This window comes from Methanofollis ethanolicus, from assembly GCF_001571385.1.
Lineage (GTDB): Archaea > Halobacteriota > Methanomicrobia > Methanomicrobiales > Methanofollaceae > Methanofollis > Methanofollis ethanolicus.
In genome coordinates this window covers 664,492-721,915 of sequence record NZ_BCNW01000001.1, presented here as the reverse complement: position 1 = coordinate 721,915, position 57,424 = coordinate 664,492, and the positions used below count along the sequence as shown (strand labels likewise).

At 60.3% G+C, this 57,424-nt stretch carries 55 protein-coding genes (1 of these 55 cut by a window edge); 33 read left to right on the top strand and 22 right to left on the bottom strand.

The features are described 5' to 3' along the window. Window positions 1–326: 326 nt before the first annotated feature. A complete protein-coding gene (locus MEFOE_RS03695; protein WP_067048503.1) occupies window positions 327–1,040 on the top strand; it encodes a TIGR00266 family protein in 714 nt (237 codons plus the stop codon). A gap of 15 nt (window positions 1,041–1,055) precedes the next feature. Here MEFOE_RS03695 and MEFOE_RS03690 read toward each other — a convergent pair whose 3' ends face one another. From MEFOE_RS03690 to MEFOE_RS03665, 6 genes are all read right to left on the bottom strand, one after another. Continuing rightward, window positions 1,056–1,250, bottom strand: coding sequence for a hypothetical protein (locus MEFOE_RS03690; RefSeq protein ID WP_067048500.1), 195 nt, complete (start codon window positions 1,248–1,250; stop codon window positions 1,056–1,058). Window positions 1,251–1,299: 49 nt separating this feature from the next. Further along, window positions 1,300–1,647, bottom strand: coding sequence for a hypothetical protein (locus MEFOE_RS03685; protein WP_067048498.1), 348 nt, complete (start codon window positions 1,645–1,647; stop codon window positions 1,300–1,302). Window positions 1,648–1,794: 147 nt separating this feature from the next. After that, entirely contained in the window at window positions 1,795–3,906 is a 2,112-nt protein-coding gene (locus MEFOE_RS03680) for a KAP family NTPase (RefSeq protein ID WP_083523316.1), read from the bottom strand. A gap of 51 nt (window positions 3,907–3,957) precedes the next feature. Then, entirely contained in the window at window positions 3,958–4,818 is an 861-nt protein-coding gene (gene thiL / locus MEFOE_RS03675; RefSeq protein ID WP_067048490.1) for a thiamine-phosphate kinase, read from the bottom strand. After that, entirely contained in the window at window positions 4,811–6,778 is a 1,968-nt protein-coding gene (locus tag MEFOE_RS03670; RefSeq protein WP_067048487.1) for a DUF460 domain-containing protein, read from the bottom strand. The genes thiL and MEFOE_RS03670 overlap by 8 nt, the downstream gene beginning before the upstream one ends. Continuing rightward, window positions 6,775–7,632 (bottom strand): RIO1 family regulatory kinase/ATPase domain-containing protein, encoded by an 858-nt coding sequence (locus MEFOE_RS03665; protein ID WP_067048483.1) that lies wholly within the window; start codon window positions 7,630–7,632, stop codon window positions 6,775–6,777. Before MEFOE_RS03665 ends, MEFOE_RS03670 begins: the two co-directional genes overlap by 4 nt. Before the next feature lie 53 nt (window positions 7,633–7,685). On the opposite strand from MEFOE_RS03665, the gene MEFOE_RS03660 reads away from it, so the two are divergent. From MEFOE_RS03660 to MEFOE_RS03650, 3 genes are all read left to right on the top strand, one after another. Next, entirely contained in the window at window positions 7,686–8,393 is a 708-nt protein-coding gene (locus MEFOE_RS03660; RefSeq protein ID WP_067048481.1) for an adenine nucleotide alpha hydrolase family protein, read from the top strand. A 16-nt stretch (window positions 8,394–8,409) separates the two neighbouring features. Continuing rightward, window positions 8,410–8,595 (top strand): hypothetical protein, encoded by a 186-nt coding sequence (locus MEFOE_RS03655; RefSeq protein ID WP_067048478.1) that lies wholly within the window; start codon window positions 8,410–8,412, stop codon window positions 8,593–8,595. A gap of 320 nt (window positions 8,596–8,915) precedes the next feature. Then, window positions 8,916–9,665, top strand: coding sequence for an NAD+ synthase (locus MEFOE_RS03650; protein WP_067048475.1), 750 nt, complete (start codon window positions 8,916–8,918; stop codon window positions 9,663–9,665). Here MEFOE_RS03650 and MEFOE_RS03645 read toward each other — a convergent pair. Further along, window positions 9,610–10,356 carry a glucose-6-phosphate isomerase family protein gene (locus MEFOE_RS03645; RefSeq protein ID WP_067048471.1) on the bottom strand — a complete coding sequence of 249 codons (747 nt, stop codon included), beginning with the start codon at window positions 10,354–10,356 and terminating at the stop codon, window positions 9,610–9,612. The two genes, MEFOE_RS03650 and MEFOE_RS03645, sit on opposite strands and share 56 nt — an antisense overlap. Further along, a complete protein-coding gene (locus MEFOE_RS03640; RefSeq protein ID WP_067048468.1) occupies window positions 10,356–11,642 on the bottom strand; it encodes a COG1361 S-layer family protein in 1,287 nt (428 codons plus the stop codon). Before MEFOE_RS03640 ends, MEFOE_RS03645 begins: the two co-directional genes overlap by 1 nt. A 66-nt stretch (window positions 11,643–11,708) precedes the next feature. Between MEFOE_RS03640 and MEFOE_RS03635 the strand changes: the two genes are divergently transcribed. After that, the gene (locus MEFOE_RS03635; RefSeq protein WP_067048465.1) at window positions 11,709–12,473 is read left to right on the top strand and encodes a TrmB family transcriptional regulator; all 765 of its coding nucleotides are present in this window, start codon (window positions 11,709–11,711) and stop codon (window positions 12,471–12,473) included. 348 nt (window positions 12,474–12,821) lie between these two features. Here the strand turns inward: MEFOE_RS03635 and MEFOE_RS03630 are convergent, their stop codons facing one another. Beyond that, complete coding sequence (locus tag MEFOE_RS03630) at window positions 12,822–13,568, bottom strand: DUF128 domain-containing protein (protein ID WP_067048462.1); 747 nt, start codon at window positions 13,566–13,568, stop codon at window positions 12,822–12,824. A gap of 61 nt (window positions 13,569–13,629) precedes the next feature. On the opposite strand from MEFOE_RS03630, the gene MEFOE_RS03625 reads away from it, so the two are divergent. The 5 genes from MEFOE_RS03625 to MEFOE_RS03605 all read left to right on the top strand — a co-directional run bounded on the left by MEFOE_RS03625 (window position 13,630) and on the right by MEFOE_RS03605 (window position 18,536). Beyond that, on the top strand, window positions 13,630–14,556 hold the full coding sequence (locus tag MEFOE_RS03625) for a hypothetical protein (protein WP_067048459.1): 927 nt from the start codon (window positions 13,630–13,632) through the stop codon (window positions 14,554–14,556). Between the two features lie 5 nt (window positions 14,557–14,561). After that, on the top strand, window positions 14,562–15,893 hold the full coding sequence (locus MEFOE_RS03620) for an FAD-dependent oxidoreductase (RefSeq protein ID WP_067048455.1): 1,332 nt from the start codon (window positions 14,562–14,564) through the stop codon (window positions 15,891–15,893). A gap of 250 nt (window positions 15,894–16,143) precedes the next feature. Beyond that, window positions 16,144–16,713 (top strand): P-loop NTPase family protein, encoded by a 570-nt coding sequence (locus MEFOE_RS03615; RefSeq protein WP_235809550.1) that lies wholly within the window; start codon window positions 16,144–16,146, stop codon window positions 16,711–16,713. Between the two features lie 383 nt (window positions 16,714–17,096). Continuing rightward, window positions 17,097–17,954: a methyltransferase domain-containing protein gene (locus MEFOE_RS03610; protein WP_067048452.1), complete on the top strand. Its 858-nt coding sequence runs from the start codon at window positions 17,097–17,099 to the stop codon at window positions 17,952–17,954. A gap of 210 nt (window positions 17,955–18,164) precedes the next feature. Beyond that, complete coding sequence (locus tag MEFOE_RS03605; RefSeq protein ID WP_067052917.1) at window positions 18,165–18,536, top strand: VOC family protein; 372 nt, start codon at window positions 18,165–18,167, stop codon at window positions 18,534–18,536. Between the two features lie 21 nt (window positions 18,537–18,557). On the opposite strand, the gene MEFOE_RS03600 is transcribed toward MEFOE_RS03605, so the two are convergent. The 12 genes from MEFOE_RS03600 to fhcD form a co-directional block, all read right to left on the bottom strand. Next, window positions 18,558–19,520 carry an isocitrate/isopropylmalate dehydrogenase family protein gene (locus tag MEFOE_RS03600; RefSeq protein ID WP_067048449.1) on the bottom strand — a complete coding sequence of 321 codons (963 nt, stop codon included), beginning with the start codon at window positions 19,518–19,520 and terminating at the stop codon, window positions 18,558–18,560. After that, window positions 19,495–20,313, bottom strand: coding sequence for a DUF7714 family protein (locus MEFOE_RS03595; RefSeq protein WP_067048447.1), 819 nt, complete (start codon window positions 20,311–20,313; stop codon window positions 19,495–19,497). Before MEFOE_RS03595 ends, MEFOE_RS03600 begins: the two co-directional genes overlap by 26 nt. Next, window positions 20,310–20,783 carry a LeuD/DmdB family oxidoreductase small subunit gene (locus tag MEFOE_RS03590; RefSeq protein ID WP_067052915.1) on the bottom strand — a complete coding sequence of 158 codons (474 nt, stop codon included), beginning with the start codon at window positions 20,781–20,783 and terminating at the stop codon, window positions 20,310–20,312. Before MEFOE_RS03590 ends, MEFOE_RS03595 begins: the two co-directional genes overlap by 4 nt. After that, window positions 20,780–21,991 (bottom strand): 3-isopropylmalate dehydratase/homoaconitate hydratase family large subunit, encoded by a 1,212-nt coding sequence (locus tag MEFOE_RS03585; RefSeq protein ID WP_067048444.1) that lies wholly within the window; start codon window positions 21,989–21,991, stop codon window positions 20,780–20,782. The genes MEFOE_RS03590 and MEFOE_RS03585 overlap by 4 nt, the downstream gene beginning before the upstream one ends. After that, window positions 21,991–23,118: a homocitrate synthase family protein gene (locus MEFOE_RS03580; protein ID WP_067048441.1), complete on the bottom strand. Its 1,128-nt coding sequence runs from the start codon at window positions 23,116–23,118 to the stop codon at window positions 21,991–21,993. The genes MEFOE_RS03585 and MEFOE_RS03580 overlap by 1 nt, the downstream gene beginning before the upstream one ends. Continuing rightward, a complete protein-coding gene (locus MEFOE_RS03575) occupies window positions 23,099–24,244 on the bottom strand; it encodes a thiamine pyrophosphate-dependent enzyme (protein WP_067048438.1) in 1,146 nt (381 codons plus the stop codon). Before MEFOE_RS03575 ends, MEFOE_RS03580 begins: the two co-directional genes overlap by 20 nt. 2 nt (window positions 24,245–24,246) lie before the next feature. Further along, window positions 24,247–25,212 (bottom strand): radical SAM protein, encoded by a 966-nt coding sequence (locus tag MEFOE_RS03570; protein WP_067048434.1) that lies wholly within the window; start codon window positions 25,210–25,212, stop codon window positions 24,247–24,249. Beyond that, window positions 25,200–26,108: a methanogenesis marker protein 11 gene (gene mmp11 / locus MEFOE_RS03565; protein WP_067048432.1), complete on the bottom strand. Its 909-nt coding sequence runs from the start codon at window positions 26,106–26,108 to the stop codon at window positions 25,200–25,202. Before mmp11 ends, MEFOE_RS03570 begins: the two co-directional genes overlap by 13 nt. Next, the gene (locus MEFOE_RS03560) at window positions 26,080–27,045 is read right to left on the bottom strand and encodes a tRNA(Ile2) 2-agmatinylcytidine synthetase (protein WP_067052912.1); all 966 of its coding nucleotides are present in this window, start codon (window positions 27,043–27,045) and stop codon (window positions 26,080–26,082) included. The genes mmp11 and MEFOE_RS03560 overlap by 29 nt, the downstream gene beginning before the upstream one ends. Window positions 27,046–27,327: 282 nt before the next feature. Continuing rightward, the gene (locus MEFOE_RS03555) at window positions 27,328–32,469 is read right to left on the bottom strand and encodes an Ig-like domain-containing protein (RefSeq protein ID WP_160329480.1); all 5,142 of its coding nucleotides are present in this window, start codon (window positions 32,467–32,469) and stop codon (window positions 27,328–27,330) included. A 547-nt stretch (window positions 32,470–33,016) separates the two neighbouring features. After that, window positions 33,017–33,835 (bottom strand): hypothetical protein, encoded by an 819-nt coding sequence (locus tag MEFOE_RS03545; protein WP_067048418.1) that lies wholly within the window; start codon window positions 33,833–33,835, stop codon window positions 33,017–33,019. 671 nt (window positions 33,836–34,506) lie between these two features. Further along, entirely contained in the window at window positions 34,507–35,391 is an 885-nt protein-coding gene (gene fhcD, locus MEFOE_RS03540) for a formylmethanofuran--tetrahydromethanopterin N-formyltransferase (RefSeq protein ID WP_067048415.1), read from the bottom strand. 346 nt (window positions 35,392–35,737) lie between these two features. Here fhcD and MEFOE_RS03535 point away from each other — a divergent pair, with 346 nt between their 5' ends. The 23 genes from MEFOE_RS03535 (at window position 35,738) to mtrH (ending at window position 56,490) form a co-directional block, all read left to right on the top strand. Beyond that, a complete protein-coding gene (locus MEFOE_RS03535) occupies window positions 35,738–36,010 on the top strand; it encodes a 4Fe-4S binding protein (protein WP_067048412.1) in 273 nt (90 codons plus the stop codon). A 17-nt stretch (window positions 36,011–36,027) separates the two neighbouring features. Then, window positions 36,028–37,194, top strand: a complete 1,167-nt coding sequence (locus MEFOE_RS03530; RefSeq protein ID WP_067048408.1) for a 4Fe-4S binding protein — start codon at window positions 36,028–36,030, stop codon at window positions 37,192–37,194. A gap of 9 nt (window positions 37,195–37,203) precedes the next feature. After that, entirely contained in the window at window positions 37,204–37,782 is a 579-nt protein-coding gene (hdrC, locus tag MEFOE_RS03525) for a CoB--CoM heterodisulfide reductase subunit C (RefSeq protein WP_067048406.1), read from the top strand. Next, window positions 37,782–38,672 carry a CoB--CoM heterodisulfide reductase subunit B gene (gene hdrB / locus MEFOE_RS03520; RefSeq protein WP_067048403.1) on the top strand — a complete coding sequence of 297 codons (891 nt, stop codon included), beginning with the start codon at window positions 37,782–37,784 and terminating at the stop codon, window positions 38,670–38,672. Before hdrC ends, hdrB begins: the two co-directional genes overlap by 1 nt. Window positions 38,673–38,685: 13 nt before the next feature. Then, window positions 38,686–40,701: a CoB--CoM heterodisulfide reductase iron-sulfur subunit A family protein gene (locus tag MEFOE_RS03515; protein WP_067048400.1), complete on the top strand. Its 2,016-nt coding sequence runs from the start codon at window positions 38,686–38,688 to the stop codon at window positions 40,699–40,701. Then, the gene (locus MEFOE_RS03510) at window positions 40,702–41,127 is read left to right on the top strand and encodes a hydrogenase iron-sulfur subunit (RefSeq protein ID WP_067048396.1); all 426 of its coding nucleotides are present in this window, start codon (window positions 40,702–40,704) and stop codon (window positions 41,125–41,127) included. It abuts the gene before it with no gap. 18 nt (window positions 41,128–41,145) lie between these two features. Then, a complete protein-coding gene (locus tag MEFOE_RS03505) occupies window positions 41,146–41,547 on the top strand; it encodes a molybdopterin dinucleotide binding domain-containing protein (protein WP_083523313.1) in 402 nt (133 codons plus the stop codon). Next, window positions 41,547–42,863 (top strand): formylmethanofuran dehydrogenase subunit B, encoded by a 1,317-nt coding sequence (locus tag MEFOE_RS03500; protein WP_067048390.1) that lies wholly within the window; start codon window positions 41,547–41,549, stop codon window positions 42,861–42,863. Before MEFOE_RS03505 ends, MEFOE_RS03500 begins: the two co-directional genes overlap by 1 nt. Before the next feature lie 2 nt (window positions 42,864–42,865). After that, a complete protein-coding gene (locus MEFOE_RS03495) occupies window positions 42,866–44,575 on the top strand; it encodes a formylmethanofuran dehydrogenase subunit A (protein ID WP_067048387.1) in 1,710 nt (569 codons plus the stop codon). 10 nt (window positions 44,576–44,585) lie between these two features. After that, a complete protein-coding gene (locus MEFOE_RS03490; RefSeq protein WP_067052909.1) occupies window positions 44,586–45,386 on the top strand; it encodes a formylmethanofuran dehydrogenase subunit C in 801 nt (266 codons plus the stop codon). Window positions 45,387–45,725: 339 nt separating this feature from the next. Continuing rightward, entirely contained in the window at window positions 45,726–47,033 is a 1,308-nt protein-coding gene (mcrB, locus tag MEFOE_RS03485; protein WP_067048385.1) for a coenzyme-B sulfoethylthiotransferase subunit beta, read from the top strand. A gap of 12 nt (window positions 47,034–47,045) precedes the next feature. Continuing rightward, a complete protein-coding gene (gene mcrD, locus MEFOE_RS03480) occupies window positions 47,046–47,516 on the top strand; it encodes a methyl-coenzyme M reductase operon protein D (RefSeq protein ID WP_067048380.1) in 471 nt (156 codons plus the stop codon). Between the two features lie 4 nt (window positions 47,517–47,520). After that, the gene (mcrC, locus tag MEFOE_RS03475; RefSeq protein ID WP_067048376.1) at window positions 47,521–48,150 is read left to right on the top strand and encodes a methyl-coenzyme M reductase I operon protein C; all 630 of its coding nucleotides are present in this window, start codon (window positions 47,521–47,523) and stop codon (window positions 48,148–48,150) included. Window positions 48,151–48,164: 14 nt separating this feature from the next. Then, window positions 48,165–48,929 carry a coenzyme-B sulfoethylthiotransferase subunit gamma gene (mcrG, locus tag MEFOE_RS03470; protein WP_067048373.1) on the top strand — a complete coding sequence of 255 codons (765 nt, stop codon included), beginning with the start codon at window positions 48,165–48,167 and terminating at the stop codon, window positions 48,927–48,929. 5 nt (window positions 48,930–48,934) lie between these two features. Then, window positions 48,935–50,641 carry a coenzyme-B sulfoethylthiotransferase subunit alpha gene (mcrA, locus tag MEFOE_RS03465; RefSeq protein WP_067052907.1) on the top strand — a complete coding sequence of 569 codons (1,707 nt, stop codon included), beginning with the start codon at window positions 48,935–48,937 and terminating at the stop codon, window positions 50,639–50,641. A 232-nt stretch (window positions 50,642–50,873) separates the two neighbouring features. Beyond that, on the top strand, window positions 50,874–51,773 hold the full coding sequence (mtrE, locus tag MEFOE_RS03460) for a tetrahydromethanopterin S-methyltransferase subunit E (RefSeq protein WP_067048370.1): 900 nt from the start codon (window positions 50,874–50,876) through the stop codon (window positions 51,771–51,773). After that, entirely contained in the window at window positions 51,770–52,609 is an 840-nt protein-coding gene (gene mtrD, locus MEFOE_RS03455) for a tetrahydromethanopterin S-methyltransferase subunit D (protein WP_067048367.1), read from the top strand. The genes mtrE and mtrD overlap by 4 nt, the downstream gene beginning before the upstream one ends. A gap of 1 nt (window position 52,610) precedes the next feature. After that, the gene (mtrC, locus tag MEFOE_RS03450; RefSeq protein WP_067048365.1) at window positions 52,611–53,477 is read left to right on the top strand and encodes a tetrahydromethanopterin S-methyltransferase subunit MtrC; all 867 of its coding nucleotides are present in this window, start codon (window positions 52,611–52,613) and stop codon (window positions 53,475–53,477) included. Then, window positions 53,477–53,761, top strand: a complete 285-nt coding sequence (mtrB, locus tag MEFOE_RS03445) for a tetrahydromethanopterin S-methyltransferase subunit MtrB (RefSeq protein WP_067048363.1) — start codon at window positions 53,477–53,479, stop codon at window positions 53,759–53,761. Before mtrC ends, mtrB begins: the two co-directional genes overlap by 1 nt. A 10-nt stretch (window positions 53,762–53,771) precedes the next feature. Next, window positions 53,772–54,500 (top strand): tetrahydromethanopterin S-methyltransferase subunit A, encoded by a 729-nt coding sequence (mtrA, locus tag MEFOE_RS03440; RefSeq protein ID WP_067048361.1) that lies wholly within the window; start codon window positions 53,772–53,774, stop codon window positions 54,498–54,500. Then, complete coding sequence (locus tag MEFOE_RS03435; protein ID WP_067048358.1) at window positions 54,501–54,698, top strand: tetrahydromethanopterin S-methyltransferase subunit F; 198 nt, start codon at window positions 54,501–54,503, stop codon at window positions 54,696–54,698. A gap of 10 nt (window positions 54,699–54,708) precedes the next feature. After that, window positions 54,709–55,452 carry a tetrahydromethanopterin S-methyltransferase subunit A gene (gene mtrA / locus MEFOE_RS03430; RefSeq protein ID WP_067052904.1) on the top strand — a complete coding sequence of 248 codons (744 nt, stop codon included), beginning with the start codon at window positions 54,709–54,711 and terminating at the stop codon, window positions 55,450–55,452. Window positions 55,453–55,467: 15 nt separating this feature from the next. Further along, the gene (mtrH, locus tag MEFOE_RS03425) at window positions 55,468–56,490 is read left to right on the top strand and encodes a tetrahydromethanopterin S-methyltransferase subunit H (RefSeq protein WP_067048356.1); all 1,023 of its coding nucleotides are present in this window, start codon (window positions 55,468–55,470) and stop codon (window positions 56,488–56,490) included. Window positions 56,491–56,875: 385 nt separating this feature from the next. Here the strand turns inward: mtrH and MEFOE_RS03420 are convergent, their stop codons facing one another. Beyond that, window positions 56,876–57,424, bottom strand: the 3' portion of a protein-coding gene (locus MEFOE_RS03420) for a sugar phosphate isomerase/epimerase family protein (RefSeq protein ID WP_067048354.1). The gene runs 186 nt beyond the window's last position; the window shows 549 of its 735 coding nt (coding positions 187–735); its start codon lies beyond the right edge, outside the window — the gene reads right to left on this strand; the stop codon is at window positions 56,876–56,878.

The window sequence follows — 57,424 nt, the reverse complement described above, 5'->3', positions numbered from 1 at the left end:
GATAAAATAGGATAAATAACAGCCCATTATGATGCACGATAAAGAATATGTGATAAAATAAGAATAGAGCTCGATTAAAAAGAAAAAAAAGTGATATAATGTGAAGCGCCATTAAAGAAAAAAAATCATCCGCCATCTCTCAGTCCATGAAAAAGCAGGAAAGCAGTGCGTAGATACACAGGACAATGACGCTGAAAAAGCAGACATGCCCATCATCTGTCATGAAGGGACAGACCAATGTCGCACATGGAGAGAGAGGACGGAAATTTTCCGCCCGGAAAATGCGAAACCTGATATGTTCCCCTTCTGAAGATCTGAGGTAGACCATGAGATACGAGATTATCGGGGACAACCTCCAGATGGTGAAACTCACCCTCTCCCCTGGCGAGAAGATCAATGCCGAGGCCGGCGCCATGGTGAACATGAGCGGGAACATGCAGATGGACTCCCACATGAAGGGCGGCCTCTTCGGCGGACTCAAGAGGATGCTCACCAATGAGAGCCTCTTCCTGACCGAGTTCACCCCCCAGGGCCGGGAAGGCTTCGTCTCCTTCGCCGGGAACGTGCCCGGTCGGATCTTCCCGGTGGACGTGAACGGGAAGGAGTTCATCGCCCAGAAGGACGCCTACCTCTGCTCAGAGGAGGGCGTGAACCTCGACATCGCCTTCACGAAGAAGTTGCGGTCGGGGTTCTTCGGCGGTGAGGGTTTCATCCTCCAGCGCCTCCACGGGAACGGCAGGGTCTTCCTCCACTGCTGCGGCGACACCATCGAGATGGACCTCGCGGCCGGGGAGACGGTGCGGGTGGAAACCGGCCTCGTGGTCGGATTCGACGCGACCGTCGATTATTCCATCGAACTTGCCGGCGGCGTGAAGACGGTCTTCTTCGGCGGCGAAGGCCTCTTCCTGACCACCCTTACAGGGCCGGGCAAGGTCGTCCTCCAGTCGATGGACATCGCGAAACTCGCCTCCTCCCTGATGCCCTTCCTGCCCCACGACTCATCGGGGAGCGGCACGGGCGGGTTCCAGATCGGGATCTGAACACCTCTCTCTTTTTCATTCCCCTGTCGCGATCCCGAACCGCCGCATCAGGCGGGTGATAGCAGCGTCGGCAAGGACGATCGCGGCGGCCGAGGCCAGGACGGCGAGGACCTGGTCGTGCCAGATGCCCCGTACAATAGTGCCGGCAGCAAGACCGGCAAGGACTGCCGCAAAAAGAGCCAGGAGTGTCGCTCTCGGGAGGACGTACATCTAATCAGCATAGGAGAGAGAGAGGATAATCCTTTCCCGGTTGTAGAATCTATTCTCCCTCCTCCGCCCACCTGTGCATGTAGCCCCGCGCCGGGAGGGGCGTGCCGTCGGCAAAGACCCCGTGTTCCGCGACGACCCGGCCGATAGCCGTCGCCTCCACCCCGGCCACAGGGAAATTCCCGGCGGGGAGGGGGAGACGGGCTGTCTCCACCGCGAAACCGCACTCGTTCACCCCGAGCATGTCGTGGAGGGAGAGGGAAAGCCCGTCGGAGATGTCCATCATCGCCGTCGCCCCGGCGGCGTTGAGGGCGATCCCCGCGGCGACGCGGGGTTGCGGGGCGATGAGCCTCTGCCAGAAACCTTCGTAGCCGGAGAGCGCCGCCTGCGCCCCATCCATCACGATCCCTCAGCGTCTTTCACGACCTCAACCTTGCGGCCTGTTTCCGCGCCTTGATGATGGATCGGATCCCCCCGCTCGCCGCAGGTGTAATCTCAGTCAACGGTTCTGACCATACCACCGTCAAAGCCCTCGGGATTTACGTCGTCAGGGAGATTCTTCAGTCTCATTGATAATACTCATGAAAGCTTCTCTCTGACGTTCTGTAAGATCAATTTTGGACTCAACAAGATGGCGAGCTCGACTCTTTAATTCACCAGGATTGATGAACTCACTGATACTCTCTGAAGAAAGAACCCAATGCATCTCTGGCATTACGTCATCAATAGACTGGGGGAATGATGTCGATATAAATCGATCTAAGAACAGCAGCAACCCATCGTCATCATGAATTGTTTCCTCGATCCATGATCTGGCTTCTTCATCATGTCCATTCTGTTTCCAGAAATACAATACTCGTCCAAGAAGAGGGGTACCAATAAGAGAACCCTCCTGAGAAGACTGCCGAATCTTTTCCAATGCCAATTCTTCAAATACCGTCAAACGTTCAAGGCTTAGGATCTGTTCTTCATCAGGTTTCCTTTTCGCACCATATTTCCCGTGCTCTCTGCCATACATCGTGATCAATTTCGCAGTTAAAGAGATCGAATTTCCTTGAGAGATCGCATCTTTCAGCAGGATAAAGCGGCTTGCCTCATCCAAGCGATCAAAGAGTCTCCATATAACCCGAAGTATCAGAATATCAGTATTGTAATACAAGATACGCGGCACATCATCTTCCAGGGGGATGAGATCGTCACCAACCTTAAAAAAAGCGGAAATTATGGAAGGGATCGCAGATTCTGGGATATCGTCAGCGGCATGATCAGAGAGGCATTCCAAAAAATATGATAGTTTAGAAGGACTCAGTCTTTGTTTTTGATGAGTCAGATTTATCAATTCCTGTCCAAATATCTCAGGTTTATTTACAGACTCAAGGATCGACTGAACTTCAGCGTGGGACATCTGACCTTGGTGCAAAGAGAGTCTGAAATATGTATCAAAATGTTCTGAGGTACATACTCGAAGATTTTTTCTCCAGAGGGGTAAATAATCGCTCCCATAAGATGGACCCCCTAATAAATACCCGATCTTAGGAAAAATTCTGACGAGCAACTTTTTCACAGACTCCTGATCCTGTTCAGATATTTGCTTGATTTGTGTATCCAGTCTCTTCTGTATGCTTTTATCAGGGTCAGGATCTAAGCCGATATCAACAGGCCCTACGATAATTTCTCCAGATCCCTGGATGAAAGAATACATAGAAGGGCAGAACAGTCTCAGGCATTCTATCGCAATAAAATCAATCGGGTTGACCTCTCCCATCACGGCAGGATATGTAAGGGACAATGCGTTGAAAAAACGTTGCACATCCCGGGGAGAGTTCACAAAATGATCTATACCATCAAAGTAAACATTTTCCCAGTATGTTTGATCCCATAAATTTTCAGGAGTGCCTTCAAGAACGTCATCTATTTTTTTGAAAAAAATGGTTCTCAGCAACGTTTTATCAGGATCCGGGAGATCATAACCTGCTTGAACGATTTTTTCAAGATACTTTGCCCCTTCAAAACCTTGGACCGAATTTAAAGCCCTGTTTACGATTTGTTTATCGAATGCAAGTAAATAGACAACATTTGGAAAATCGGCAATGTCCTTGATGACCGTGAATAGTAACCTGATCTCCTCTGCACTGAGTCGGTCAATATCATCGATGATGATCAAAATTTGCCGATTTTTCTGCTTTAGAGATCTCTTGATCTCTTCTTTCAAAGCAGGGACATCACGTTTTGTAGGATCAGCCTTATCTGCAATATAATTCACCGTCTGCACAATGGGGATCTTAATTGGAGAAAGTGCCTCCGCAAATTGGGCCAATAATTTTGCACAATCGGCAGATGCCCCAAACCACTTGCTTGCACTCCCGATAAACTGGTTAAAAAAACTCCTGATGAGATCTTCCCGTCCAGAAAACCACCAGGGATGAAAATCCATGATCAATGGTTTGGTCGGTTCACAACTTTGCTCAATGTAATATTTTACAAAACTAAGGAGAGTTGTCTTCCCAGATCCCCATTCTCCATAGATTGCAACAACAAAACCCTGAGGATTGAACATCTTTGGTATGGCATCTGCGAGATTTTTTGCAAAAGGAGCGATATCAAGACTATCATCGGCTGGATCTTCGAGAGGGGCATCATTAGAATAGAAAATCTCCATACACGGCAATATGAGGGGAGAGGCTATTAAGATTGCATTTTGATTGAGACTTTATTCCTCCCACCTGTGCATGTAGCCCTGCGCCGGCAGCGGTCGCCCGTCGGCAAAGACCCCGTGCTCCGCGACGACCCGGCCGATGGCCGTCGCCTCCACCCCTGCCACAGGGAAATTCCCGGCGGGGATGGTGAAGAGGAGTTCAAAGTCACCGCCGCCGGAGAGCGCGAACTCCCTCCCCTTGTCCTCCGGCACGCCCGCAGGGAGGGGGAGGCGGGCCGTCTCCACCGCGAAACCGCAGTCGTTCACCCCGAGCATGTCGTGGAGGGACATCGCAAGGCCGTCGGAGATGTCCATCATCGCCGTCGCCCCCGCGGCATTGAGGGCAAGGCCCTCCGCGACGCGAGGCTGGGGGGCGATCAGCCTCTGCCAGTAGTCGTCGTACCCGGAGAGCGCCGCCTGCGCCCCGCCGAGGTACCCGGTGACGCAGACCAGGTCGCCGGGCGCGGCGCCCCGCCGCCCCACCACTTTCTCCGCCGTGCCGAGGCCGGTGGAGACGAGCGTCAGTTCGGTGTGGGCGTCGGTGTCTCCGCCGACGAGAGAGGCGCCATAGGTGCGGCAGCAGCGTGCCGCCCCCTCCGTGATCCCGGCAAGGCGTTCAGGACGGTCGAGGCCGGCGGCAAGGAGGAGGGCGAGAGGCCGCGCCCCCATCCCCGCGATGTCGGAGATCGTCACCGCCGCCACCATCCACCCGATATCCGCGTCCGTCATCCCGACAGGGAAGTCTGTCGTCTCGTGGAGCATGTCCGTCGAGAGGACAAGGCACTCCCCCCCGTGCGGGAGCACCGCACAGTCGTCTGCCGTCGCACCCTCGGGGAGGAGAGAGGAAACGGCCCGGATCAGAGCACGTTCATCCATGTTTCCGCACCTCCTTCTCCCTCTCGGTTCTGTACTCCTTGAAGACCTGATTGAGCATCGCCGCCTTCTTCCTCTTCTCATGCTCCGCGACAAGGACGCTCCACTTCTCCAGGGCCGCCGCAAAACGCCCCTCGTCCGCGACCCCGATCTTCCCCTGCACAACAAGCCCGATCGCAGAGGCCGGGACCAGGGGCAGGGAGGCCGTGAGGGCCGCGGCGACGAGGTGCTGGTCCTGCTCGTCGACCGAAGCTCCGGGCACGACCACCGCCGCCACCTGCAGGGCCGCGACCTCCCGCACCACACTCCGGCCCCACCCCCCGGTCGTCCCGACCGAGATCACGTCACCCTCGTCGATCCCGAGGTCTGCCGCGAGGCCGCCGACCGCGTCGTGGGTGAGAGAGGTGATCACCTTCACCGGCACCTGCCCCTCGCCGATCTGGAGCTCCTCCACCCGCTTCATCTGCTCGATCCGCTTCTTCAGGCTCTTGTTTCGCTTCTCCTCCTTCCGGAGAAGTTTCTTGAGGCTCTTTATGATCGCGTCCCTCTTCGTGATCTCGGTGTCCCTCTGGAGGTCACGGCCACGATCCGATCGTTCCCTCCTGATCTGCCGATTCAGTCGTGCAATCTCCCGGTCCTTCTCCGAGAGTCCTTCCTCCAGTTCCTGCACAAACTCCTTCAGGCGCTTTGCCGTCCGCTCAAGCTGGAGCAGCCTCTCCTCACGCTCGCCCTTCTCCGGCACCGGAGGAACCTCCTCGGCCGGCGGTTTCTCCTCGATCACGGGCGGGCGGCCTGAGAGCTCGGCGAGCACCGCCTCGATCGACCGCCCCCGCAGGACACCGGCCCGCACCTCGTCCAGGTCGAAACCGGGCGGCACCCTCTTTGCGATATTCAGGAACTTGTTCTTGTTCGACCTGTAGGCGTCCAGGGCCGCGGAGAGGGCGTCCCTCTCATGGGGGTTTGCATACCCTGTCCCGGCCGTCAGTTCGAGTTTACCCTCCACGCTCCTGTCCTGCGGGGGCACGTACGCAATCGCGTTGAAGGCTCGCCGCACCTTTTCCACGGTGTCGGGAATCGGCGTGACGTCGGAGGCGACGATCAGGGGCTTGCCCACTCCAGTGAGGTGCTCGATGATCTCGGCCGTCCCCATCTGGCGGGAGGAATAGAGGTCTACCACCTCGCCGTCGAGGTCCACCGCCCCGATGCCGGTCGTTGTGCCGGGGTCGATCCCGACAATAATGTACCGCCTCTTTCTCGTGAGGGGCCGGTACCGGATCCGATCAAGTTTCTTCCCCTCGACCCGCACCTGCGCGTCGGCGCCCGTATAGGCCCTGACCGGGATCTCACCCCGCGGCGCGTAGACCGTGAAGTCCACGCGGGAGAACCCGCCGAAGGCAAGGCGTTCGCTCTTCTCGTACCGCAGACCCGCGGCGACGAGACGCCCCTCCACCTCCCGGGCCTTCTCCCGCACAGCCCCGTGCATCTTGCGCACGTACCTGTTCTGGCTCCACCCCCCCCGTCCGGGCGAGCGGTGGCGGGAGACGGCGATCCCCGTCGTGTTCTCGAAGGCGACCACCTCCGCACCGCCGCCGAGATAGGCGATCCGCGCCGCCGCACCGGCCTCGGCAAAGGGGTCGGTCTTCTCCACCGCAAGATTGTACCTGGCCGCCACCTTCTGGAGGGTCTCTTTCCGCTCGCCGCCTGTCACCTGCACGAGCAGGGTCCGGGTCGGGAGGGTCTGCATGAAGGCAACGAGGGCGTGCTGGTCGGTGGCGAGTTCCTGAACCGAATCGGTGGCGAGGATATCGGGCTCCTCCACGGCGACGAGCCTGGAGAGCCTGAACGCCGTCACCTGCGAGGTCGAGACGACCGTCCCGTCCTCAAGAACGACGAGAGCGTACAGCGGCCGCTGGGTCCTTGACCGCACCGACCCCCTGATGATGTCGATCCCGAAGACCTTCACCTGACCACCAATCCCACCGCCTCCTCGGTGGGATAGTCTATCCTGTACTTCCTCCTGAAAAACCTGAGCACATTTTCGATATCGCGCCGCAGGATCACGTCGGCATTCGGGTGGTCGGTCCCGATCCACTGAGGCCAGTCGATGATCCAGACATCGCTGTCATCGACCATCACATTGTACTCGGAGAGGTCGCCGTGGATGAAACCCTTTGCATAGGCACGCCTCACATTCTCCAGGATCTTGTCGAGGACAGGCCGCGGCTCCTCAAGGGTGCACCGGTTGAGGTTCACCCCCGGTATCTGCGACATCACGACGACATGGCGGGAGCGCTCGATCGGCAGCGGCACCGATACCTCGGGAGAGAGGCGCTGGAGGGCGGTGAACTCCTGCTCGGCCGAGCACGCCGAGGCGAAGATCCAGGGGCAGTGCCCGGACTCCGGCATATAGCCCCGCTCTTTCCGCACCGCCTGGAAGGACTGCTGGCCCACATGGTGGAACTTCAGGATGACCGGGCCGAGGCCGAGGCCCTCGTAGACCTCCGACTCCTTGCCGACGCCAATAAGGCTGCCGAGTGCCGCGACCGCCCCTTTCTTCGTGAGGGTGTGGAGGGCGATGGTGTCGTACCCCCCGAAGATCAGGGCATAGCCCGGGTACGGGACGACATCATAGCGCACCATGTCCCACTCGATGAGGCGCAGGAGGCGATATTCGAGTTCCGAGTCAGACAACTTTGTCGAAGCCTTCAGGGCGTCCAGGGGTACCCACTCGTATCGCTGCATGAGCCGCTCGAGGGATAAGAGGACGCGAAGGTCGTATTTATGAAGCGCCCTGACGCGCTCTGGAGAAACTGGCATGAATACTACAGATTATATCAGGTGGCGGGATAAAAGTTGATTGGGTCAGGGCAATGAAGTGCTCAAAGTGCAGGAGAGAAGCCGTCATCTTCCAGCGTTATTCAGGGCTCCGCCTCTGCCGCGACCACTTCGTCGCCGACGTGGAGGCGAAGGCGAAACGGGAGATCAGGCGACAGCGCTGGTTGGCCACCGGCGACGTCATCGCCGTCCCCCTCCACCGGGATCCGGCATCGGTTGCCCTTCTCCGCTTCCTGGTGACGGCCTTCGGGGGGCGGCCCGACATCTCGGTCCTCGCCCTCGCCACGGACGGAGGGGACGACGCCGCCAGGCAGACCGCCCGGGACCTCGGCGTCCCCTGCCACGAGGTGACAGTCGGGCGCGACCCGGAAACGGCCGCACAGGACCTCGGGGCGACGAAGATCGCCGTCGGGACAGTCCTGGACGACATCGCTCTTGACGTGCTGGTGACCGCCCTCGAAGGCGGCGCCGACAGCCTGACAGGGTCCAGGGAAACAGAAACGTCTCCCCTCCCGCGGATCGCACCCTTCTCGACCATCCCCGCGGAGGAGGTCGCCCTCTATGCACGCCTCACCCTGGAACACGCCGTGGAGGCTCCCTCACCTGCCGCCAGAGGCCTCTGGGCCGATGCACAGGCCCTCCTGGACGACTATACCGGCCGCCACCCGGCGACGAAGTTCGCCCTCAAAAATCTCAGGGACGAACTCGCCGCGATTTGCCGGGACAGCGGGGGGATGCGATGAGGAGGCCGGGCACCCTGTGGCGGCAGGTCACGGCCATGCCGCGGGCCCGGACCAGGAGTGCTTCGGGAAAGAAGCGTGGGTGATCAGGGACGATTACGCCGCGGCCGCCACCGGGAAGAACGCCTGCATCGAGGATGCCGACACCGCGGTCGTCGCACCGGGCGACACACAGGTACTCCGGCGATTTTTCAGGACGGTATAATCTGGGCTCCATAGAAATCCTCATGCGCCAGTCGCGGGATATCCCTCTGGTCCAATGGAGGGATAGGCGGATCCACTGCCTTCCCCATACAGTCCACCGGGGAACTACCTCGAACACAGTACGGTTTTCTCGAACTCACTATCGCTCGTTGCCCCCGGATCCCGGGACGTAGAATTGACTCGGGAAAACCGAATTAAAAATACAGAGGAGGGCAAGTGCCATCCACCCTCTATCCGAATGGCAGGGGGACCAGGGGGCGGCAGCCCCCCGGCACAGGCCTCCAGAAAAGGGATTTTACAGAGACAGAGCAGGTGAAAGTCATGGAAAAAGAGATTGGATGCGTCATGGAAGCGGTGGACCAGATGATCCGCCACGCGGTATGGAGTGCCGGAGCAAAGGGAATCGTCGTCGGCGTCAGCGGAGGCGTGGACTCGGCCGTGGCTGCGGCCTTCGCCGCTCGTGCAATCGGGCCCGAGCACGTCGTCGGGATCGCCCTCCCGAGTGCGGTGACGAGAGCCGAAGACCTGGCGGACGCCGCGGAACTCTGCCGTTTTCTCGGGATAGAGCACCGGGTGATCTCGATCGAACCGGTGATGGAGGCCTACAGGCAGTACCCCGACCTCACCGCGACGCCATACCTCACCGGCAACCTGATGGCGAGGACGAGGATGGCGATCCTCTATGCGGTCGCGAACAGGGAGGGCCTGATGGTCTGCGGCACCTCGAACAGGACAGAGTACCTCCTCGGTTACTCCACCAAACACGGCGACGCAGCCGCGGACATCCAGCCCATCCTCCACCTGTACAAGACCGAGGTCTTCGCGGTGGCGAGGGCAATGCACCTGCCGCAGCAGGTCGTCGAAAAAGCGCCGTCGGCAGGCCTCTGGCCGGGCCAGACAGACGAAGGGGAACTCGGGGCCACCTACGCCGAAATCGACGCGGCACTGCGGGCGCTCGAAACGAAAGGGTGGACAGACCCCGAAACCGGGACCGAGGAACTGGTCTTAAAAAGGGTCAGGGCGTCCGAGCACAAACGGTCCGCACCGCCAAATCTCGCAGGCACGCGGTGAACTCAGGGGCGTAGCCCTCGGGGTTGGTGAGGTACCCGAGGCAGGACTCATTCCCGACAAGGGAGGAGAGCGGTGCCCCATGTGCAACACAGAATGCTTCGACCGGGGCGGGCACCGCAAGGCGCAGCAGTGCCGCCGTCCTGTACCGCGGGTTCCTCACCAGGGACCCGTCTGCCATCTCGTAATAGGCGGCGCCCTGCATCGCCACGTATTGTGTATAGTCGCTTTCAAAGGCGGTCGAGACGATATTTGCAAGGGCGAGCGCTTCAGCACCCGGGTTGATCGTCACATGGCCGTATCCGGGGGGGATCACCACGACGTCCCCTGCCACTGCCTCCACGAGCACGACATCGGAGGCGTCCCGCGTCTGGAGGAGGAAGTGCGCCTTGCCGGCAAGGACCTCATAGACCTCGGGATAGCCGATGCCGGCAGGGTTTGCCGGGTGGAAGTGCCCTTTTGTCTTGACGAACTCAGGGCCGACATGACCCGCCGGGATCACCGTCATGTCGTACCTCAGGGCATGGTCGGCGAGCCATGAATGCTCGTCCGGGGTCTTTGCAAGGTCCCGGTACATAAAATAGAGAGGGCGACCGGGGTCTTCACCCGCGGCTTCAGGGGCCGCCAGAACACCGGCCATGTCGGCGACAGTCCTGACATGGGCTTCTGGCAGTGGTCCGTCCCATGAATACATCACTCGGATGTGCGCCGTCTGTATATATAATACCCCGCCCCGATCAGGACGGCAATGATGACCGCGATAACGATCGGGTTCGTGAGGGCTCCCGCCAGCGGATCAGGCTTCACGACGGACACGGTCATCTTCATCGTGTCGGAGATCTGGCTGTTGTCCAGAGCGTCGCGGTACCGGATCTCGGAGTCGAGACCGTACTGCTTTACGGTCGCCTCCTTGTCCACGCTCACCGAGTAGTGGGCGACAGCGGTCTGGCCGGGTTCGAGGTCGCCGAGATAGGCGGTGTCGTCATTGGAGGTGAAGGGGTCGACGGCGCTGATCCGTGCCTGGGCATTGTAGGCGGTCGCCGAGCCGACATTCTTATAGGTGACGTCGATCGTCGCCTTCTGGCCGGGGTGCACGGTCGCCGCAGACGAGACGATGGTGAAGTCGATCTTTCCGCCGACGGGCACGCCGACGATCTCGGTGTCGGAGGTTTCCTTCTCACCATTGCTCTTCTCGTACTGGACCATCACATCGATCGGGTAGGACTGCGCCTCGGCGTCGTTGGAGGCCGAGACCTTGAAAGTGCACTCGACGACGTCGCCGGGGTTGAAGTCACCGATATAGACGCTCCCGTCGGTCGGGATCAGGGGGCTTGCACCGTCGCGGGCAAGTTTCGCGACAGCCTTCTGTGCATGCTCGAAGCCCGCGTTCCTGAGTTTCAGGGTGAGGTAACCCTCGGTCCCGACATTGATGTGGTCGGTCGAGACCTCGTCCACCTCAAGGTTGACATTGGACCTGACCGTGACCGTGAGGGGAAGGGTCACCGTCTTGTCACGGTACCCGGTCCGCAGGAGGGTGCTGCCGTCCTGGTCGGTCCAGTCGACGTACTGGTACTTCAGGGTCAGGGGGATGCCATAGGTGCCTGCCGGGGCATCTTTGTTGAACTTCACCAGGAAGGTGACAGGTTTGCTCACGCCGCCCTGGATGTCCCCGATCTGCTGGGCGTCAGACCTGATCTCAACAGGTGCGTCCCCTGCCGAAAGTCCGGCATTCACAAGCTTTGCGAGGTTCGGTGGGTCCTGCGGAGTGATCTTATTCGGATCGGTTACCATGACAGGGTTCACACCGCTGTTCGAGATGATCACCGTGACCGGCACCTCGGTACCGGGGACAAACTCGTTCGTGCCCGAGATGGCCGCAGACATATCAGGGCTGCCGTAGAGGTACTCTGTTCCCGCAAATGCAGGAACGGTGAGCGCCGCAAGGACCAGACCCAGAATACAGAATTTCCGGATATCCATGTATATGCACCGTGTTGTTTTTGTTGTAACAACATTTATCAGCGTACCATATAAATAGATAGTGTCATGCCCACTCCACCGGATTATGCCCGGAGCGTTGCCGAAGCGCTCAAAACCCTCGGGCTCACCAAATACGAAGCGCTCGTCTATGTCGCCCTCCTCCAGGTGACAAAGGCGACGGCGACCGAGATCCACGAACTCTCCGGGGTGCCACGCGCATCCGTGTATCCCGTCCTCGACCGCCTCCTCCAGAAGAACATGGTCACGGTCTCGCACACCACGCCCAAACGCTTCTCGGCCACGCCACCGGACGACGCCATCAACACCCTGATACGTGAGATCGAGGAGAAGGCGGCCTATGCAAAGGACGTCCTCGGGGAAATCTGGCAGGACCGGACCAGTATCGAGGGAGGGGACCAGGAACTGATCTGGAATATCCTCGGCGAGGCCAACATCACCAGTCGCCTCCGCGACCTCATCTACCAGGCCGGACGCGAGATCAGGATCATGGGGAGCTGGACCCTCCTGAAGGATCTCAGGGACGCACTCGGGGAGAGGGCCGGAGAGGTGCGGATCGAGGTGATCGCCGATCGCTGGGAGGGGGCTGTTCCTGAGGGCATCGCGGTCACGACCGCAATGCCACCCGTATGGCATGAAAAAGGAAAGATAGGCGACCGGGCAGGGATGCTCTTCGCTGACGGCACAAAGGTGATGGTGGCGATGGGGTCGCAGGGAGAGGCGCCGACCGCCCTCTTCTCCGAGGCTGAAGGTTTCGTCCGGTTTTTCTCCCGGTACTGGGACCTCATCCACGGTTTCGGTGAGAATAAATAGGGATATAGGCGCTGTAAAAATCCTCTTCTGGAGTGTCTCGTCCGGGGGGCTGCCGCCCCCCGGTCCCCCTGCCATGAGGATAGGGGGGTGGAGGGCAGTCCCCTCTTCAAAATGCAGGTTTGCCCCTTTGAGGTCCAATCGTGAGCGGGGACGACCGGAGGGAGTCGAGAAGACTAAGTCTTCGCTGTCCGGGGGCTGCGAACGGAGTGAGCACAAGAAAATCTCTGATTTTCGGCGTAGTCCCCCGGCTAGATCGTGAGGAAGGCAGTGGATCTGTATTCCTCTTCATAGGATTGGAGATACATCAGCTCAAGTATGAGGATTTCTACAGAGCCGGAATATCTTTTTTCAGAGCGAGTAGATCGACGCAAGGTCTCCAACATCGATGAGACCGCTCAGGGAGTTGATCTCGACCTCATACCCGGCCTCCTTCACCGCGGCCATCACATTGGTGCCGCCGAGGATGGAGATCCCGAAGTACTGGGGGGAACAGCCGAAGCCCAGGATCGGGGCGTTCGGCGCCGAGACCTCAAGGACGCCGGCGATCATGCTCTGCTCCAGGTCATCGATGACCGCGGCGACCACGGGTTCGGCCTCCATATGACACTCCCGCAGGTTGGCGAGCACGCTTCCCCGCCCCCGACGGATCACGCCGGTGATGTCGGTGATCTCCTGAGAGACGAGCACCTCCAGGGGGTCGATGGTCGTGGCGTCGTACAGGATCATGTCGGTGAAGCGCCTGGGCAGGCCCCCTTCGATCTCCACGACGCCGCCGCCGATCGGGTGGATGGGGGCGCCGCGCCGGATCATCACGCCGTCGATGGTGGTGGAGCAGACCGTGCAGATCCCGACCCTCCCATCGGGTATGGTATAGTCACCGATACGCTCACCGGCCGGGTAGAATCTGACAAGGCCGCTCGGGCTGATCCCTGCCCGGAACACCTCTTTCATGACGGCGAGGACCGGTTCGAAGTCCCCGGCACCGATCATCGAGAGGTTGTAGATGACCAGGCCCTCGTCCTCCGCAGGGTCGTAGGTCACTGTCATGGCCTCTTCCTCGATCAGGTGGTTGATGAACTTCAGGGGAGGATACACACCATACTCTCGCCATGAGAATAGAAAAATTGTTCTATAGTTCAGGGACACATTCTAGGAGATGGAAGGAGAAATGCGGGAACGGACGCAGGATATTGTGGCAACGATCCTGGAGTCCGCCGGTTACGGCGTCGAATGCGCCGACGAACCCTTCGACCTCTCGGCCGTCGGCGACAGGGAAAGTTATGTCGTCCTCATATCCGACGACGCCGACGAGATCGGGCACTTTGACGGAAGGAGGTTCCGTATCAGGCAGGGCGAGGAGATCGAGGAGTGCCGGAAGATCCTGGTGACCTTCAGCCCCGCGGCACGGGCCGACAACTGCACCGTCTGGGGGGAGGACGAGATTGCCAGATATGCCGGAGAAGCGGCCCTTGCGCGGATCTTCAGGAGAACTCTCTCCCTCGGCAGGAGCACGCCATCCTCCCCGGCGCAACGTGCCATGAGCGGCGGCGGGATCTTCCACCTCCCGGTCAAGGTCAGCGACCGGAACGCCGCGATCATCTCGGGGACACGGGGAGAAGTGCGCTGCCGTTTCGTCCCGTATTGGTGTTACCACTGCACGAGCAGTGGTTCGCAGACCGTCCTTTCCCGCAAGGTCTCCTTCGACGCCGACCGCTGGGGCGGTCTGAACGCCATCAATGGTTCGAAGATGGAGATGACACTCTCCGATGCGGTGGACTCGGCCATGCCTGAGGACTGCGAAGTGCTCCAGCCGAAGATCGCAAAGGAAGAGGCGGAAAACCAGACAGTTATCAATCTCATCGCCGAACTGACCCAGAAGGTCAGGTTCAGGAAGGAAGAGGGCGACGCCGTATTCTACCAGGAAGAGACGCTGAAACCGGACAGGAGGAACATATCGACCGAGATCACCCTCGTCTATGTCCCGGTCTGGGAGATCGAGGGGAAGAACAGGATCGTCGAGGTTAATGCCTATACCGGCGAGATCCTCACCACGCCCATGGACGAGGGCGTGGAGATCTTCTGAGCACCATGATCGTGATCATCGGCGGAGGGCCGGCAGGGCGGTTTGCGGCCATCCGCCTCGGCCATGCCGGGCGGGAGGTGACCCTTGTCGAGAAGGGCGCAATCGGAGGGCAGTGCCTGAACTACGGGTGCATGGCTGTTTGCGCCCTGAACGACGCCGCACGGACGGTGGCGAGGGCCAGACAGTTCGCCGGGGTCGGCATCTTCAAGGACGAACCGGTGATCGATTTCCCCTCCCTCCTTGCCGGGATGGAAGGGGTGCAGGCAAAGATCAGGGCCGTCCTCGACCACGAGACGCGGGGCGCGGGGGTCGCGATCAGGTACGGGAGCACGGCGCGGCTCTGTGGGCGGCAGGTCTTCATCGACGATGAAGAGGTCGAGACTGAGGCGGTCATCGTCGCCACCGGGTCGGTGCCCGCCGTCCCGGAGGTCCAAGGGACAGACCTTGCCGGAGTCTTCACTGCCCACACCCTGCCGCGGATGCACGACCTGCCCCATGACCTCGTCATCGTCGGTGGCGGGATCGCGGCCGCGGAGTTCGCCTATATCTTCCGGCAACTGGGAAGCCGGGTGACGGTCCTTGCACGGAGCGGTTTTCTCAAGGGTATCGACCCGCGTCTGCGGAAACTCGCGCTGAAGGAGCTTGCAGGGGTCGAGATCAGGGAGAACGCCCCCCTCACCCGGATCACCGGGACCGGACACCTGGACGGTGCGGCATATGGCGGGGAGACGCCGGGAGAGTGCCAGGCAGATGCCATCCTCCTTGCCGCCGGCCTCGTGCCGAACACCTCGATGGTCAACGGCGTCGCCACCGGCCAGAAGGGCGAGATCGTCACGGACGACAGGATGCGGACATCGGTCCCGGGAGTGTACGCCGCAGGCGACGTCACCGGCGGGCCGTACCTCACCCCGGTCGCCCGCCTGCAGGGGATTGTCGCGGCGGAAAACATCCTGGGCCATGACATGCGCTATGCCCCTGTGGTCGTCCCGCAGAGCATCAGCCTCGCAAACGACCTTGCCTTCGCCCTCGCGGAGGACGACGATGGTATCGAACTCTCGGTGCCGGCACCGGCAGGGCCGGGCTCCTTCTGGTCCGTGCCCGCGGGCGACACAGGCCTCGGGAAGATCCTGGTCGAACCGGAGACAGGGGAACTCAGAGGTGTCTGGGCGGCCTCGCCAGGTGCCGGCATCATCGCCACCTACATGGCCGCGGCGATCCGGCACAGGCGGACGGTCGCCGACTTCGAAGACCTCATCGAGGTCCACCCCCTCGCAGATGGTGTCCACGGCCTGATACCTGCGGCTGCAGCCATTCTACGGAAAAAAAGAGGGGATTGATCGCCTCCTTCATGGAGGATTACTTCCCGAAAATAACCTTCCAGAACTCTTTTCCGGAGTTTCGACGAGGAGAGGCAGCACAAATGCACTATACCATCTTTGCCTCTTTTATGCCGCTCACGGAAATATCCGGGAGGGTGCGTGCGATCTGGCCGACACACCCACGACGGAGACCAGGACGCCCATTTTTGCTCTGTCGTCAACCGGACAGAATACGGTAGCGGCACTGGCCGAGGCCGGAAAGAAGATCATGGTCGTGGGATGCGACCCGAAGGCCGACTCCACGCGACTCCTGCTTCACGGGTTGTGCCAGAAGATGGTGCTGGACACCCTCCGCAACGAGGGCGACGACATCGAACTCGACGAGGTCCTCAAACCCGGTTTCTCGGGAACCCGTTGCGTTAAATCGGGCGGACCGGAACCGGGCGCGGGCTGCGCCGGCCGGGGCATCAGCACGTCCATCAACCTCCTGGAGTCCCTCCGGGCATACACCGACGACCGGGACTATGTCTTCTACGACGTGCTCGGCGACGTCGTCTGCGGTGGTTTCGCCGTGCCGATCCGGGAAGGAAAGGCACAGGAGATCTATATCGTCGCCTCGGGCGAACTGATGGCGCTCTATGCAGCGAACAACATCTCCAAAGGCATCCAGAAGCATGCCCAGACCAGCGGCGTGAGGCTCGGCGGCATCATCTGCAACAGCCGCAAGGTGGACCATGAACACGACCTCCTTCAGACGTTCGCCATAGAACTCGGGTCCCAGTTGATCTACTTCGTCCCACGTGACACCTCGTGCAGCGGGCCGAGATCAACAAAATGACGGTCGCCGACTTAGACCCCGAATCCGGCCAGGCTAATGATTACCGGAACCCAGTACTTCGCTAACTTCTTCCCTCCCTCATATAATTCCCCGTCTCTCCATCCTCCTTTCTCAGAACCGGTTGCCGCAGGACAGGAATTTTTTTTCGCCAGCCCCGCCGATGCCCGGATCGCTTCCCGGATTATGACAATGAAGTAATCGAATTGGAACGCGCGCATATCGATGGTTCGTGGCCCCTGCTTCACCGTCGAAAAATGCATCCACAACAAATCGACCCAGGCACTTGAGAGGATCGAACAGTTTAAGGAAAAACCAGCGGATTTCAAAATTTTGAAATACCAAAAATGACAATATTTGCAGACAAATAATTTTTCAGGAATACCATGGACTCATTTGCTTCAGGATTTGCCGGTGTGGATGCGGCGGGAGATGCGAACTCATTTGTAACCTACCTCGACCTCATCCATTCGATGCCGTTTTTTAAGGACTGCAAGCGGCGCAGTTACGAGGCACTCGGGATCCGCCCGGGTGCCGCAGTCCTTGAGATTGGCTGCGGGAACGGCGTCGATGCAGCAGCACTTGCAGCCATGGCAGGAGAGGAGGGGTGCGTCATTGGTATTGACGTAAGCCGTACCATGCTTGCCTCGGCACAGGCGAAAAACACTGCGGGAAGTGCCCGCCCCGGTTATGTGCTGTCCGATGCATCGCACCTTGCATTTGCAGACAACTCTTTTGATGCCGTCCGTACGGATCGCGTGCTCCAGCATACAAAAGACATCTATGTAGTCCTCCGGGAAATGGCCCGGGTGACCCGGCATGCCGGAAAAATCGTGGTGTTTGAACCAGATTGGGAGACCTTTGTCATCTGGCCCGGAGAACGGGAGGTTACCCGGAAGGTCCTGAACTTCTGGTGCGACCATATCCCGAGCGGATGGGCCGGGCGATCCCTTCCAGCGGCATGTGCCGAAGCCGGCCTTGACAACATTACCGTCACGCCGTTATGCCTTGTCATCACCAGCCTGCCGCTTGCCCGCAGGGTCTTCGATCTTGAGACAACCCTCTCGCTAGCGGTCCAGGCCGGTGTCCTTGATTCCCGGGAAGCGGAATCCTGGGCCGGAGAACAGGCACATGCCGGTGACGCCGGGCGGTTCTTCAGCTCGCTGACATTTTACCTTGTCACCGGCACAAAAGGGCCTGAACCGGAAGGGAAACCCACATTCAGTTCCGTTGCAAGCCCTTAAAGACCAGGGCGACTTTTCCTTTTTTTGCAGAGAGATCTTTCGTACTGAGTACCTGGTGCCGCAAAGAATATGCAGGTTCTCAAATTACAGACGTACCGGGGTTGAATAAAAAGCGGGGCCCTATAATGAACGCTCCCGCGGGCAGGTCGGCCCACCGGGTCGACCAAAATGTTAATGACCGCCCGCACCAGTTCTCTTCCGGTGAAAGTCATGGCAAATATCGTGCATTTCGACCTGCCTGCCGACGATCTCGAACGAGCGAAAACCTTCTACTCCAGCCTTTTTGGATGGAAGTTCGAGCTGGCCCCGGGCTGGACGGATTTTTACCTGATCGCCACCGCCACCGAAGACGGATCCCCCGGCATTGGCGGCGGGATGGGAAAGCGAGGGGCGCCGGATCAAAAAATCACCAACTACATCGGGGTCCAATCCATCGACGCCTGCCAGGCCGACGTGACCCGCCTCGGCGGAAAGGTGCGTCTCGGGAAGACGGCCGTCCCGGAATTCGGGTACCTGGCCGTCTGCGAGGACACCGAGGGGAACACCTTCGGACTCTGGGAGGAGGACGCAGGGGCTGAGTAATAAAAAAGAGGGGAGCTGGCGTCAGGGCATCCAATCCCTGATCCGACCGACCACCGCTGCACCGAACCGCCCGGTCGAGGCCGTGCCGCCGAGGTCAGGGGTCCGGATGCCCGCGGCAAGGACGGCGTCCACCGTCGCATCCACCGCGGCCGCCCCTTCCCGGTCGCCTGCATGGGCGAGGAGCATCGCGGCGCTCCGTATCGCCGCCACCGGGTTTGCGATGCCCTTCCCCGCTATGTCAGGGGCCGAACCGTGGACAGGTTCGAAGAGGGCGTGGCCATCGCCGATGTTCGCCGAAGGGAGGGTGCCGAGGCCGCCGACAAGCGCCCCCACGGCGTCGGAAAGGATGTCGCCGAAGATGTTCGTCGTCACGATGACGCCGTAGCGGGCCGGGTGCATCAGCACGTCAAGGCAGAGGGCGTCGATGAACGTCTCCTCCCATGCCACCCCCGCGGCCTCCGCCTCCTCGACGGCACAGCGGCGGAAGAGTGTGTCGGACTTGAGGACATTCGCCTTTGTCCCGATGGTGAACCGCCTGCCTTTCGCAAGCCCGGCGGCGAAGCGTGCAATTCGTCGGCTCCCCTTCTCGGTGACGACCCGGAGGGTGCAGTACGAGCCGGGCAATTCCCACTCGATCCCTGAGTACAGCCCTTCGGTGTTCTCCCGCACGATCGTGAGGTCGACGCCCGGTCCCTTCACCGGCCGCACATTCGCATACAGGTCGAGATCCTTCCTCATCTGCACGAGCACACTCCGGTAGGCAGGGTCGGGAGGCGTGGTCACCGCACCGAAGAGGATGGCATCGGCCTCCCCGAGGGCCCGCATCTCCTCGGGACCGATGGCCGAACCGCACCTCTGCCAGCGGCCGTACCCGACCTCGACAGGGTAGTAGTCCCAGTCAGGATGGAGGCGGCGGAGAACCGCCTCGGCCACCGGGACCACCTCCTGCCCGATCCCGTCACCGGGGACGACCGCTACCTTCATGCTCCCGCCACCCGGCCACCGCACCCCTGAGGACCGCGTCGATGGTGTGGGGCGCCGCACCCCAGTGGACCACGCCGCCGAACTTTCCGTTCCACTCCCCGACACCCTCGCGCTCCCCCCGACAGCACCGGGCGATAAAAGGCTCCTCCGCGACCTGCGTCAGGGGGCAGATCTCAGCGATCTCCACCTCGTCCCCGTAGTTCTCCGCACAGAACTGCTGCGCCGTGAGGCATCCGGCCACATGCTCCTTCCCGGCAAGAGGGTCGGCATCGAGGGTCCGGTCAAAGCCGCCGGCACGGCAGGGATAGACCTCCGCCTCCGTCTCCCTGATGTCCCTGATATGATACTCGAAACGGACGCCGAGGTCGCCGAAAAGACCGACACCCTCGAGTTCCTCCAGGATCGCCGCAAGGTGGGGGCGCGGCGGAATGATGTCGTAGACGTGCACGGTCAGGAGCGACCCCTGGTCAGGGTCGAGGACGAAGGTCCGTGACTCGTCAGGGCTCCTGAAAATGGTGCACCGATACCCCGAGGCCGCCGCAAGGCTGATCAGGCGCGACCTGTCATTGAAGTTCACCGGTTCGGGATACAGATATGTCTCGTCGGGCTTCGCAAGCACCCATGTCGCCGTGACATCACGCATCAGTCCCTCTCCATCGGCAAGTTTCACCGACAGGATCTCGTAGCCTTCGGGGGTCTCCCGGATCAGCCAGCGGGAGAGGAAATAGACCTTCTCCCCGAGGGGCCTCGTATTCGCAAGGCCCACGTATTTGCACTCTTCAGGAAATATCATCCATGGCCTCCGCTGAGATAGGGGACAAGACCTCCCGACCTGAGGACCTCCCGCATCCGCGGGGAGAGGGGACGGAGAGGGCGGCGGGTCCCGCCGGCCTCTATCCAGCCCTCATCGAGATCGAAGCGTATAGCCTCGCCCTCATGGCAGGGGATCTCGCACTCAAGCACCAGGAGACCTATATTGACGGCGTTCCTGAAGAAGATTCTGGCAAAGGTCGGGGCGGCGACCGCGACGACTCCAGCCTCCTTCAGGGCGACCGCCGCCTGCTCCCGCGACGACCCGCAGCCGAAATTCGGGCCCGCGACGATCACCGCACCGGCAAGGCGCCCGGCAAGGGTGGAGTCGAGATCCTCGAAGACATGGGCCGCCCAGACAGACCGGTCCTTCGTCCGCAGGTACCGCCCCGCTATGACGAGGTCTGTATCGATGTCCCGCCCGAGGCAGAGGGCACGCCCGTCGCCCTTCACAGGCATTCCTCCGGAGACCGGATCTCTCCGGCAAGAGCGGTCGCCGCCGCGGTCAGGGGAGAGGCCAGGTAGATCTCGCCGCCCACGCCCATCCTGTTCCTGAAGTTCCTGTTCGCGGTCGAGAGGCAGACCTCCCCCTCTCCGATCACGCCCATGTGGGCGCCGAGACAGGGGCCGCACCCGGGCGTCCCGACGGCGCACCCGGCCTCGATGAGGGTGGAGAGCACCCCCGTCGCGGCCGCACGGGCAAGGACGGCACGGGACGCCGGGACGACGACGGTCCTGACCGCCACTTTCTTGCCGCGCACGATACGGGCGAAGGCCTCCAGGTCCTCGTACCGCCCGCAGGTGCAGGTGCCCAGGAAGACCTGGTCCACGGTCAGGCCCTCCCTCTCTGTCACCGGGCAGACCGTGTCCACCCGCGGTGGCAGGGCAAGGAGGGGCTCGATATTCCCGAGGTCGAGGGTGATCTCATCTGGGTATCCGGCCGCTGGAGTCTGCGCCTCCACCGCATGGCCAAAACCGGCGAGGTACTCCCGCGTCACCGCATCGGCATAGAACATTCCAGCCTTCGCTCCTGTCTCCACCGCCATGTTGGAGAGGGTGAGGCGGTCTACCATCGATAGCCCCGACGCCCCCTCACCGACAAACTCCAGGGCGCGGTAGGTCGCGCCGTCCATCCCAAGGGCGGCGACATAGGCGAGGGCGACGTCCTTTGCCGCGGCCGCACCGGTCAGGGCGCCATCAAGGAAGACGCCGGTCGTCTCCGGCACCCTGAACCAGGTCTCGCCTGTCGCCCAGATGCCGGCCATGTCCGTCGCCCCGACGCCTGTCGCAAAGGCGCCGAAGGCCCCGAGAGTGCAGGAGTGCGAGTCCGCCCCGACGATCACCTCGCCGGGGAGGGCATACCCCTCGGCCATCACCTGGTGGCAGACGCCGCCGCCGACGTCGGAGAGGTGCATCCCCCGCTGCCGGGCGAAAGTCCGCAGTTCCTTCTGGAGGTCTGCGGTCAAGGAGGTGTTGGCCGGGACGATGTGGTCGAAGATGAGATACCGGCGTTCGGGATCGGGGAAGGCCCCGGTCCTGATCGAGAGCCAGGCCTCCCGTGCAAGGACGCCGGTGCCGTCATGGGCATAGGCCCGGTCCACCCGGCGGTCGACGTATTCCCCGGCAGGCGCCCCCAGGATCTCCTCGGCAAGGGTGGCCATCAGACCGCCCCCTTCCGCGCGGCGCAGAGGATCTCCTGGAGGACTTCGGGCGTCACCGTGCACTTCGCCTCGCTCCGCCTCTTCACCTCGGCGAGCACCCAGGAGACCCCGGCATCGTCGAGGTCGTAGCCGAGAGAGACGGCGACATGCTCGATCGCGTGTTTCCCGGTGTGTTTGCCGAGAATGAACGTCCTTGACGCGCCCACAAGAGAGGGGCGAACGTATTCGTAGGTCTCCGGTTCCCTGAGGATCGCGGCGATATGGATGCCGCTCTCGTGCGCGAAGGCATGGGCACCCACGACCGCCTTGTTCTTTGCGACCGCGATCCCCGAAGCCTTCTCGACCCGATCGGAGAGTCTCTTGAGGTGGGAGAGGTCGTACCTGCTGATCCCGGCCTTCATGGCCAGGACGACGAGCACCTCCTCGAGGGCGGCGTTCCCGGCCCTCTCGCCGAGTCCGTTCACCGTGGTGTGGAGTTGAAAAGCGCCTTCCGCGGCGGCGGTGACGGTGTTTGCGGTGGCGCACCCGAGGTCGTCGTGGCAGTGGATGCAGAGGGGGGTGTCGATGGCGGCCGCGATCTCGCGCACCCTCTCCCCGGTCTCCGAGGGTGTCATGCACCCGACGGTGTCGGCAAAGGTAACGAGGTCGGCGCCGGCATCGGCCGCCTGCCTGTACGCCTCGATAAGGACGGGGAGAGGAGTCCGGGACGCGTCTTCGGCGCCGAACCTGACGGTGACGCCGTGGTCATGGGCGTACTCGATCATCGCGCAGGTCTCGGCAAGGACTTCCTCGCGGGTCTTGCCGTACTTCGTCCGGATATGGAGGTCGGAGGTGGCCGCAAAGACGCCGATCATCTCCACGCCGCAGTCGAGCGCGGCGTCGATGTCGTACTGTTTCGCCCGTGCGAGTGCGCAGATCCGGGCGTCGAGGCCCATCCCGCAGATCTCCCTGACCGCCTTCTTCTCGTTCGCCGAGACGGCAGGGAAACCGGCCTCGATCACCTCGACACCGGTGGCATCGAGGATTCCCGCTATCTCCTTCTTCTCGTCGCAGGCAAACGATACACCCGGCGTCTGTTCGCCGTCACGGAGCGTGACGTCGCATATCTCAACATTCCACTTTTTCATGACTCTCTCCTTCGGGGCATGCCCCGGTGACGATCACCGTCGTCGGCCTGTCGGCAGGCACGATCAGCCGCGCCAGTCCGGCCAGGTCGTCGGCGCGGCATATGACCGGTCTGGCCCAGTCGAGGTACTTCTCCACTCCGGCAACCTCCTGGCCGCCGACCATGCCCATGCGCCTGTTCTCAAGGACGATACAGAGGAGGGGCAGGCCCTTCTCATAGACGTCGATCAGTGCATTTATGCCGGAGTGCAGGATGCCGTAATCCCCTATCAGGGCGACACCCGTGCTTTTTGCCCCCACCGCCACCGCGGACCCGAGGCCATAACTCGCAACGCCGATCCTGTACGGCGGGTTTGTCGCAAGGAGGGAACACCCGGCATCGACCACCGGCCGCATCCCCCGTTCGGCAAGGAGGGAGACGAGCGGACGGTACGGGCAGTGCCGGCAGAAGGTCCGGCAGAACCCCCGGTCGGAGAATCTTTCGGGTTCCCCTGCCGGGGGAGAGACCTGCGGGATTGTGACCATAACACCTTCCGGGGCCTGATGGCCGGTATGTGCCGCCGTTACCTGGAGGGCCCTCTCCCACCTGCCCCGCATCGTCAGCGCGGGGTCGGCGAGGGTGCCCGCACCCCTCGCACCGCGGAGAGCGGGTCGGGCCGCTGCCGGTGCGTCGAGGATCTCGGGAGTGACGCGGAGGACGCACACCCGCGCCATCGCCTCCGAGAGGGCGAAGGCCTCCTCCACCGCGGCAGGGAGGGCTTCGGGCCCGTCGGCCTCGACGACCGGCACCATCGCCAGGGGTCCGAAATGGCGGGAGTCCTCCCCGACTTGCGAGGCGCGGGCGAGAGGGTCGTCCCCGGCCACGACGACGACGCCCCCCACAATACCCTGGGCCGTCGCCTGCACCAGGGGGTCGGCGAGGAGGTTCATGCCGACGTGCTTCACGACCACCGCGGCCCGCCTGCCGAGGAGGGAGTCACCGAAGGCGTACTCCAGGGCGACCTTCTCGTTCGTGCAGACCTCCGCGCGGGTCCGCGTCGCGCACCCGGTCACGGGATAGCCGGGCACCGTGTACAGGGCGTCGGCCGCACCGGAAAGGGCGAGAGCCAGCACCTCCTCCCCGTCCATTTTCAGTCCCTCCCGGGTACGAGGTCGCAGCCCATGCATGCCGCACACATCGTCAATGCCTCTCTCGCGTCGAGCCCGGCCGCCACCATCTCCTCCCGTGCGACCGCATGCAGCTTGAGCAGACGCTCTGCCGACGGGCGCGGGAAGTGCGCGAGGCCCGCCGACGGGGTGAGGGGCCTGAGGACAGGGATCACCCCGAGGGAGCAGAGTCTCCTGACGGCCGCCGCCATCTCCTCATCGCTCTCCCCCAGGCCAACGATGATGTTGCTCTGGACGTGGTTCTTCCCGAAGAGGCGCACCGACTCCTCGAGCACCTCCCAGACGAGGTTCCACTCGAGGCCTGGGCACATCTCCGCAAAGAGGCCGGGCGTCGCCGCCTCGATGTTGAACTTCACCTCCGCGGCCCCTGCCTCCCTCAGGAGACGGGGGGAGTTACGCGTCGGGTAGATGGAGACACCGATGGGCAGATCGAAGGGGACAAGCGCCCGCACCGCATCGAGGGCGCGTCTCTCCTCCTCCTCGATACTCCCGGCCACGCCGCTCGTCAGGGAGATCGCGTCGATCCTCCCGATGACAGACCTGACCATCGCCACGACCTCCTCCGTGCTCTTCGTCCGCCCAACCCGGCCGGGGACGGCACAGTACAGGCAGGAGAAGATACAGGACGCGGTGAGGGTGATGAAGGCCTGCCGCGGGCAGTGGAAGCCCGGCACTTCGAGGACGCCCCTGACCATCTCCCCGTGGAAAGGAAGGGTCGCGTTCCCCTTCCCCTCATGGATGAGGACGAGGTCGGCATGGGGGTCCACCGAAAGACGGACTCTCATGCCGTCGACAGAAAAAAAGACAGAACCCTCGCCGCCGGCGCCGGGTCCCGCGGTGGAGGAGGAGAGGTACGGGCCGGGGGGGACGCCCGCGACCTTCACCTTTCCTGCGGCAAGGAGTGCGGCCTTCAGCCTCAGCCGGTCCATAAGGACGTCGCCTCCCCGTAGTCCGTGTAGAAGGGGATCGCCGCCACCGCACCGATGAGGCCGTGACCGCCCATCACGACCCTGACCTCGCCGAGGACGGCTTCGAGATCGGCCCAGGCAACCTTCCCCCTCTTCACCGCCTCGCCGTATGCCCGCAGGGGCGACGGGTCGAAGCCGACGTACGCCGCCATCCCCGTCTCGTCGGAGAGGGTGTGGCGGCCGAGCAGGGCGGCAAACCGCTCGATAAGCCCGTCCGGGTCGGACGACGCGAACTCCACCGCACAGGCGACGCAGTTTTTCGTCCTCTCCGGCACAGGGTAGAGCTGGACGATCGTGTGGGAGAGGTACACCGAGGAGTCGTCGGCGACCGCCTTCGCAATGTTGTGGACGAGGGTCCAGGTCGCCCCATCCTCGGGGGTGTCGGTGTCGTCGACGCCGATGACCACCCGCTCGCGCCTCGGCAGCCAGACCGTCGACCCGGCCAGTCTGCCGCCGCCGGACTCGTCGCACGACGCCCGGATCACCCCGCCGCCGCGGGCGCGGCAGGCCGAGGCCCCGACGCCGCCGCCGCCCATGCCAAGATATGTGACCGCGATCTCGTCGCCCTCCACCGCGGCGCCCGCGATCCCCGCCGGGAAGCGGGAGCCCTCCAGGGGGAGGGAGACGCACCCGGCCCTGAGGACGTACCGCGTCGTCGCCCCCACTGTCCGGGCGGAGACGACGAGGGGGCTCTGTGCATAGTGGCGGCGGACCCAGTGGGCCCCGCCCAGGCAGTCGAAGAACTCGACCAGTTCGATCCGGCTGCCCTCGCCGTCGGCGACCGCCGCGATCAGGGGGTACGCCACCACGTAGGGGTCTTTGAGCCCCTCAGACCCTGCCGCCCGGTTGTTCTCCATAGAGACCTGCTGCCTCCACGCCGCGGTTGCCCCAGAGCACCGCACCGAATGCACCGATCCGTCCCTTGCTCGCCGCGGAGTCGATGAAGGTGACGCCGATACGCTTTGCCTCGGCCTCCACCTCCTCGCGGGAGATGAGTTCGGTCTTGATCTTCTTCACGTAGTCGGACCCCGGGAGACAGAGCCCGCGGTAGTAGGCGATCCCGGTGTCGCCCGAGACCGCGTGCTCCTCGATGTACTCCTTCACAAAGGCGAGGAGGGGCTCGACCGATCCCGGCCTCACGGCGAAGTTCAGCACCGAACCGACGCAGTTCGTCGTCTTCTTCGGGGCCTTCGGGTTGAGCTGCACGAGGCGCATATTAAGGTACTCTGCTCCCGGAACTTTGCATGCCTCGGCACACTTCAGGGCGAGCACCCAGGTGGCGCCCTCCTGCTTCGTGTCGGTGTCGTCGATCCCGATGGTCAGTTTCTCGTACTTCGGCGTGACGATCCGCACCCGGCAGACCCTCGCCCCGCCGATGTGGAGGTCCTCCTCGGTCGGGTACTCGGCCCTGATCACGCCGGGCGCCTGCGGGAGGCAGGCGGCGACGCCGACACCGGCACCGGCGATCCCTGCCCAGGAGGTGACGACCTCGTCACCCTGCACCTCGACACCCTCCAGGGCCTGGCCGCCGATCTCCTGGCCGGCCGCTCCGAAGTTCGCCTCGTACCTCCCGAGGCGGGCGAGCATCGTCATCGAAGACCCCTGCACCTCCGCGGAGGAGAGGGCGCCGCAGGCGCGCCGCCTGTTCATCATGTCCCACTCGATCGTGCCGCGGTGACGGCAGGTCTCCAGGATCTCGGCCATGCCGGCCTGCTCGTCCACCATGACGATGAACTTCTCTGCAAAGAGCGGCCCGAAGCGTTTCTTCGCATCTGCGGGAGTCAGCGTGATCATGATATACACCGAAAATTTCGTTGACGAAATATTCGGCATCATCCGAGATAAAAGGATCGCCCTTCAGGGAGCAAGAATGAGCAGGAGAAGAGGGGAGTGATCCGAACATCTGATTCGGGCAGGAAATACTCATGCCATCCTGCAGGGAGCCCGGCCGGACATCCCCTTCCCCGAGCAGGTTAAGGAGAGGAGACGGTCGCTCCTCACCGGATAGATGAAAGAACATGGAGGGGTCGGGAGGGCCGACCCGGAGATGATACAATCGGTTTCAAAAAAGAGGGGTTATCGTCTTCTCATCATGAACACCGCCCCGAAGGCGAGGATCGCGAGTCCCCACGGGAGGGGCGACTTCTGGGGGAGGGTCGTGGCGGACTGTGACGGGGACGCGGTCTGCACCGCCTCACCCGCCGGCATCGTCGTCTCTTCTGCCTGCACCGGGGAAGCGGCCGAGGCGGTCGTGCCCGCAACGATCGCGAAGTACGAGAAGCCGGAGGCCCTGGCCGAATACAGGGCCTGCCCGTTCTCTTCCTTCAGGAACGTCGTCGTGAGGGCCTTCCACCCATTGTTCTCGTAGCCGAGGAGAACGATGTTGCCGGTGGAAAGATCGTGGTCCTCGATCCAGGACGTCGGCACCGCGAACTCCAGGGTCACCCTGTCGATGGCGGACGGGTCGGCCCGGTACAGGGTGGTCTCGATGACCTGGAAGGTCGTCTGCGTGGGTGCGGCTATGTCCTTGGGGAGCGAGGCCTTCTGCACCGTCACCAGCATGTCGTCGATCGCGTCATAGGCGTCGACCGTGATCCTGGTGACCGCCGTCTCCGTCACCGCAAAGGACTTCGTCTCCCCGGCAGGGATGGAGCCCGAGATTGCGGCGACGTCGGAACTCCCGCCGCCGGACGAAGAGTGGGAAGAGACGGTCGAACCGCTCGGCGGCGTCGAGGTCGCCGCCAGGCCGAAGAGCGAGAGGCCGTTCGGGGAATATGCCTCGAAGACCAGGTTGCCACCGGTGTCGGTGCCGAGATAGGTCGTCGTCAGCACTTCCTTCGTGCCGTCCTCGGCCCACCTGATGATCCGCACCGCACCGACGCCGCCGTGGGCGTTGACCCATGCCGGACTCGCGGTCATCCTGATCGTGGCGTCGGAGACGTCCTGGCCGTTCGTCAGGTTCGTCTTCTGGATGTTCATCGTGAAGGCGACCCCGTCCACGTTCAGGCCGTCCTCGCTCGCCGCGAGCTGGAAGGCGGACATGACTTCATCGGTTATGTTCTGGCTGAGGGTGGTCGTGATGCCCGCCCCTGCAGGGAGGCCGGTGAGGTTGGCCCGGATGCTGCCCGAGACTGTGCCGGGCAGGGGGAGGTCGGCAACGAGGGGATCGGTCTCCAGGACCATGCCGTCGTAGGTCGCGTTGACCTGGCCGCCCGCGGTGACGGGGTCGGACGTGGTCCTGAGGGTCAGGTTGAACCCATTGCCCCGGACGGTGAGACGGCTGCCGTTGATGCTGGCGGCGCTCGCGTTGACCGAGATGGAATGCCCGCTGCTGTTTTCAGAGAAGGTGCAGTTGGGCACGTCGAAGGAGAGCGTCTCCGTCTTCTTCGTCGCCGGAACAACGGTGACGACCGCAGAGCCCGTGCACCCGTCGCAGACTGCAGAGACCGTCACGTTCCCGGACGAAAGGGCATCAAAGAGGCCGGTGGTGGCGTTCACGACACCGAGGGTCGTGTTGCCGCTCGACCACACAGGCACGGCGCCGGGCATCGTCTCCCCACGCTGGTCGAAGACCTCGGCCGTGAAGTTCACGCTCTCCCCGGCCTCGAGGGTCGCGGCCGCAGGCGTGACGGTGATGGTCGTCGGGGTGAGGACGAGATAGTTGTCGATCGGGGAGACGAGGGGGTGGTAGTGATTCACGCCGCTGGCGACAAACGGCGTGTCGCCGAGACCGTCTCCGTCGGTGTCGTTGCCGGCATAGCTAGCAAAGTAGTTGCCAACAAAGTTGGTGTATGTCGTGCCGTTGTAGACGTAACTGATCGGCTCCGTGGAGTTTAATGCGAGGGGAGATGATTTTTTACAGTAGAAAAAGTTACCGGGTTTAGCAGGGTGAGTGCTGATGTCGTTCATATAAATGCTGGCAGAATCACCATCTTTGATGCTATTGAGATAGAAAGTTCCCGTTTTGCCACCTTTTAATTCATTCCCAGTGAATGTAATGTTTTTTATTGAATCTCTTAAGTAGACATTCGATTCCGTACATTCACCGATGATATTGTCCCTGACGACGGTGTTAGGTGCATCACGAATATACAGACCTCGACCCGCATTATAAATTGTGTTATTTGAGATTCTTCCTCCGAAACTATTCGCATAGCCAATTCCTCCACCCCCTATGGAATCAGAAGATATGGTATTATTTTCCACAATATTCCCAAGAGAGTCTCCATTTCCATAAACCAGGATTGTATTATCTTTTCCTCCTTCAATGATATTGTTTCTAACAACAGCATGGTCACAGGTAGTTAAATATATCGACGTTGTCGGACTGTTGAATTTATTCCCGGCGATGGTCATATAACTTACATGACCTGTATAGACGTAGATACAATACTGCGTATCTGAGAAAATATTTCCTGAGATCGTGCAGTTGTCGCCTTTCGTGATTCGAATTGCATTTTTACTTGCAATTGTTGCAAAACCGGTCTGTTTTAGTGTAAAACCCGATATAGAGACATTATCAGCCAGAACCTCGATCATAAAGGCCCTGTTAGCATTTGTGATAGTCGTATTCGAGGGGCCGTTTTCTGATCTGAGTGTTATTCCCTTCTCGAGCTTAAACAGTTCATTATAGACTCCATCCCTGACAAGGACAGTGTCGCCATCCCGTGCACAGGCGATAGCTTCAGTAATCGTCCTGAAATCACCGTTGCCCATCTGATCAACGATCCATGCATGGGGAGGAAGGTTGTCGGGATAAACATACACTGTCGCCGAGCCGTTGACCCCGTGGAAGTCCGCCCAAACAGTCGTCGTTCCCGACCCGGTGGGAGTAAAATACCCGGTTTGATCTACCGTGCCGACCGAGGTATTGCTGCTCGTCCACGTATACGAAACAAAAGGAACCTCAGTCCCTGATGCATCATATCCACGGGCATCAAACTGGAGAGGCTCACCACTTTCCCATGTCCTCACAATATCGGGTGTGATGTTTATCTTCCTGATATCAGGGGGGAACTCAAGCGAGATCTCCGTGATCTCTTCGAGATTCTTACCCACATGTGCAATTCCCGACCCCGTCAATTTCAACGGCCAGTATGTTCTTCCATCAATCGGCCCTTCGGGGATCTCGAAGCCGTTCACTTTATAGGCGGCAATAAAGGTTGTATCACCATCGAGAAGTTCCCGACCGGTAATCAGGACGGTCTTATCATTGCCTGCTGCTTTGCCGACGACGGTGATATTATAGTCCCGGGATGCCAGCGACGCGTTGAAAGTTGCAGGGTCGGAGTCATCGACAAGGCCGATGATCGCCGAAAGGTTGACTCCTTCCCACAGTTTTCCGCTGGGGTCGGTATAGGAGAGAAGCCCCCCGTGGGACAGGTCGATAATGGTAGAACGATTCAGGGTTCCGTTCACCGCGCCGATCAGAGTCACGTTCCAGTCCGGGTTCGGTTTGATCAAGACCTGCGCAGTCCCGGTTACGGTGCCGTTTTGTGCCTGTACATCTGTAATTCCGGCTGAAATTCCCGAGAATCTGCCCGACGAATCAACCGTCCCGACACTCTCATTGGTGCTCGACCACCTGAACGCCAACGGAGTGATCTCGTCTCCGAACTGGTCGTATCCTTTGGCAACAAAAGTCTGGTTCCCGATATTGTCCGTGTACATCACGACCGAGGCCGGGTCCATCGTGATCGATGTCAGAACCTTTTCAACAGGTCCTGTCACCGTAACCTGAGCCTCGCCGGAGGCACCGTTTGTTGAGGCGGTGATGATCGTCGATCCTTCGGAAGCCGGTGAGAATACACCATCAGTACCGATCGTGCCGACGCCGGGAACGCTGCTCGACCAGGTGAAGGGGGCACCGACGATCTCATCCCCGTTTTCATCATATGCTCTTGCTGAAAACGTCTGCTTGCCGTTGACGGGAACAGATGCGGATTCAGGTGAGATCGTTACCCGTGCAGCAGGGGGGAGGGGGGCGCCGGAGACATAATATCCGCTGAACTCGCCGGGATTTCCAAGAAGGCGGTTTGTCCAGCAGGTGATATTGTATACGCCGACATCGGCGTTCTTGGAGTATGCATAGGCGTTCACAGCCATGAAAGAGTTCAGGTTCTCGACCTCGTACTGAACTCTGACCGGCTGGACGCCGTAGCGGTCGCCGGCATTGAGATCAACGAGCATCATCCGGAAGGTGTTGGAGGTGTTGGTGACGTCCTGTCCGGGGTACAGGGGATACGTCGTATGCGCAGCAGGTCGCCAGGTCTGCGGACCGTAGATCAGGTCGTCCTTCGTAAACCATTCGTCCAGGGTCACGGCTTCATAGGTGATGTCTTCCAGTGCAGGTGGTGCATGCGGCGTCGGATTCGGAACCCACTGATAGCCGTCGGCTTTCAGGTGAAGCCTGAAATTGTCCGGGATTGTCCCGTTGACGGCAATGAGGAGCAATATCTCGTCCTTGTAGTAACGTCCTCCCGTGTCGGTGACCCAGAACGTCCCCGCCAGATTATTCGTAAACGTAACCTTCTGAGTGGTCGAGAGATCGTCGGTGATGTGCAGAGCGTTTTGCCCTCCGTCATTAGCCGGAATTTCGGACGCATCGCCGGTCCACCTGATGTTGTAGGTGTTATTCCCGAAATCATCGAACCGAGCGCCGTCGTCATTCGAAACTCTCAGAAATACGTTATTGGTATCCGGGATCACGCCTCCGGGACTGGCACCGACAGAGGAGAATTGAACGGATTTCGGGATTGTTTCGTTCTCCGGCGTCGGCGAAGTTTGGATTAAGGGTGCCGACACCGTCACGTTTGCGGCCCCGTTCACGGTGCTGTTCGCGACAGAAGCGGTGATCACCGCAGATCCCGGAGCAAGCGCTGTGAACAAACCGGTCTGGTTTACCGTCCCGACAGACGGATCGCTGCTGTTCCAGGCGAAGACAACATCGGGAACAACCGTCCCCGAGGAATCATATGCTGCTGCCGAAAACGACAGCACGTCGTTCACCGTCATTTCGGCAGATGCCGGCGTGACATTGACCCACGCCACCGTTTGCTGGACCGGTATCGCAGTAGAATTGTCTTCACCAGGCGCCGTGGCATTCGAAGGAGAGAACATCGCGTCCATTCCCTCCCCATCCATCCCGGAGAAGTTCGCACCGGAGACGTTCTCCGCCCACGCAGGGACGACGCAGAGCGCGATTGTAATGATAAGCACGAGGCTCAGCGATACGACGGGAAAAACAGATTTCCGGCAGTTCTTACCGGACCAGGAGATAATATCAAGAGTACTCATAATCCAACCCTTTAAACAACACTATTCGAGCATCCCAACGTGGACATGCTCTGAGATCGGTAAATGCCGCGCAGACATAATGATTTCTATTTGAGGAAAGTTAAACAAATACACATAACCACAATTTTCAATAAATACTCCAATTAAATGTGCGAACGCGGATCAATCCAAGATTGCGGATAAAATAGACAGATAGGACAGTAATAATTGATAGAATCCTACAAATCTCGCCAAAACAAATTTATTTCCGAATGCCAGGAATAAACAAAACCCGGGGGAAATACACCAGATATAAGCCAGAATAACCAGAAACCAAAATAATCACCCAAAAAATGACAGATTCAAGCAATCGTACCCGATAGAGATAGACCCTTGAGATGACTTACCAGCCTATAAGGGAGTGAGAGAATCGATCGGTCTGGAGACTTCCCCTCGATTTGACAAAGGACGCCACAAAAAAGGAGGAGGTTTAGAAACCAATAGTCCAGCCGTTGCTTCCCGTATCAGTCACCCGGTTTGTCCAGGAGACGGATTTGCCCTGATTCGACTGGTTGCACCAGGTATAGATGTCGAACAATGCACGGCCGTTATAACCTGTAATGCCATAGTCGATTTTGATCATGCCATTATTTGTAAGGCTGGTGTTGTACTTCAGGGTGCCGAGCCCCGTGTCGAGGAACATGACTTTGTACGTATCCGACGTGTTCGTCATGTTCTGGCCGTAGTACATGGGGTAGTTCTCATCGAAATAGGGGCGCCATGTGCAGTCAATAAGATAATCATCATCATCCGTAAGGAACTCACTGTTACCAAACGTGCCGATATCGACATTGCTATAGTACGTGACCGATGGCGGGTACATGATCGTCGGCGTCAGAGTCCAGTTGTATCCCGAAGCCGTGATGTTCAATGCAAGGTTCGTAGTATCGGCCCCACCCGGAACACCGAACATGAGAATGGCGGAGTCGCTGCACCCCGGATCCTTACTGGTGTCCGAGATGTAGAATGTCCCGTTCAGGCCTTGATTGGTGTAGACTGCTCCAGCACTGTTCGTCGTACTGTTTGTGATATGAATTGCCTTGAGACCACCGCCGGCCTTTGAGAAGTTGAAGTAGTAGGTGTCATTGCCATGAGGATCATAGAACGCCCCATTTGCCATCTCGATGTATGTCTGATTGTTGTCTGCAAATAAAACCGCAGAAACCGGCGCAATACATGCGGCGAGCATCAGCAGAACTGCCAGTGCCATCGCCACCTTCAGTACCGTTGCTTTCTTTCCGTTTTTCATTTGAAATCCTCTCTTCAGTCCATACTATCCCGACACCTTTGTCTGATACCGGGATCCTGCCGACAGAAGTCCGGGCGACATGAGATAATATTTATCAATTAACATTTGGCTTCTGTCAACACACTTCAATGATAGGCGCCCGACATATATATTTATCGAATGCATCGAATGCCAAATTGAAAATTAAATAGAAGACAAAAGGCAGAAGAGACCAATAATTACAGACCAATCGAGAAATGCCTGCAACTACCGCACCAAATACGTACAGCAGAACATCCCACAATAAAACGCCGGGACACAAACCGACCGGTTTAGTCCGGTCTAAAGAAGATTGGCCAGATTCAAGACAACTAATCTTCCCGTCCGTTGCACATGCCCGACTTCGTCGGCCTACCAACATACCTTCCAGAGGAGAGAACTGCACCCACACAGGACAAACATCCACGACGACGCCGAAATGATAAGGAACGACAATTCCGATCGGACAAAGACCAAACAAAAACAGATCTCGCACGCTCCGCACCTGCGCGCCCGGGTCCGCCTCCATTCCCGTACACAGACATGGATCGACCGGATACCACACGGCCCTGTTGGTTGTCCCGACAACCGGCACATCCCGCACGCGAGAAGACCACGCCGGGGCGACGGGAAAACCGGAGCAAAAAAAAGAATTAGATGAGGTCCTTCAGCTCGATCTTGAAGGGACCGAGGTTGCCGCCGAAGTTGCCGGCGCTGATGAAGACGACGCCCGGCACCATGGTCGCGGCCCTGATGCCCTCGGCCATCGCTTCCTTCACACAGTCCTCGTCAAGGCCGTCGATGACGAGCTCGTAGATCGCCTTGACGCCCTCGGGCACCAGGGAATCCTCGACCGTCTCCCTGAGAGTCGGGCAGTACTTCTCATTGGTGCTCGCGGCCATGAACTTGTACTTCTTCGAGCCGACCTTCGAGCCTGACGCCACAATGCCGCCAGGGAAGGAGGTGATGACACCGAAGACACCGGCGATCGCGTCGACCGCAGCCTGGGCGCCCATGAGGGCGGCCATCTGGTTCTCGCCCATCACAAAGAAGTTCCCGCCGGCAACGCCCTTGACGATGCCGAAATCCTCCTCGCCGACGTATTCACCGTTCATGATCGGGATCGCCCAGCACTTCCGGCCGCCGACTTCCTTCTGGTACTCGTAGCCGTCGCCGAAGAAGTGGAGCTTCACCGGTATCCGCTCCTCGGCCTCGGGCAGACCGTCGAAGACCGCGGTCGTCGGGGCGGTGAGGACGCACTCGGCAAGCCTCTCGACAACCTGCTCCTTCAGCTTCTTCTTGCCTGCACAGATCAGGATCGCATAGCCCGGCCTTCCGTCCGGAGTCTCCTCTGCCGGGACAAAGCCCTCGACCCCTGCCTCACAGGGGCAGCCGATAGCCGAGGTCGCAAAACCAGTCGCCTCGATGGCAGCCTTGTATGCATAGTCCTCGGTGACTGCAGTGATGATGACCCGGGAGACCCAGGTCGGAAACGCCTCTGCGTACGTATCGTCGATGGTCACACCATTTAAATCCATGTTTGCACCTCATATGCAGAGTCACAGGACAATTTCCTGCCTTCTCTACTCTGTTACAGAATGCAACAGGGGAATAGAAGAAGATTTCTAATTCTCCTGCCCCTCACCCCGCCCCCGCCTTCGCGGGTCGACAGGAAGGAGCGCGCCTTCCTATGAAACACCACGCGCCGGCGATCTGGCGGGAGTGCAGCAGGGATGCGTTTAATCAGGGTTACAAATTAACATATTACCATTGTCCGATGCAGGATACGGATTTTTTCGGGTGCCTTCTTTCAGAAAGTTTATCTATATTATTTGACAACTCTTTCATAATCGATTTTAATCGAGATAGCTGGTGCGTGAAACCATGGCATTTGCAGTGCACGTAAACATGGAACGTTGTACCGGTTGTAACAATTGTGTGGTCGCGTGCCCCGTAGACGCACTGGAGCTCAGCACCGTGGATCCTGTCACCACCGACAAGATCTACAAGGTGATGAACGGCAAGGCAACCGTCCTTGACGTTGATCACGAGCTCTGTGCCGGATGCGGCGTTTGCGTCGAGGCATGCCCATACAATGTGATACGACTGGTCGTAGGACCAATGCAGTCCGGGCCCGGTGCCCAGACACAAGGTTAAAGGAGTGAGGGTTATTCATGGCGATATTTCCAAAATTCTCCAAAAAGAGAGATGGTGTCAACATCATCAATGAACAGCGGCTCCTTCAGGCAGTCAACCACCTGATCCTTGACAGCCAGAGGTGCACAGGCTGCGGTATCTGTGCCGAGTCCTGCCCCGAGGACGCCATTACCGTCAGCATGGTTGGAGCGACCAAGAGAAAGAACGCAATCGACTACGCAAGCCCGGTGAACATTGACGAGGTCAAGTGCTCGTACTGTGGCGTCTGCGTCGTTATGTGTCCGTTCAACTCTCTGACATTGAAGATCAACGGCGAAGAGCGGCTCCCCATCATCGAGAAGGAGGGCTTCCCCGAGTACGACATGCTCGCCACGATCGACGACGAGAAGTGCGTGCGGTGCACGACCTGCGAGGACGTCTGCCCGCGTGACGCGATCAACCGCGACGTCCCGGCATTCGAGGGCACCGTCGAGGACGGCCGCGAGCGCCAGACTGCACTGACCGCCAAGACCACGTTCGAGGTCGACACCGAGAAGTGCACGGTCTGCGGCATCTGCGGATCACTCTGCCCGGCCATCGACGTCAAGCGCAAGGACTTCACCGCCGAGACCGGCAAGGTCGAGGGCGACGTCCTCTGGGACGAGAAACTCTGCGACGGCTGCAAGGTCTGCGTCGAAGCCTGCCCCGAGGAGGCCATCACCGTCAACCGCGAGGTTGAGGCGAAGAAGCTCCCGGGCAAAGTCAACATCATCGAGGACGACTGCTGCACCTGCCGCTGGTGCGCAACGAACTGTCCGACCGAAGCGATCACCGTCGAGAAGATCTTCACCGGCGACATCGAATTCCACGCCGAGAAGTGCCCCGGCGGCTGCTCGACCTGTGCTGAGATCTGCCCGGCCCATGCAATATATCTCCCGTCCCCGTCCCCCGCGGCCCAGATGAAGGGCCAGAAGGAGGCAAACATCGCCGTCAACAAGGACCTCTGTATCCTCTGCGGCGCATGTGTCAACGCCTGCCCCGGTGAGGACATCATCGTCCTGAAGAGAACAGGCATCCGGATGAAGGGCAAGGAAACCGACCTCTTCAACAGGATCAAGGCAAAGCTCTTCACCCCACGGACCTCCAGGGTTAAAGAGGACGTAAAGCCAGGAGAAGTGGAGCTCAAGGCCCTTGAAAACGCGTGAGGTAGTGACATGGTAAAAGGATATTCTGACCCTGCAATGGAAGACAAATTCCAGGACAGGTATTTCCACACAACGGACAGCAATCCTGAATTCCTCAAGGACGTGGAGAAGCTCTCCCGCTCGATCCCGCACATGTGTTTCCAGTGCGGCACCTGCACGGGCTCCTGCCCCTCGGCCCCTCGTTCGAGTTACCGGATCCGGAAGTTCGTCCGCCGCGCCGTTCTCGGACTTGAGAAAGAGTCGCTGACCGACCCCGACCTGTGGCTCTGCACCACCTGCTACAGCTGCACTGACCGCTGCCCGCGCGACATTGCTCCGACCGACGTCATCATGGCAATGCGGAACCTTGCATTCAAGTGGGACATCGTCCCGAGGAACTTCCTCAAGACGATCCAGCTCATCTACAACACCGGCCACGGCGTGCCGAACAACGACGTGAACCGGGCAGCCCGGGTCAAGTTAGGCCTTGAGGCCGAACCCGAAACCACCCACAAGTACCCCGAGTACCTGCCGGGTATCAGGAAGATCATGGACCATTACCACATGAAAGAGAATGCAGACAGGATCCTCTCAGAGGGTGAACACTGATGCAGCAGTATGCCTTTTTCCTGGGTTGTATCGCACCGAACCGTTATCCCGGTTGTGAGGCCGCCGCCATCAAGACGAGCAAGAACCTCGGCATCGAGCTCCTCCCCCTGAAGGGTGCGAGCTGCTGCCCGGCACCGGGCGCGTTCGGCGCTGTCGACCTGAACGTCTGGTATGCGATGGCAGCCAGAAACATCGTCCTCGCCGAGCAGATGAACAAGGACATCGCCCTCATCTGCAACGGCTGCTACAAGTCGATCTACGAGGTCAACGAGCGCCTCAAGGAAGACGACGAACTCCGCGACGGCGTTAACGAAGTCCTCTCCGAGATCGACATGGAATTCAAGGGCTCGATCGACGTGTACCACCTCGCCGAGCTCTACTATGACAGCAAGATCTGCGGACCCGACAAGATCCGTGAGTCAGTCGTCAGGCCCCTCGACGGCACGAAGATTGCCGTCCACTACGGCTGCCACCTTCTCAAGCCCATCAAGGAGCGCCGCTTTACCGACTCCGAGAACCCGATGTGGATCGAGGAACTCGTCGCCGCCCTCGGTGCGGAACCGGTTCAGTACCGCAACAAGATGCAGTGCTGCGGTGCAGGCGGCGGTGTCCGCGGCTTCGACCTTGCCCACTCCCTGGACATCACGAACGAGAAGCTGACCAACATCAACGAAGTCGGCGCGGACGCAATCACCGAAGTCTGCCCCTTCTGCCAGCTCCAGTTCGACCGCGGCCAGATCGAGATCAAAGAGAAGTTCGGTATCGAGTGGCAGATCCCTGTGCTCCACTACAACGAACTGCTGGGCCTTGCCCAGGGAATGAGTCCGCAGGAACTGGCGCTTGACCTCCACGGCATCGACTGTAAGCCATTCCTGGACAAGATCCTGTAAGGGAGGGAAATACATGGCAGAAGAGAAAAAACAGCCAAGAATAGGTGTATTCGTGTGCCACTGCGGCACCAACATCGCGGGAACTATCGACGTGGGGGCCGTCAAGGAATACGCAAAGACCCTCCCGGGCGTCATCGTCGCGGATGACTACCAGTACATGTGCTCGACGCCAGGCCAGTCGAAGATCATCGACGCCATCAAGGAGCACGACCTCACCGGCATCGTCGTCGCCGCATGCACGCCCCGTCTCCACGAGCCGACCTTCAGGACGGCCACAAAGGAAGGCGGCCTGAACCCGTTCAGGTTCGAGATGGCAAACATCCGTGACCAGAACTCGTGGGTTCACATGCACGACCATGAGGGGGCCACCGCCAAGGCAAAGGACGCCATCAACATTGCCGTCGCCAAGGCGAGACTCCTCGAGGACCTCTACCCGAAGAGCGTGCCCGTCGAGCACGCCGCCATGGTCGTCGGCGCAGGTGTCGGCGGCATCCAGGCCGCACTCGACCTTGCAAACGCCGGGATCAAGACCTACCTCATCGAAAAGCAGCCGACAGTCGGCGGGCGCATGTCCCAGCTCGACAAGACCTTCCCGACCCTCGACTGCTCCCAGTGCATCCTCACTCCGAAGATGGTGGACGTCGGGCGTCACCCGAACATCGAGCTCCACACCTACACCGAGGTCGAGGCGGTCGACGGCTACATCGGCAACTTCGACATCACCCTCAGGAAGAAGGCCCGCGGTGTTATGAGCCCGACCGAGGCCGCGGCAAAAGGCATCATCGGCGGCGGCTGCAACGGCTGCGGCGACTGTGACGCCGTCTGTCCGGTCATCAAGCCGAACCCCTTCGAGTTCGGCATGAAGCCGAGAAAGGCCATCTACATCTACCACCCGCAGGTCGTCCCTCTGATCTACACGGTCGACTTCGACGCGTGTGTGAAGTGCGGCCTCTGTGTCGAGGCATGCGGTGAGAAGAAGGCCATCGACCTCGAGATGCAGGACACCTTCGAGACCGTCAAGGTCGGCACCATCATCCTCGCCACCGGCTATGACGCCTTCCCGATCGAGAAGAAGCGCGAGTGGGGCTACCAGCAGTTCGAAAACGTCATCACCTCGCTCGAGTTTGAACGGCTCATCTGCGCGTCCGGCCCGACCGGCGGCCACCTGATCCGCCCGTCCGACGGCAAGACCCCGATGAAGGTCGCCTTCATCCTCTGTGCAGGCTCCCGTGACAACACCGGCGTCGGCAAGCCGTACTGCAGCCGGTTCTGCTGCATGTACTCGCTCAAGCACGCCCATCAGATCATGGAGAAGATCCCCGGATGCATCCCCTACATCTTCTACATGGACATCAGGTCCTTCGGCAAGATGTACGAGGAGTTCTACTACCGTATCCAGAACGAGGGCGCAAAGTTCATCCGCGGCCGTGTCGCCAACGTCCTTGAGGACGCGAAGACGAAGAACCTCCACGTATATGCAGAGGACACCCTCCTCGGCAGGCCCGTCGACCTTGAGGCCGATATGGTAGTGCTCGCCGCCGCCGTTCAACCGACCGCCGAGACCGACCACGTCAGACACCTCTTCGGCGTCTCCTGCTCGCAGGACGGCTGGCTCCTTGAGGCCCACCCGAAGCTCAACCCCTGCGGAACCACGACCGCCGGCGTCTTCCTTGCCGGTGTCTGTCAGGGCCCCAAGGATATCCCCGACACAGTCGCCCAGGCCGAGGGTGCGGCATCCGCAGCATCCATCCCGATCCACACGGGCAAGGTCGAACTCGAACCGTACTTCGCCCAGTGTATGGAAGACAAGTGCGCAGGCTGCGGCATGTGCATCAGCCTCTGCCCGTACTCCGCACTCGACCTCATCGAGAAGGACGGCAGGCAGGTCATGCACGTCACCGAAGCAAAGTGCAAGGGCTGCGGTACCTGCGGTGGCTTCTGCCCCGGCGGTGCGATCTACATGCAGCACTTCACCACTCCGCAGATCGTTGCGCAGATCGATGCATTCCTCCTTGGAGGTGAGCAGTAAATGGCAGACGAAGAATGGAAACCCAAGATTCTCGCTATCATCTGCAACTGGTGTTCGTACGCCGGTGCAGACCTCGCCGGTAGCGCCCGTACCCAGTACCCGCCCGACGTCCGTGCCATCCGCATCATGTGCACCGGCCGTGTCGACCCGCTCTTCATCATGAAGGCCTTCGCCGACGGTGCTGACGGTGTGCTCGTCTCCGGGTGCCACTTCGGCGACTGCCACTACATTGCAGGCAACTTCAAGTGCGCAAAGAGGATGTTCCTCATGAAGAGCATCCTCAAGGACCTGGGCATCGAAGACAACCGCCTCAGGATGACCTTCGTCTCGGCATCTGAGGGTGCAAAGTGGGCAAAGGTCATGGAGGATGTCGTCCAGACGGTCAAGGACCTTGGCCCCAGCCCCCTCAACCAGATGAAGCAGTAACCTACGGAGGATGTTACGGTGCCAGAAATAGAATTGAATCTAATCTCAGGGCGTACGATCCAGCAGGGCGTATCCATGGAGGCGGGCAAGGAGAAGCCCGCCTACACCAAGGCCTGTGGCATCATCGAGATGGATGACGCCGACTTCAAGCGCCTCGGGGCATGGAGAAACACCAACGTACGCGTCACCAGCGAATTCGGCAGCGTCGTTGTCAAGGCAGTCCAGACGACCCAGGGCCCCCACCCGGGCCTTGCCTTCATCCCGATGGGTCCCTGGGCGAACATGATCATCAACCCGAACACCTACTCCACCGGGATGCCGACCTTCAAGGGCGTGCCGGTCAGGGTCGAGGTCGCCGGAGACGAACCGGTGTATGACTCGCTCGTCCTTGTCCGCAAAGCCTGCAGGGGTGAAATCTAATGACAAAGATTGTAACCGATGTTGTCTGTCCGTTCTGCGGAACACTCTGCGACGACCTTGAAGTCAAGGTCTCCGACGACGGCACGCAGATCCTTGAGGTCTACAATGCCTGTGTCATCGGCACAGAGAAGTTCCTTCATTCGCAGGCAAAAGACCGCCTGAAAGTCCCACAGATGCAGGACGAGGAAGGCAACTGGAAGGATGTCAGCATCGACGATGCCGTCGATTACACCGCCCAGATGCTCTGCAACGCAAAGAAGCCCCTCATGTACGGCTGGTCCTCGACGAACTGCGAGGCCCAGAGCACCGGCAACGAGATCGCAGAGATCGTCGGTGCGGTCGTCGACAACACTGCAACGGTCTGCCACGGCACGACCCTCATCGCCGTGCAGGACGTCGGGGTGCCGAGCTGTACCCTCGGTGAGGTCAAGAACCGTGCCGACAGGATCGTCTTCTGGGGCTGCAACCCTGCCCACGCCCACCCGCGGCACATGAGCAGGTACTCGATCTTCCCCCGCGGCTTCTTCACCGGAAAGGGCCACAAGGCACGGAAAATGGTCGTCGTCGACCCGCGGAGCACAGACACCGCGAAGATGGCCGACGTCCACATGCAGATCGAGCAGGGCCGTGACTACGAGCTCCTGAGCGCCCTCCGTGTCGCCGTCCGCGGCGCACCGCTCCCGGAGACAGTCGCTGGCATCCCGAGAGAGACGATCCAGGACGTTGCCGAGACCCTCAAGTCCGGACGTTTCGTGGTCATCTTCTTCGGCATGGGTGTCACCCAGACGCTCTCGAAGAACCACAACATCGACATGGCCATCTCTCTCACCCGTGACCTCAACGAGTACACGAAGGCGGCAATCATGCCGATGCGTGGCCACTACAACGTCACCGGCTCCGGCCAGGTGCTCGGCTGGCAGTTCGGATTCCCGTTCTGCGTGGACCTCTCCCGCGGCTTCGCCCGTTACAACCCGGGCGACTCGTCCTCGAACGACCTCCTGCGGCGCGGCGAGGTGGACGCGGTCTTCGTCCTCGGGTCTGACCCGGGTGCACACTTCCCGATATCCTCGGTGAAGAAGATCGCACAGCTCCCGTCCGTCTGCGTCGACCCGCACCACACGCCGACCTCTGCGGTCTGCAAACTCCACATGCCCGTGGCATTTGTGGGCGTTGAGGAAGCCGGGTGCGCATACCGCATGGACAATGTCCCGATCGAGACCAGAAAGGTCGTCGAAGCCCCCGAAGGCATGGTCAGCGACGAGGAGTTCCTGAAAATGGTCCTCACACGCGTCAAGGAAATCAAGGGGGTTGCGTAAACATGGCAGAATACCTCATCAAAAACGGATTTGTTTTTGACCCGGTGCTCGGGATCAACGGAGACAAGGCCGATATTGCCGTGAAAGACGGCAAGATCGTCGAGTCCACCGCCCTCTCGAACCCGCAGGTCATCGACGCCGCAGGCAAGACCGTGATGGCTGCCGGCGTGGACATCCACGCTCACGTCGCCGGCCCGAAGGTCAATGTCGGCCGGAACTTCCGGCCCGAGGACAAGCTCTTCAACTGTGAGGCAGGAAAGGGCGTCAGGAGGATGGCCGGTGGCTTCTCAGTCCCGACCGTCTTCAGGACCGGCTACCTGTACGCCCGGATGGGCTATGGCACCGTCATGGAAGCGGCCATGCCGCCCCTGTACGCCCGCCACACCCACGAAGAGATGCGGGACACCCCGATCCTCGATCAGGGCGCTTACCCGGTCTTCGGGAACAACTGGTTCGTCCTCGAGTACCTGAAGAACAACGAGATGGAGAATGTCGAAGCGTACATCTCCTGGCTCCTGCGGACCACCCGTGGCTATGCGATCAAGATCGTCAACCCGGGCGGCACCGAGGCCTGGGGCTGGGGTCTGAACTGCAACTCCATCCACGACCCGGTCCCGTACTTCGACATCACCCCGGCCCAGATCATGAAGGGCCTGATGGACGCGAACGAGGCCCTGAGGCTCCCGCACTCCATCCACATTCACACGAACAACCTGGGCAATCCAGGCAACTTCGAGACGACCCTTGAGACCTTCAAGCTCTTCGAGGGCGCAAAGCCGAACAACGACTTCGGGCGCAAGCAGGTCATGCACCACACCCACGTCCAGTTCCACTCCTATGGCGGCGACAGCTGGGCCAACGTGGAGTCGAAGGCCGACGAGATCATGAACTATGTCAACAGCCATGACAACATGACCATGGACCTTGGCTGCGTGACTCTCGACGAGACCACGACGATGACCGCCGACGGGCCGTTCGAGCACCACCTCACCGAACTCAACCACCTCAAGTGGGCGAACACCGATGTGGAACTCGAAACCGCCGCAGGCGTCGTCCCGTATGTCTACTCCCCGAACATCAAGGTCTGCGGCATCCAGTGGGCTATCGGCCTTGAACTCGCACTCATGGCCAAGGACCCGATGCGTGTGTTCATCACCACCGACCACCCGAACGCAGGTCCGTTCTTCCGGTACCCGCGGGTCATGAAGTGGCTCATGAGCCAGAAGGCCCGTGAAGCCCAGATGGACTCGCTCAAGTGGGCAGAGAAGGTCAGGGGCGCTACCTTCCTCTCCGGCCTCGACCGTGAGCTCACCCTCTACGAGATCGCGGCGATGACCCGGGCAGGCACGGCACAGGCCCTCGGCCTAGCCGATATGTACGGCAGCCTCAAGCCCGGCCTCCAGGGAGACGTTGCAGTCTACGACTACAACCCCGAGACTGCAGAGGACCCCGAACTCATCGAGAAGGCCTTCAGCAATGCTGCCTACCTCCTCAAGGGCGGCGAGGTTGTTGTCAAGGACGGCGAGATCGTCAGCAACGGCAACAAGAAGACGCTGTGGGTCGATGCCAAGGTCAACGACAACCCGCAGGTCCGCCGCGACATCACCGAGAAGTTCCTCAGGTACTACACTGTCACCGAGGCCAACTATGAGGTGAACGAGAAGGTGTTCATGAAGAACCCGTATCGCATCGAGGTGGATGCGACCCAGTGAGGTGATGATGATGGAGACGGTAACACTTACACCAAAGGCTCAGCCTGACCTCTACATCGATGCAGAGAACATCACTCCTGACGCATTCGCCGGGAAGACCGCAGCCGAGATCGCAGCATTCCATGTGCATGAGGGGAACCAGACCGGTCTCCTCGGCACCTATTTCGATGTCTCGGGCAAGGCCGGCGCAACCGCTGCCGAGACGAAGATCGTCATCAAGGGCGATGTCCTCAAGGTGAAGTACATCGGCATGCGGATGACCGCAGGCGAGATCCTCGTCGAGGGCTCGGCCGACATGTACATCGGTGCCTGGATGGAAGGCGGCAGGATCCATGTCAGGGGCAATATCGACGCTTTCTCCGGCACGGGTATGAAAGGCGGCGAGATTGAGGTCGACGGCAATGCCGGCAACTACCTCGGCGCCGCCTACCGCGGCGACTGGAGAGGCATGCAGTCCGGGACCATCCGTGTCCACGGCAACGCAGGGTCTGATATCGGCACCTTCATGAACGGCGGCACGATCATCATCGACGGCGATGTCGACGTCCATGTCGGCACCCATGCCGAGGGCGGCACCATCATCGTGAAGGGCAACGGCAAGTCCAAGATCGGCGGACAGATGGTGAAAGGCGAGATCTACGTCTTTGGCACCATCGACGTCATGATGCCGGGCTACGTCTACCGCAAGGACGTCGACCTTGAGGTCGACGGTACCAAGGCCACGTTTGCCATGTACGAGGGCGACATGGGCGAACGCCATGGCAAGCGGAAGGGCGAAGTCATTTACGGCCACATTTACCAGAAATACTAAATTTAACCTCTTTTTTTCTTTTGGACGAAGCGCAGGCACGGTTGTTATACCGCCCCACAGAAAATGCCAATCCGTGCTACTGGCAGAAGCCATCGTCACACACACCCACCCCGAGCAGGGATCAAAGCCGATATTGTTTCGATCCCCCCATATATGTCGATTTATATACTGAGATTTCCGCCGCCGATAATCACAATGCTTATATGGCGAGATGATGAGTATGCAATTGTCCCTTGAGGGACGTGCAGTAGTGACTCCAGCAATTGTCAGCGACTCCTTTAGTAATCATTGCACAGTTATCGTATTGTATCGGAATTAAACCGAATCTGGAGGAAATATATGGCAAAATACTCAGACACGATTGACCTCTACGATGATGAGGGCAAACTTCTCAAGAGCGGTGTTGCCCTTGAAAAGGTCAGCCCGGTTGTGAACCCTGCGATCAAGAAGATGATCGACCTCACCAAGAGGACGATCGCGGTCAACCTCGCCGGTATCGAGAACGGCGTCAGGACCGGATCCGTCGGGGGCAAGCTGGACCAGATTGGCGGCCGGACCCTCGACCTCAGCATCGTCAAGGATGCCGACGCGATCAAGGCGAAGATCCAGTCCATGGTTCAGATCGAAGACGGCGACGACACGAAGATCAAGGACTTCGGCGGCAAGCTTCTCCTCGTAGAGGTTCCGAAGGCCCGTATCGAGGCTGCAGCCACGTACGACGCTGCCATCACCGCCGTCGCGGCGGCAACGACCTACGCGATCATCGACCAGTACGACATCGGGCCCTTTGACGCCTCGATGGTCAAGGCGGCAGTCTGGGGTACCTACCCGCAGACCATGGACATGAAGGGAGCGAACGTCACTTCCATCCTGTCTATCCCGCAGAACAACGAAGGTCTCGGCTTTGCTCTCAGGAACATCCCTGCCAACCACGTCGTGATGATCACCGGCAAGAACGCCATGCAGGGCGCCGCCCTTGCCTCGACCTTCGAGCAGGCCGGCCAGTTCGAGATGGGCAACGCCATCGGGCCCTTCGAAAGGGCGCAGCTCCTCGGCTACGCTTTCCAGGGCCTGAACGCCAACAACCTGGTCTACGACCTCGTCAAGAAGAACGGCCAGACCGGCACCATCGGTACCGTGATGCAGTCCCTTGTCGAGCGTGCGATCGAGGACAAGGTCGTCGCACCGGGCAAGAAGGGTGGGTACTTCCAGTACTACGACACCAAGGACCCGATGCTCTGGAACGCCTACGCGGCGGCAGGCACCCTCGCGGCCACCATGGTCAACTGCGGTGCAGGCCGGTTCGCCCAGGCAGTCTCCTCGACCCTGCTGTACTTCAACGACCTTCTCGAGCACGAGACCGGTCTCCCCGGCTGTGACTACGGCCGTGTGATGGGTACAGCCGTCGGTTTCTCCTTCTTCAGCCACTCGATCTACGGCGGCGGCGGTCCGGGTATCTTCAACGGCAACCACGTCGTGACCAGGCACTCGGCCGGCTTCGCCATCCCGTGCGTCGTCGCAGCCTGCTCTCTTGATGCGGGTACTCAGATGTTCACGCCTGAGGGCACCTCGAAGATCTACGGCGAGACCTACGGCAAGATCGATGAGTTCGCAAAGCCACTGCAGAACATCGCAAAGGCAATCTAAGGTAAAAGCCAGATGACAGAAGCCACATATCCCCAGTGCAGGATTGTGCCCGCACGTTTCCTCAACCCTGAGACCGTCGAGCTCCTTCTCAACAGGCTCCTCGACGTTGGCGGGATACGGAAGCTGGTCCTCAACGGCCAGCGTATCCCCACCACCGTCCCGTACGGCCCTGCTCGCGGTCAGCCGAACCCTCACCCGATGCGGAGGGTGATCCGGGTCGGCGACCAGGACGTGGAACTTCAGGTGCAGGTGGGGACGATCCTCCTCGAACTAGAAGATCGGTCCCCCATCGACGGGATCAGGAAAGCATGCGACGAAGTCTTCACGAAATTTCCGTATTCCCTTTCGGAAGGGAAGTTCATGAAGACCCAGGCGACCGTTTCAGACTACGCAAAATACGGGCCCGACGCCGACAAACGGATCCTCGGAACCACCGATCCGAAGAGTCGCAGCGGGCCGCTCATCATCCAGGGAACAAAGTGATTACATGCCGATCGGAAGGGTAACCCAGGTAGTGGACTGCAGAGAGAGCATGGGAATGGGAAAAGGCGGGGGCCTTGCCCAGCGCGGAACCATTTCAGAATGCCGTCATCCGGACGTCATCGTCGTCGGGATGTCACCGGGACGCCGGCACGTCACAAAGCCGGTCTGTGACATCACGTCCGCCCTCAGGAGGGAAGGGGTGGAGTTCTCGGTCAGCACCCTCGTGCTGAACGCCGGAAGCGGCGTGCCTCCCGACGCTCCGAAGATTGCCGGATCAGTCCTTGGCGCCTACTTCGGGTTAACCGAGAAAGAGATCGAGCAGATCGAAGAGCATAAGGTCGCGATCCTCCACCACGGGAATGTGCGGTCCCATGTGGTGCAGAAGATCCGGTTCATCCTGGAACACGTCGGCGTCAAGGCCGTCGTCGTCTCCCAGTGCCCGATCGACTACGAGGATCTTGCAAAAGAGGGCGTCAAGACCGCCCTCGTTATGCCTCCTCCTGAGAAAGTCAGGACAAAAGGAAGTGTGGAGGCGATCATCTCCGGTGTCACCAGAGGGCAGACACCCACCAGGGAGAAGATGGCCGATGTTATCGCTGCCGTTACCAGACTCATGAAAGAACAGAATAATTGAGGTGAAAATTGTCTATGGCATACAAACCACAGTTCGGACCGGGAACCTCCGTCATCGCCGAAAACAGGCGCAAGCAGATGGACCCGGACTACAAGCTTGAAAAGCTTCGTGACGTGACCGACGAGGACATCGTCCTGATCCTCGGCCACCGCGCGCCCGGTGCGGCCTACCCGACCGCCCACCCGCCGCTCGCCGAGCAGCAGGAACCAGCCTGCCCGATCAGGAAGATCGTCGCCCCGACCGAGGGTGCAAAGGCCGGCGACCGCGTGCGGTACATCCAGTTTGCGGACTCGATGTTCAACGCACCGTCCCAGCCGTACCAGAGGACGTACATGGAGTGCTACCGCTTCCGCGGCATCGACCCCGGCACCCTGTCGGGCCGCCAGATCGTTGAGTGCCGCGAGCGCGACCTCGACCAGTACTCCAAACTCCTCATCGAGACCGAAGTCTTCGACCCGGCACGCATCGGCATCCGCGGTGCGACCGTGCACGGCCACTCCCTCCGTCTTGCAGAGGACGGCATGATGTTCGACATGCTCCAGCGCTGCGTGCTCGGCGCCGACGGCAACGTCAAGTACGTCAAGAACCAGATCGGCGAACCCCTCGACCGTGCCGTGAACGTCGGCAAGCCGATGGACGAGAACTGGCTCAAGGCCCACACGACCATGTTCCACTCCCTCGCCGGGACCGGTTTCCGCGAGGACCAGGAATATGTCGAGTACGTCCAGCGTATCCACTCGCTGAGGACCAAGTACGGCTTCATGCCGAAGGAGGAGTGATCACCATGGCAAAGATTGAGAGAGCGCAGAAACTGTTCCTGAAGGCACTCAAGGAGAAGTTCCAGGGACAGGACGTGCAGTCTGAGAAGGCCGAGTTCTACAAGTTCGGCGGCATCCGCCAGTCCGCGAGGAAACTCGAGTTCATGAAGGAGTCCCGCGCCGTCGAGATGCAGCGCGGCATCTCCATGTACGACCCGGAGCGCTGCCACCTCGGCGGCCTGCCCATGGGTCAGCGCCAGCTGATGACCTACGAGGTCTCCGGCACCGGCGTCTTCGTCGAGGGCGACGACCTGCACTTCGTCAACAACGCTGCCATGCAGCAGATGTGGGACGACATCCGCCGGACAATCATCGTCGGCATGGACCTCGCCCACGCCACCCTGCAGAAGCGTCTCGGCAAGGAAGTCACTCCTGAGACGATCAACGAGTACCTCCACATCCTCAACCACGCGATGCCCGGTGCGGCCGTCGTCCAGGAACACATGGTCGAGACCCACCCGGCACTCACCGAGGACTGTTATGTGAAGGTCTTCACCGGCGACGACGAACTCGCCGACGACATCGAGCCCCAGTTCCTCCTGAACATCGAGAAGCTCTTCCCGGGCAAGTCTGCGGAGGCCCTCAAGGCGGCCGTCGGCAAGTCGATGTTCCAGGCCGTGCACATCCCGACCATCGTCTCCAGGACGTGCGACGGCGGCACCACCTCCCGCTGGTCTGCGATGCAGCTTGGCATGTCGTACATCGCCGCGTACCGCATGTGCGCCGGTGAAGCGGCAGTCGCCGACCTTTCCTTCGCTGCAAAGCACGCCGGCGTCATTCAGATGGCCGACATCCTCCCGGCCCGCCGTGCACGCGGTCCGAACGAGCCCGGTGGCATCAAGTTCGGCCACTTCGCCGATATGGTCCAGGCCGACCGCAAGTACCCGAACGACCCGGCCAAGGCGTCCCTCGAGGTCGTCGGCGCGGGCACCATGCTCTTCGACCAGATCTGGCTCGGGTCCTACATGTCCGGCGGTGTCGGCTTCACCCAGTACGCGACCGCCGCGTACACCGACAACATCCTCGATGAGTTCACCTACTACGGCATGGACTACATCAAGGACAAGTACAAGGTGGACTGGAAGAACCCGAACCCGGCAGACAAAGTCACGCCGACCCAGGAGATCGTCAACGACATCGCCACCGAGGTCACCCTCAACGCGATGGAGCAGTACGAGCAGTTCCCGACCATGATGGAGGACCACTTCGGCGGTTCCCAGCGTGCCGGTGTCATCGCCGCTGCCTCCGGTCTCTCCACCGGTATCGCAACCGGCAACTCCAACGCCGGTCTCAACGGCTGGTACCTCTCGATGCTCCTGCACAAAGAAGGCTGGAGCCGTCTCGGCTTCTTCGGCTACGACCTGCAGGACCAGTGCGGTTCCACGAACTCCCTCTCTGTCAGGCCGGACGAGGGCTGTATCGGCGAGTTCCGTGGCCCGAACTACCCGAACTACGCCATGAACGTCGGTCACCAGGGCGAGTACGCCGCCATCGTCGGCAGTGCCCACTACACCCGCGCCGACGCCTGGTCGCTCTCCCCGCTGATCAAGATCACCTTCGCCGACCCGTCCCTGAAGTTCGACTTCGCCGAACCCAGGCGCGAATTTGCAAAGGGTGCGATCCGCGAGTTCATGCCTGCGGGCGAGCGCTCCCTGATCATCCCGGCCAGGTAAATTTCCCAACTCAACTTTTTTTTACCTACGACAAACGGGCATGCCGAAACCGGCAGTATCTCGCCCGTTTGGGAGATTTAAACCAGATAATTGGATTAATCCCAATACTTTCCGAAACATTTAATTAAATCATAAACGACTGTTAAATGAACCACAACGAGTTTGAACTCCATCTCTGTGGTAACGCGAACTGAAAACTCTCGTGCATCTCTGTGCGCTGGGAGGGAGACGAATGGAAAGCGTATTATTAGGCATAGGAGTCACAGCATTGGCAGGTGCTCTCGCCACCGTTGCCGGCGCTGCTGAGGATACTGAGTCCAACATCGGATCACAGGGTGACCCGAACTCTCAGGTCCAGCTGGCTCCACAGATGGGCTACATTCACCGGATCTACAACAAAGCAGTATCCGGCGAACCGCCCGCATATGGTCTGTGGGTCACTATCAGCGCAGGCGTGGCCTGGGCATTCATGATCACCGGGATGAACCCGGTGCTCGCGATTGTCATCGCATCCGCACTTGCGGTATTTGTGCAGGGTGTGTATGCAACAACCGCTTATCTTGGCAGGACTGCGAGTCTTTCCAAGTTTGAACAGCCGGTGTACATCGATGTCATCAAGTCGGTGACCACCGTCACAATGGCTCACGCCTTTGTTGCAATATTTACGACCGTAGCGATGTGTTACCTCCTCGTCGCAGCTCTCGGTCACCCGTTCCCGCTGCCTCTTCTCGGCATCGTCTGGGGTATCGCCCTCGGTGCCGCCGGGTCCGCAACCGGCAACCCGTTCTATGGCAAGGAACGCCAGTACCAGACCCAGAACTTCGGCGCCGGTGTGCCGATCTCCGCGTCCGGCAACATTGTCAGGTACGCCGAGGCCGGTCAGCGCAGCTCCCTTGACAACGGCTGGTTCACCGCCAAACTCGGCGGCCCGGCATCGGGTGTCTGCTTCGGTCTGATCGTGTTCCTCGAACTCTGGAGAACCGTTCTCTTCGAGAGCGTCGCCGGAGGATGGGGTGCGATCATCGCCGGTGTCGTCATTATCCTGATCTTCATGATCATCGACCGTTACATCGAAGTCTGGGCCAGGAAGAACTACGGCCCGTACGTCAAGGCTGAGGAGGCATCTGCATGACCGCAATTGCAGCCAAGCCCAGTGCCTCCGAGGGCATCAACCCGGTCGCATCTGTTATCGGCATCGTGATCATCATCGCGGCGGTTGCCATCGCGGCAGTCTTTGCGAACTTCGCCCTCGCCGCTCTTATCGGCGTGATCATCGGCGGCCTTCTCATCGGCTTCGGTGTTCACTTCGTGCCGGTCGGCGGCGCACCTGCAGCCATGGGCCAGTCTCCGGGCATTGCAACCGGTGTCGCCATGCTCGCAGCCGGTGCCGGCCTTGCCGGTCTCTTCGGCGGCGCATGGGCCGCGGCGAACCCCGCGTTCGGCATCGCCATTGTCATTGCTGCCGGCGCTATCGGCGGCGGTCTCCTGATGGCAGTCACCTGTTTGATGGTCAACATCGTCTACATCTTCGGCATGGGTATCCCGGCCGCATCAGGCAAGGTCGCAAAGGACCCGATCACCGGCGACTCCCAGGCCGAGTACAAGTCCCAGGGCACTGAAGGCCACGGCCTGCCATTCATCTCCTATGTTGGCGGCGTGATCGGCGGTATGCTCGGCGGTGCCGGCGGTACGCTCATCTACTACGAGCTCCTCCAGGTCTACGCCGCAAAGCTCCCCGAGCTCTTCAGCGCGACCGCTGCGGACGTACTCCCTGTCGCCGTCTCTCTTGCGGGCATCTTCGCCGTCGGCATGTTCCTCATGAACGCCGTGCTTGCTGCGTACAACATCACGGGCACGATCGAAGGCCCCCACGACCCGAAGTTCAAGCGCTTCCCCCGTGCCGTCATCGGGTGCGCAGTCGCTTCGGCAGTTGCCGGTCTGTTTGCAGTCCTGATTGTGGTGGTGTAAAATGACAGTACAAGTTACCGCGTCAAAGGGTGGCATTCCCCACAACACGATCATGGCATATGGTCTTGTGGGATCGATTGTCTGCCTGTACCTGACCTACCTGAACCAGTACCTCTCTGTCGAGTACGCCGCTCTCTTCGGCGGCCTTGCGGCAGTCTTCGCCCTGATATGGGGCACTGACACCATCAAGCACCTCTGCAGTTACGGTATCGGAACCGGCGTGCCTTCTGCCGGTATGATCGCATTCGGCTCCGGCGTCATCGCCATGCTCCTTGCGACCGCAGACGTGTTCAACAGCATGTTCCTCTCCCCCATCATGGCCGTCGTCTTCGGCGCCATCATCGGCGGAGTGGCCGGCTGGCTTGCAAACAACGTCATGAGGATGAACATCCCGGTCATGGTCCGCTCGCTCACCGAGATGGCCATCATCGGTGCAATCGTCCTCATGGGCTTCACGGCCGTCATGGCCGGAGGATTCGGGTTCGAAGCCCTCTCTGCACGCGAGATCGCCATTCTCGGGCCTCTTGCCATGAAGAACTTCGAATTCACGGTCCTTGGCGGCTGTCTCGTGGCAGTCTCCTTCATGCTCGGCTCCATCGCGCTGCAGCACCCATTCAACGCCTGCCTCGGCCCCGGCGAGAAGCAGGACCGGACCCTCATGCTCGCCGCAGAGTGCGGCTTCCTCTCCATGATCCCGGTCGCCGTGATCTCCTTTGCCTTCGTTGGCATCGGTGCGGCAGTTCTCTCCCTCATCGTGGCAGTCGCCGGCTGGTACTACACCTACGCCCGCTTCCTCGAACTCTCGAAGCGCGACGCGTTCGCATGGCTCGACGCAAAGCCGATTCTGGAACCAAAGGGTGAGGACTAATGGGATATGTCCACGTACTGCCCGAATTCGGGCTGGTCGTCGACCCGATGGTCGGCGTTGTCACCACGGCAGGAGTTTCCTATCAGCCGGTGATCGACAAGGTCGCCGAACTCGAGAAGATCTCCGACGACCTCGTCGGCATGCTCTCGGGCGAAGGCAGTTTCCTTGCCTCGTATCCGGGCAGAGAGAAGTCTCTGGTCGTCGCCGGCGGTGTCACCGCACTCTGGTATGGTCTCGCTGTAGGACTGCTCCTTGCGGGGATTATCGCCCTCGCACTGATCTGAGGTGAAAAAAATGGCAGACAAGACATCACCGGCAAGTGGATGGCCCCTCGTAAAGGGTGACTTCCACTCGGGCGACGCAAATTCCTGTGTCGCAGTCGTCACCATGGGCTCCCACCTCGACGAGCAGGCCATCTGTGACGCAGGCGCGGCACTCTGCGGATCCTGCAAGACCGAGAACCTCGGCCTTGAAAAGGTCATCGCAAACATCGTCGCAAACCCGAACATCAGATTTGTCCTCCTCTGTGGTACCGAGGTCAAGGGACACCTGTCCGGCCAGACCCTCAAGGCTCTCCACGAGAGCGGCATTGAGGGCGGCAAGGTTGTCGGGTCGCAGGGCGCAATCCCCTTCATCGAGAACCTCGATGACGCGGCGATCAAGCGCTTCCAGGCCCAGACCGAATTCGTCGATATCATGGAGTCCGAAGACCTCGGCGCAATCAAGGCGAAGATCGCCGAACTCAAGGGCAAGGACCCCGGAGCATTCGGCGAAGCACCGATTGTCGTCGAAGTCAAGGAAGAAGGCGGCGGTGCAGAGGAGGAAGGCGGCGAGATCGTCGAGATGAACGGCGACCTTGCACTCATCCACGCCCGCTTCAAGACTATCGAGAAGATGGTCACCGACATCGGCTACCGCAACAGGTTTGCTGCCGGTGTCTACTCGGGCAAGGTTGAGGGCCTGATGATCGGCCTGATCGTCTCCTTCGCCCTGCTCGGTTTCCTCTGGATGGGGGCGCTCTAAATGGCAGAAGAAAAGAAATCTGGCGCAATCAGGATGGCCGCCATCGACAGTATCATGGCTGACATCAAGTTCAAGGCACAGATCTCCGCCAGGACGAACAAACTCGACTCCGGCATCATGGACTCAGGGATCCCCGGCTTTGCTGTCGGGATGCTCATCTCGCTTGCCCTGATCCTGGTGCCGGCATTCCTGATCTGAGGTGAAGAAAATGGCAGACAAGACATCACCGGCAAGTGGATGGCCCCTCGTAAAGGGTGACTTCCACTCGGGCGACGCAAATTCCTGTGTCGCAGTCGTCACCATGGGCTCCCACCTCGACGAGCAGGCTATCTGTGACGCAGGCGCAGCACTCTGCGGGTCCTGCAAGACCGAGAACCTCGGCCTTGAAAAGGTCATCGCAAACATCGTCGCAAACCCGAACATCAGATTTGTCCTCCTCTGTGGTACCGAGGTCAAGGGACACCTGTCCGGCCAGACCCTCAAGGCTCTCCATGAGGGCGGCGTCGAGGGCGGCAAGGTTGTCGGGTCGCAGGGCGCTATCCCCTTCATCGAGAACCTCGATGACGCGGCGATCAAGCGCTTCCAGGCCCAGACCGAGATCGTCGATATCATGGAGTCCGAAGACCTCGGCGCAATCAAGGCGAAGATCGCCGAACTCAAGGGCAAGGACCCCGGAGCATTCGGCGAGGCACCGATTGTCGTCGAAGTCAAGGAAGCTGAGGGCGGTGCCGCTGGTGCAGCGGTCGCCGGTGCAAACCCGCAGTTCCTCGAGATCGAGAAGAGACTCGATGACATCGAAACGAAGATTGAGTTCGTAAATGCCGAGGTCGCCCAGCGTGTCGGTCGTAAAATCGGCCGTGACATCGGCATTCTCTATGGACTGGTGGCCGGACTGGTCGTCTTTGAGATGATCGTGTTCCTGCTCCCGAAAATAATGAAACTGATGATGTAAGGAGGCGAGATCAGTATGTTCAAGTTTGAGAAGGAACAGGCCGTTTGGGACTTTAACGGCATCAAGATCGGTGGCCAGCCGGGCGAGTACCCGAGAGTGCTTGGCGCATCCATCTTCTACAACAAGCATGAGGTAGTGCTCGACGACCACACCGGAAAGATCGACAAGGCAAAGGCCGAGGCGCTCTGGAACCGGACCCAGGAACTGTATGACCAGACCGGGAACCCGTTCTTCATCCAGATCATCGCCGAGCACGGCGAGGCGTTCGAGAGTTACTTCGACTGGTTCTGCTCGATCGACGACAAGACCCCGTTCCTGATGGACTCTTCGGCCCCGGACGCACTCGCTCACGCCTGCAAGTACGTCACCGAGGTCGGCATCGCGGACCGTGCGATCTACAACTCGATCAACGGCTCCATCACCCCGGAGAGCATCGAGGCCCTGAAAAACTCGGACGTCAACTCAGCGATTGTCCTCGCCTTCAACCCCGGCGACCCGTCGGTCGTCGGCCGTGAGAAGGTGCTCGCCGAGGGCGGCGTTGCTGGCCAGGCACAGTCCATGCTCGACATTGCCGCGGAGTGCGGCATCACCCGCCCGATCCTCGACACTGCGGCCACTCCGCTCGGCCTCGGATCCGGCGGCTCCTTCCGTGAGATCCTCGCCTGCAAGGCGATCCACGGCATGCCGACCGGCGGCGCCTACCACAACATGACTGTCTCCTGGACCTGGCTCAAGCGCTGGCGCAAGAGCGTCCTCGCCTCCCAGTACGAGGGCAAGGACCTCCTCCTCGAGCAGATGTCCCACCACCACTTCGGCGGCATGGAAGGCATCAGGCAGACGGCATGGGCGGCCCCTGATATCGGCTGCAACATCATGGCCATGACCCTCGGTGCGGACCTGATCATGTTCGGGCCTATCGAGAACATGGAGGGCATCGCCACCGCGGCTGCATTCAGCGACATCGTCCTTACCGAGGCTCTCAAGGAGCTCGGCGGCGAACTCAAGGCCGAGAAGCACCCGATCAAGATGCTCGTCTAAATCCAATCTCCTTTTTTTCTGTTTGTCCCCGGCAGTGCGGGACTTTGTATGCACCTTCGCGTGGGTTCTGTTGGTACGTGGGTGTGATGAACATCAGGCCCGGAAAAAACGCTTCAGGCGGATCTCTGAAAGAGCACTTGCCCTCTGCCTTCCCTCTAAAGTTCACAGGGGACTACTCGAAAATCGAATGGCTTTCTCAAGCTCGCTCTGCTCGCACCTCGAAGACCTAACGGTCTTCTCGAGTTTGCTATCGCTCGTTCCCCACTCATGATAGGAACAGGGAAGATAGAGCAGAAAATGCTGAAGAGAGGATTGCCATCCCCGCATATCCTAACGCGGGGGGCCGGGGGGCAAAAGCCCCCCGGAGGAGAGCCCCAACCTCCCCTCACCACATCCTATCCAGATATACAAGGCTCTCCCCCACAGCCGCTGGTTTCAGCACCTCGATAACGGCGGTCGTCGACGGGGAGAGGGCAGACCTGACGGCCGAAAAGTCGATGCATCCAGAACCGCAGGCGGCGTGCTCGTCCATCGTGCCGCGGTTGTCGTGGAGGTGGAGGTGGACAGGTCGTCCTTCCCTGAGGAAGGCGTCGAGAGTGCCGGTGAGGCAGGCGTGGCCGACGTCGAGGGCGAAGCCGAGACCGAGGTCGTCAAGAACGGGCAGGAGGCCGGGGTCCCTGAAGTGGCAGCAACTCCATGAGCCCATGTTCTCGATCGCAAAGGTGACCGCGGCGCCCTCCTGGAGGCGGGAGAGGTCGCTGAGGGAGGAGAGGAGCGCCGCCTCCGACGCCGCCCATACTCCCCTCTCCATGCAGAAGCCCGGATGGATGACAAGCCTCTCCGCCCCGATCTCGTCGCAGATGACGGCGAGGTCGGCGATGATCTGCACAGACGCCTCTCGCATCCTCTCGTTGGGGGTGGCGATATTGAGGTC

Coding starts and splice junctions, on each gene's coding strand:
- MEFOE_RS03660 (WP_067048481.1), top strand. CDS start 7,686: ATGAAGTGCTCAAAGTGCAGGAGAGAAGCCGTCATCTTCCAGCGTTAT.
- MEFOE_RS03515 (WP_067048400.1), top strand. CDS start 38,686: ATGGCAGAAGAGAAAAAACAGCCAAGAATAGGTGTATTCGTGTGCCAC.
- mtrE (WP_067048370.1), top strand. CDS start 50,874: ATGGAAAGCGTATTATTAGGCATAGGAGTCACAGCATTGGCAGGTGCT.
- hdrC (WP_067048406.1), top strand. CDS start 37,204: ATGGTAAAAGGATATTCTGACCCTGCAATGGAAGACAAATTCCAGGAC.
- MEFOE_RS03510 (WP_067048396.1), top strand. CDS start 40,702: ATGGCAGACGAAGAATGGAAACCCAAGATTCTCGCTATCATCTGCAAC.
- MEFOE_RS03495 (WP_067048387.1), top strand. CDS start 42,866: ATGGCAGAATACCTCATCAAAAACGGATTTGTTTTTGACCCGGTGCTC.
- mtrB (WP_067048363.1), top strand. CDS start 53,477: ATGGGATATGTCCACGTACTGCCCGAATTCGGGCTGGTCGTCGACCCG.
- fhcD (WP_067048415.1), bottom strand. CDS start 35,391: ATGGATTTAAATGGTGTGACCATCGACGATACGTACGCAGAGGCGTTT.
- MEFOE_RS03595 (WP_067048447.1), bottom strand. CDS start 20,313: ATGATATTTCCTGAAGAGTGCAAATACGTGGGCCTTGCGAATACGAGG.
- MEFOE_RS03490 (WP_067052909.1), top strand. CDS start 44,586: ATGGAGACGGTAACACTTACACCAAAGGCTCAGCCTGACCTCTACATC.
- mtrC (WP_067048365.1), top strand. CDS start 52,611: ATGACAGTACAAGTTACCGCGTCAAAGGGTGGCATTCCCCACAACACG.
- MEFOE_RS03665 (WP_067048483.1), bottom strand. CDS start 7,632: ATGCCAGTTTCTCCAGAGCGCGTCAGGGCGCTTCATAAATACGACCTT.
- MEFOE_RS03685 (WP_067048498.1), bottom strand. CDS start 1,647: ATGGATGGGGCGCAGGCGGCGCTCTCCGGCTACGAAGGTTTCTGGCAG.
- mcrC (WP_067048376.1), top strand. CDS start 47,521: ATGCCGATCGGAAGGGTAACCCAGGTAGTGGACTGCAGAGAGAGCATG.
- MEFOE_RS03625 (WP_067048459.1), top strand. CDS start 13,630: ATGGAAGGAGAAATGCGGGAACGGACGCAGGATATTGTGGCAACGATC.
- mcrG (WP_067048373.1), top strand. CDS start 48,165: ATGGCATACAAACCACAGTTCGGACCGGGAACCTCCGTCATCGCCGAA.
- MEFOE_RS03640 (WP_067048468.1), bottom strand. CDS start 11,642: ATGGATATCCGGAAATTCTGTATTCTGGGTCTGGTCCTTGCGGCGCTC.
- MEFOE_RS03605 (WP_067052917.1), top strand. CDS start 18,165: ATGGCAAATATCGTGCATTTCGACCTGCCTGCCGACGATCTCGAACGA.
- mcrA (WP_067052907.1), top strand. CDS start 48,935: ATGGCAAAGATTGAGAGAGCGCAGAAACTGTTCCTGAAGGCACTCAAG.
- hdrB (WP_067048403.1), top strand. CDS start 37,782: ATGCAGCAGTATGCCTTTTTCCTGGGTTGTATCGCACCGAACCGTTAT.
- MEFOE_RS03580 (WP_067048441.1), bottom strand. CDS start 23,118: ATGAAAAAGTGGAATGTTGAGATATGCGACGTCACGCTCCGTGACGGC.
- MEFOE_RS03650 (WP_067048475.1), top strand. CDS start 8,916: ATGGAAAAAGAGATTGGATGCGTCATGGAAGCGGTGGACCAGATGATC.
- MEFOE_RS03575 (WP_067048438.1), bottom strand. CDS start 24,244: ATGGACGGGGAGGAGGTGCTGGCTCTCGCCCTTTCCGGTGCGGCCGAC.
- MEFOE_RS03500 (WP_067048390.1), top strand. CDS start 41,547: ATGACAAAGATTGTAACCGATGTTGTCTGTCCGTTCTGCGGAACACTC.
- MEFOE_RS03610 (WP_067048452.1), top strand. CDS start 17,097: ATGGACTCATTTGCTTCAGGATTTGCCGGTGTGGATGCGGCGGGAGAT.
- mtrH (WP_067048356.1), top strand. CDS start 55,468: ATGTTCAAGTTTGAGAAGGAACAGGCCGTTTGGGACTTTAACGGCATC.
- MEFOE_RS03570 (WP_067048434.1), bottom strand. CDS start 25,212: ATGGACCGGCTGAGGCTGAAGGCCGCACTCCTTGCCGCAGGAAAGGTG.
- MEFOE_RS03615 (WP_235809550.1), top strand. CDS start 16,144: ATGGTCGTGGGATGCGACCCGAAGGCCGACTCCACGCGACTCCTGCTT.
- mcrB (WP_067048385.1), top strand. CDS start 45,726: ATGGCAAAATACTCAGACACGATTGACCTCTACGATGATGAGGGCAAA.
- thiL (WP_067048490.1), bottom strand. CDS start 4,818: ATGGATGAACGTGCTCTGATCCGGGCCGTTTCCTCTCTCCTCCCCGAG.
- MEFOE_RS03695 (WP_067048503.1), top strand. CDS start 327: ATGAGATACGAGATTATCGGGGACAACCTCCAGATGGTGAAACTCACC.
- MEFOE_RS03680 (WP_083523316.1), bottom strand. CDS start 3,906: ATGGAGATTTTCTATTCTAATGATGCCCCTCTCGAAGATCCAGCCGAT.
- MEFOE_RS03560 (WP_067052912.1), bottom strand. CDS start 27,045: ATGATCACGCTGACTCCCGCAGATGCGAAGAAACGCTTCGGGCCGCTC.
- MEFOE_RS03645 (WP_067048471.1), bottom strand. CDS start 10,356: ATGTATTCATGGGACGGACCACTGCCAGAAGCCCATGTCAGGACTGTC.
- mtrA (WP_067052904.1), top strand. CDS start 54,709: ATGGCAGACAAGACATCACCGGCAAGTGGATGGCCCCTCGTAAAGGGT.
- MEFOE_RS03585 (WP_067048444.1), bottom strand. CDS start 21,991: ATGGCCACCCTTGCCGAGGAGATCCTGGGGGCGCCTGCCGGGGAATAC.
- mtrA (WP_067048361.1), top strand. CDS start 53,772: ATGGCAGACAAGACATCACCGGCAAGTGGATGGCCCCTCGTAAAGGGT.
- MEFOE_RS03690 (WP_067048500.1), bottom strand. CDS start 1,250: ATGTACGTCCTCCCGAGAGCGACACTCCTGGCTCTTTTTGCGGCAGTC.
- MEFOE_RS03530 (WP_067048408.1), top strand. CDS start 36,028: ATGGCGATATTTCCAAAATTCTCCAAAAAGAGAGATGGTGTCAACATC.
- mcrD (WP_067048380.1), top strand. CDS start 47,046: ATGACAGAAGCCACATATCCCCAGTGCAGGATTGTGCCCGCACGTTTC.
- mmp11 (WP_067048432.1), bottom strand. CDS start 26,108: ATGGAGAACAACCGGGCGGCAGGGTCTGAGGGGCTCAAAGACCCCTAC.
- MEFOE_RS03635 (WP_067048465.1), top strand. CDS start 11,709: ATGCCCACTCCACCGGATTATGCCCGGAGCGTTGCCGAAGCGCTCAAA.
- MEFOE_RS03620 (WP_067048455.1), top strand. CDS start 14,562: ATGATCGTGATCATCGGCGGAGGGCCGGCAGGGCGGTTTGCGGCCATC.
- mtrD (WP_067048367.1), top strand. CDS start 51,770: ATGACCGCAATTGCAGCCAAGCCCAGTGCCTCCGAGGGCATCAACCCG.
- MEFOE_RS03545 (WP_067048418.1), bottom strand. CDS start 33,835: ATGAAAAACGGAAAGAAAGCAACGGTACTGAAGGTGGCGATGGCACTG.
- MEFOE_RS03535 (WP_067048412.1), top strand. CDS start 35,738: ATGGCATTTGCAGTGCACGTAAACATGGAACGTTGTACCGGTTGTAAC.
- MEFOE_RS03435 (WP_067048358.1), top strand. CDS start 54,501: ATGGCAGAAGAAAAGAAATCTGGCGCAATCAGGATGGCCGCCATCGAC.
- MEFOE_RS03600 (WP_067048449.1), bottom strand. CDS start 19,520: ATGAAGGTAGCGGTCGTCCCCGGTGACGGGATCGGGCAGGAGGTGGTC.